The sequence below is a fragment of the Sphingomonas cavernae genome (assembly GCF_003590775.1).
In the GTDB taxonomy this organism is placed as follows: Bacteria; Pseudomonadota; Alphaproteobacteria; order Sphingomonadales; family Sphingomonadaceae; genus Sphingobium_A; species Sphingobium_A cavernae.
On sequence record NZ_QYUM01000003.1, the window covers coordinates 233,187 to 286,212 of the forward strand.

Genomic DNA, 53,026 nt, shown 5'->3' on the forward strand with positions numbered 1-53,026 from the left:
CTATTGGAGATCTAATATATTGTATGTGTTCTAATTTAAGAGAATATTGTATCGAAATTCGAGTTTAATATTGGGAACTTTGACCATATCGGTGCAATGTCCGGTTGATCCCATTCGGGTGGCGCTTCGAGATCGAGGATCGGGACGGCCGGTGCGATCGAGCGGCGCGCGAATAATTTCTTTGCCTCGATGAGGAGATAGGCGCTCGCGCCTGGAGCCATGCTGCGCTAGGGGCGGCACATGGTGAGCCAATCCGCACAGGGCCGCGCCGGCATTGCCTATGGGCTGGGCGCCTATCTGATCTGGGGCTTTCTTCCCGCCTATTTCAAACTGCTTGCCAGCGTGTTGCCAAGCGAGGTGGTGGCGCAGCGGATCGTCTGGTCGGTCGCGTTCCTGGCCGGGCTGGTTGCGGTCAAAGGCAGCTTCCCGGCGCTGCGCGCGGCGCTTGTCAACCCGAAGGCTCTGCGCATTCTGGCCGTGACCGCGCTGCTGATCGCCGCAAACTGGCTGATCTATGTCTGGGCGATCGTGAACAATCACGTGCTCGAATCAAGCCTGGGCTATTTCCTCAACCCGCTGGTGAACGTGGCGATGGGCGTCGTGCTGCTGAAGGAGCGGCTGGGGCGTGCGCAGATGATCGCTGTGGCGCTGGCGGCGATCGGGGTCGCGGTGCTTGCGGTCGGCGCGGGGAGCGGGCTGTGGATCAGCCTCTCGCTCGCCTTCACCTTTGCAACCTATGGCCTGCTGAGGAAGATCGCGCCTGTCGAGTCACTCGAGGGGCTGTCGGTCGAGACGCTGATGCTTGCGCCCTTCGCGCTCGGCTATCTGTGGTGGCTGGGAAATTCGGGAGCCTTGTCCTTCGGCTCCGGCACCGACATCAGCCTGCTGATCGCGGCGAGCGGGATCGTGACCGCGGTGCCGCTGCTGCTCTTCGCCGCCGCGGCGCGGCGCATGCCCTATGCGACATTGGGGCTGCTGCAATATCTCGCGCCCACTATCCAGTTCCTGCTGGCGGTGTTCGTCTATGGCGAGCCGCTGACGACGTCGCACCTGATCTGTTTCGCGTTCATCTGGACGGGGCTCGCGATCTTCGCTGTGAGCGGGGTGAGCGAGCTGCGCAGGCGAAGGGTCGCGCTGGCCGACTGATCATCCGCTGATGGTGAAGGTGCCCGTCGTGTGCCCTGCCGCGCCCGCGCCGAAATCGAGCGTGAAGGGCTCGCCATCATCGGTCTTGCCCGACAGGCCATTGGCGCTGGCGGCGAGCGTGAAGTTTTCGGCGCTCATCTTTTCGGTGAACCAGGTCTTAAGCGTGGCGGCATCGGCCGGCGCATCGAAGACGATGGTGACCTTGTCCTGATCGCCTGCGGCCTCGCCGTCGCCGAGGATGTTGACCGCGGTGACCTTCGAGCCGGGATAGAGTTTCACCCCGCCGATATCCATATTGTCTGCGTCGAGCGCGATTTTTGGCAGGTTCACGTCCGCCTTGAAGCCGGGAAGGTTGATATTGACGCGGCCATCGGCGTCGGCGCTGGCCGAAGCGTTCTGCCCCTTGTCGGTCTTGCCCTGGATGCTGATCGCGGTGCCATTGCCAGCGTCGTCGGATTTGCCGCAGGCGGCGAGCAGCGCGAGCGCGGACAGGCCCGCAAGGGCGAAGGTCGGCGAGTTCATCGATCATCCTCCACTGTATTAATAGACTAATACGGTACTGCGTTGGCATAGTTGCGTCAAGCTGCGAGGCCGCGTTGCGCCGGACGCGCCAGCTTTGTCGTTGGTCGAAAAGCAGGTTGCGCCAATAGCGCAGATCATTTTGCCGATAGGCCTATCTCAGCGGGGGCCATGCATGCGACGGATTTCGGGTATTCTTGCGGTGATTGCGGTGCTGGGCGCCAGCCCTCAGGCCATCGCGCAGCCGACGGCCCAGCCCGACATCTCGGCGCTCAACGACGAGTTCGACGGTAAGGCGCTGTCCGACGGCTGGACGCAGTTCCATGACGCATTCGGTTGGCCGAACAAGATCAAGGCGCTCGACATAGGCGGCACCACGGCAGGCGCGCTTCATCTCGAACCGCATCATTCCGCCTGGGTGCGCGACCTCAACGCGCCTTTCCTGTTCAAGACGGTGGAAGGCGATTTCGATGTTCGCGCGCGCGTGCGGGTGCGCGGGCTGAAGGGGGAGGTTTCGGAGGACACATGGTCGCTGGGCGGTTTGATGGCGCGTGTGCCCAACCGGAGCAATGCCGGCAAATGGGAGCCCCGCGCGGAGAACTGGCATTTCATCACGACGGGGATTGGTCACGAAGCGGGCAAGACGATGACCGAGACCAAGGGCACGTATAACAGCAGTTCGTCGCTCAAGCTGAGGCCCTATGCCAATGGCTGGGTCGAGCTTCGGCTGGTGCGCGTCGGCATGGCGCTGTTCGCGCTTGCGCGGCGCGATGCGAACAGCCCCTGGGAGGTCCGCGACCGTTTCTATCGCATGGAGGCGCGGCCGGCGATGCAGGTAGGGCTGATCGCCTATACGCACAGCAAGGATTTGCCGCAGGAGCCCGACGACCCCGAGCGGATGAACCGGAACGTCAACACCGCGGCGCCCGTCGACATGGCGCTGGAAGTCGACTGGATCCGCTTCAGCCGGCCAAAGCTGCAGGCGCCGCGCGACTGGTATGCGCAGGTGAGCGGCGGCAACCCGCTGGCCAACCCAAATTTGCCCGAGGCGGAACTCCTCGCAGCACTCGGCGGCTGATCGCGCTCAGAGCCTTTCGAGCCGGACGGGCAGGCCGTCCCTGGGCTTGGGGATCGGGAAATACTGCCATCTGGTCTCGCCGCTTCCAGCGGGAACGATCCGATGCGTCGTGAGCAAATGGTAGAAGAAGATCTTCGCCTGAAGATAAGCGAAGTGCAGACCCAGGCACATATGTGCGCCGCCGCCAAAGGGCACCCAGGCATATTTGTGCCGCGCGCGCACCGCATCGGGGGCGAAGCGCATCGGGTCGAACTTCGCGGGTTCGGGCCAGTATTCGGCCATGTGATGCGTGTAGTCGGGGTGCAGCCCGATGAAGGTGCCCGCGGGGAATTCATATCCGCCGTAGGAGAAGTCCCGCACCGCGCGGCGCGGGATGGCTGGCACCGGCGGGATCAGGCGCAGCGATTCCTTGAAGGCGTAGTCGGTGAGCACGAGCTCGTCGACGCGGTCATAGGGCAGGGTGTCGCCGTTGAGGCCGAGCCCGAGCATCTCCTCGCGCAGCCGGTCCTGCCATTCGGGATGGCGGCCGAGCAGCGACACCATCGTCGTGATCGACGAGGTGGTGGTGTCGTGCGCCGCCATCATCAGGAAGTTCATGTGATCGACGATCTCGTCGTCGCCGAGCTGACTGCCATCTTCGTGGCGAGCGCGGCAGATCTGGCTGAAGATGTCGTCGCCGTCGCCTGCGCGCCGTTTGGGCACCTCGCGGCCGAAATAGTCGACCAGATAGGCGCGCGCGCGAACGCCCTTGCGCATGGCGGTGAAGGGCAGGGGGAAACGCACCAGCCCGATTGTCGCCTGGACCATGTCGACAAAGGCCTGATTCACCTTGGTTGCTTCGGGCCCGAAGGGAATGCCCAAAAACGAGGTCGCGGCCAGGTCGAGCGTGAGCTGCTTGATCGCGGGGTAGAATTTGATCTGTCGGTTCGACCAGTCGACAATGCCCGTGCGGATGCCCTGATTGAGCGCGTCCGCATAGCGCCGCATCGGCTCGGGCTTGAAGGCGACCGAGAGCGTCCGGCGGTGCGCGCGGTGCTTCTCGAAATCCATCAGCATCAGGCCGCGCGGGAAGACGAGGTTGAGCATCGGGCCCCAGCCCTGTTCGGACGAAAAGAGCTTGTCGCGATCGAAAAAGCCGAGCTCGTTGGCCTCCGCGCCGATCAACTGGACCGATCGGCCGCCGAAGCTGCGTGTACGGTAGACGCGGCCATGGCGCGCGACCATCCGCTCGGTAAAGGCGCGCGGATCGCGAATCTCCTCGAGCGTGGTGCCGATAATCGGCGGGCCGTCGGTGCCGGGGACATGGTCCAGCGATGATGAAGCATTGCGCCGAAGCCAATGGGGATTGGCTTGGAAAGTATGCGCATAGGCCATCTCAGCGTCTCCACGTTACTGACACTATGGTAAGTAACTTAACGGGCGGGGGGATGGCAAGTGCGCAGACATGAAGCGGCGCGACCGGCGATATTCGCCAGCCGCGCCTTTACAGAGACCTGGGGTTTAGCGGCAGGTGACCCCGCGATCGACCTCCCGGCCAAGCAGCGCACCCGCGCCACCGCCGATGATGGCGCCGATCGTCTTGGAACCGCCGGGTGCGATCTCGTTGCCGAGCAGCGCGCCGATCGCGCCGCCGACGATCAGTCCGGTCGTCCCATCGTCGCGGCGGCAATAATAGCGGTTGTCGCGGCCACGATAGACGCGGTCGTTGTAAGCTAGCCTCCGCTGCTGATAGTAGCGGCCGTCACGATAATAGCGGTCGGCGTAATAGCCGCGATAGCCCGGTTCGTAGCGGTTATGGTCATAGCTGCGATAGCGACGCCAGTCGCGGCGATCCTCGCGACGATCATCGCGCCAGTCGTCGCGATCCCCGCGGCGATCGTCGCGATAGTCACGGCGCGCCTCGTGCACATCTCGACGATAATCGCGCTGCGCGTCACGAACGTCGCGGCGATATTCGCGTTCACGGTCGGATTTGGCCGCCGCGGGGGTGGCTGCAATCGGCGCGGTGACAGCGAGGGCTGCAAGCGCAAGGATAAATTTCTTCATGTCTTCTACTCCTACGCGGCCCGCATGAAGCGGAACCGATACCGTAACGAGCCGATTATGGAGGAGGTCTCGTGAACGCACCGCTACGACGCGTTCATGACGGCGACAGGAGACTTCGTACCGCGCGACCGGCGCCGCACAAGGCATAATGGATCGCGGAGGGCAAGACGCGGCACTGAAAATATCAGAATTGCTGAAGCTGTGCGGATGCCGCGATCACATCAGGACGTAGCGACGCTTCTTTGGCTTGGAGATCATGGGCTTCATCGCCTTCGCGACCTCGACCTCTTGCGCTTTTCTGTCGGGGCAATCCTCTGTCGAGCGCGTCGCGCTGTCGGCGCGCGAGGCCATGGCGGGGCCCGCATAGAACCCGAGCGGCACCAGTGCCGCAGCAGCCAGCAGAGTCGCGCCTCGTCCCATGCAGCAAGTTATATCACGCGCGTAACTGTACGCAAGGTGAACGGTGGCGAGATTGCGCCGAAAATTTCGCAAAACGGGGCGGCGCGTTGAGTCAGGAAACCAGCCGGGGCCGGCGATCGCGCTTCGGCGGTGCGGCGCCGGTCGCTGCGAGCACTGCACGCAGCCGCGGCAGATCTATCTCGTTGGTGAATTCGCAACCCAGCCGGCCATCCTTGACCCAGACCACCCGCGCAAGCACCGTGCCGAGCGCGGGAAGGCGCACCCGGATGCGGCTTTCGGCATCGAAATCGCCCGTCGCCTCGGCCATGAAACCGAGCGTGGAGATGTTACGGATCACGATATCGACGCCATGATTGCCCGATGCGCGCAGGGTGGCGGAAACCTCCACCTCCTGACGTGCGACCCGGCGCTGATTGGGGCCGGGCGTTTCCAGGGCGACTTTCGCTGCGATATGCACGATCGGTTCTCCAATATCGCAGCACAGCGTAGCGGCAAGGCGTTAAATTTCAGTAAGGCTTTAGCTCAATCATTGTTAACCGCGATCAGTGCGCGGTCGCTCCGCCCATGCCCATCACCAGCCGTAGCCGGACGGGATTGACGGTGTTGAGGAACTCGCCGCCTACCTGTCCGCCCTTAGCCCAGGCGATGCGCGCGAGCACCGTGCCGACGCAGGGCAGCTTCAGCCGAACATAGGAACCCTCGACGAACTCGGTGGCGGTATCCGCCATGAAGCCATGTTCGGAGATGTTGCGGATGATCACGTCGAAGCCGTGATAGCCGAGCGCACGCATTGTCGTACTGACCTGAACGGGCGCACGCGTAGTGCGACGTTCCCCACCGGGCCCGTTCTCGACCGCCATCCGCGCCGCAATCCGCATGATGCCCATTCCCCCCGAATATGACAGCATAGGCTTAATTCGAGAGGGTTAACAAGGTGTTTCACAGCCGAAACGGATTTCGCGATTGGGTCAGGACGGTGCTTCGCCTGTCATCAATGGCACGAGCGGCACGAGCTCGATGACGTCGAGGCGCGATTCGACGACGGGATTCGGCAACACCATGCGCCAGCGAAAAGGTTCGACCCGTTCGACCAGTCCGACAAGATTGCGCCCGGCGTCATCGCCATAGGCAGGAGGCGATTGCTCGTCGCCGCGCGCCATGGCGCCGAGAAAGACGAGCTGAGTGTCTCCGTCGGGCCAGATCCGGCCGGCAGGGCGTTCAGATCCGCTTTGCTTGGTGAAGGTCAGCAGCGGGTCGTCGGCGCCGACATGGCACGAAAAAGGCTTGTACGAAACGAAGCCGCGACTGGCGCGCGCCTCCGAATTGGGCAGCCGCCATACACGGCAGCGATAACTGCCAGGTGGCGGCGCGGGGCGCGGCAGTGCCACCCCAGGGTCGAGCAACGCCCCCAATGCAGTAATCGCGCGCTTCGCCCGGCCCGGGCGCACCGCGGCGAGGCCGTTGCGCCAATCTTCGCGCAGGCGCGCCAGCCGGTCGATGTCCGCGGGGCTGGCATAGTTGCGCCACTCGACCTCCGATTCGTCTTCGGCGGCGACGACGACTGCAGGCGCGGCTGGCGGCGGCACGTCAGGCTTGGCGCAGCCGCCCAGCAGGGCTAGGCCGCCCATGACGAACGGGAACTGAGCGAACACGATACGCATGCACGCCTCCGCGATGCCACGCCCCCGCGCGCGCACCTCATTACATTTGAAATACTACGGAAAGGTAAATGACAAAAGTTAACGAAAGGCTAACTCTCGTGCGCAATTGGGGAAGGTGCCGGGGGATGGCGAGCCACCCCCGTCCCATTTGCGGCCTTTAACGGCGATAGTCGCGCTCGCGGTGCCAATAGCCCGAGCGGTCGCGCCAGTAGCCGCGGCGATCCTGGCTGTGCCACCGATCGCCGCGCCAATAGCCGCGACCCCAGCCGCGGTCGTCGCGGCGATCGTCGCGATAATCGCGGCGTGCTTCGCGCAGGTCGCGCTGAAGGTCGCGGCGCGCCTCGTAAACGTCACGACGACTGTCGGCGCGGCGCATGTCGCGGTCATAATCGCGATAGGCGTCGCGAACATCGCGTCGATATTCGCGATGGTCGCTGCGCGGGCTGTCCGCGAGCGCGGGGGTGGCGGGAAGGGCGGCAAGGCCGATCAATCCGGCCGCAATGATCAATTTACGCATCCCATTGCTCCTGATGTGTCGAACGCCCGATGCGTTCGCGGCCATAGCAATGGCACGCGCTGGCTGAACCATCGAAAACGGCGCGTTCATCCACAGTTAGGCTGGGCAGATGCGGATTTTGCAATACGCAGGCGCGGCTTTGCGCTATGCAGAGTCGTGGCGCAGGAGAAACGACTCAGGCGCCGCGCGAGATTCGGACCCGGCGATCGCGACCCCGCCGGGACCGTGGGGACATAGGGCATGGCAGGTCGGGGATCTGCCATGCCCTGTGTCCGTTTTCTTGTCGGGGTGTCCAACGAACCGAATTTGCTCGGGGTCGCGTAAGCATCAAATCACTTGCGATGCGCGGTCACACAGACGGGGGCTTGGCGTGCCCCGCCGACGCGGTCACATTGCCGCCCAGACCTTCACGGCGTCGGTGGAAGCGCGAAGTGCTTCCACCCCAACCGATCAGACTCTGGGACGGAGGCGTGCGATGCAGGATGCCGTAAGCAATCACGATGTGTTCTTTCACGTTCGCATGCTGATCGGCGTCGTGCTTGGCCTTGGCCTGACGCGCATCCTTTCCGGCATCGCGAAGATCGTGCAGCATCCTGGCAAGCGACCGCTTTACGCCACGCACCTGATCTGGGTCGCCGCGATCCTCGTGATGATCGTCCATTTCTGGTGGTGGCAATTCGGCCTCGCACGCGTCGGCCCGTGGCGGTTCGAACTGTTCGGCTTCGTGCTGTTCTACGCCTTCCTCTTCTATCTGCTGGCGAGCCTGCTCTTCCCCGAGGAGATGGACGACTATACGGGCTATGAGGATTATTTCCTCTCTCGCCGCGGCTGGTTCTTCGGGCTGCTGATCGCGAGCTTCGCCGCGGATTATTTCGACACGCTGATCAAGGGGCGTCCGCATCTCCAGGCGCTGGGGCCTGAATATGAAGCGCGGCTGGCCATCGGCATCCTGTTGTTCGCCGCCGCGACATGGACGCGCGACCGGCGCTTCCATCTGGCGCTGCCGATCCTGTTCCTGCTCTATTATTTGAGCTGGATCGTCCGGATGTACGACGTGCTCGGCTAGCCTGGATTGCGGGAACGTCGCGGCGCGACGGGCGTTGCAGCGTGGGCGGGGTTTCTCACCACCGAGGAGAGCATAATGACCGACCTGAGCCAGATCCGCGAGCATATGGAAGTGATCGGCGCCGATGGCGTCCATGTCGGCACCGTCGACCGCGTCGATGGCGATCGCATCAAGCTGACCAGGAAGGACACCGAGCACGGCGAGCATGCGCGGCATCACCACTATATCTCCAACGGGCTGGTCGCGGACATAGAGGGCGATCAGGTGCGGCTTTCCGCCAATGCCGATGTCGCGGTGACTTTCGAGGAAGAGAAGGGCTGACCCCGGCAGCCGCCGCGCATTCGGACGCGCGGATCAGTCCTGCGAAGCTGCGGGAGTGCTGAACTGCGCGTGCTGGGGAAGCGCGGGGTTGGGCGCGATCCAGGACAGGCGCTCTTCGATCCAGATCTCCTTGCCGGGCGGGAAGGCCTCCGGATCGTCAAGCGAGCCGGTAGTGACGTCGAACAGACCCGGCCGGTTGGCCCGCCGGTAGGTTAGCGAGGTGCCGCAGCGCGCGCAAAAGCCGCGCTCGACACCGGGAGACGATTCAAAGATGGCGAGCTCGCCTTGCGTGATCTCGACCTTGTCCTCGAGGAAGATCACCCAGGCGAGCGACGGCCCGCCCGTCGCACGGCGACAGGATGCACAGTGGCACAAGGATGTCGCTTGCGGCGGGCCACTGACACGATAGCGAACCGCCCCACACAGGCATCCACCGCTTTGGGTCATGATCGCTCCTTCCTTGGCGCGGTACGCACAGAGACGGGCACCCCGCAAAACATAGTTTGCGAGGTGCCCCTGCGCCAGCGCGTGGGAGCACACGCCGTTCGCATTTCGGGATATTTGCGGGCTTAGCCCTTGGCCATTGGCCCTTCGAGCAAGGCAAGCATCTCGCCCTGCGAAATGCCGGCGTTGGCGTCGGTGTCGGCCTCGGCGAAGGCGGCGGCGTTCCAGGCGCCCGCATCCTCGCCCGTGGGCGCCTTCATGCCGGCTTCCTCGCGCAAGGCCTTCAGGAAGTGGCCAAATTCGGCCTCGTTGAGCAGGCCGCTGCCGTCCATGTCATATTTGGCCCATTCGACGTTGAGCATGACCTTGAGGTCGAGATCGGTCGCGACGATGGGTGGCACCGCCTTGTCGGCAAGCTCGCGCTGCGCCGGCGAGCCCTTGACGGTGGGAGGCGCCATCGCCGGATCGGTCGCCGGGGCACTGACGTCCTGCGCCAGCGCCGGCGCAGCTATGAATGCGGCCCCCGCGAGCATCAGGATACGAAGCATGTTCAGTCTCCTTTCCACGCGGTAAAACGCGCCGCTGCCGCACTATGCTGCCCGATTAACGCTCCGCCGTGCGCGAAGAGGGACGAGGCGAGGGGAGTGGCGGGAAAATTGCGCGAAACAGCGAATAATGGCACAGGCGCCGTCCTGCGACTCATGGCGCGCGGCATCAAAGGAGGCGATCATGAAGAATATCGACGCATTCGCCGACCTCCCCTGCTTTCGAGGTCACCAGTAAACGCCGCAAAGGCTTCCCCAGCGAGACGCGCGTGAAGCGCGGCTTGCGCTTCGTCCGTGGCGGCGAGGTGGAGCTGGTCGAGAAGCTGGGCCGGAAGGACCCATGCCCCTGCGGCTCAGGGCGCAGATTTCAGCAATTGCTGCATGTCATCGGGCCGGTTTCGACGGCGCCGGGCGGCGTGATTATTGGCGCTGAGGCCAGAACGGCTCTGATGCGGGCGGGGATGGTACGGCCAGGCGCCGTGCCGCCCCGCTTTACAATCGTGCGCCGAAGGCTTATCGGCCCGCCTCCGAAACGAATTTTCAGGTGCGCCGATGATGTTTTTCATCCGTCTTGCGCCACCGCCCTCCATCCAGACGGGGCGGTAGGCCCCCGAGCAACGCCGCCGTCCATGACGCGCGCGGCGTGATCCCCTGATGCAAGCCCGCCGGGGCGCAGGCCCCGCGTGGAGGGTTTCATGTATGTTCGTTTCCATGCGCCGTGGCGGGAGGTCCGCCGCGGTGTGAGCCATGGTCTGTTCGGCCCGGCCGGCTGGTGCGCGTACGACGCCGATGCGGGCGGCGCGCTGGGCGAAGCGATCGGGCGCGAGCTCGACTGGTTCAACGCCAACCTGCCGGTTCCGCGCCGCCGTCACTTCCTCGTCAAGTCGTGCCGCCGCTGGCGGAGCGACGGGATCTGCTGGTTCGTGGGCGACGCGGGCGAGATGATCGCGCACGCGCATGTGCTGGCGAGCCTGTTGCGCGAATGCGGCGTGCCGGTGACCAAGGTGGTGACGCACCGGCCGGGCACGATCCTGTACCGCGATGCGTATCAGATCGTCGCCAAGCCGGAAGAGGCGACCCCGACCGTGTGGCATTGAGCCGCTGGGATGGCCGGCCTGCCCCGCCGTGGCATGGCGCCACGGCGGGGTTGCGGCTCAGCGGTTGTCGAGCTGAGCGCGGACCGAGGCGAGGCCGAGCCGCGTGATGCGGTAGGGCTGGCCACCGGTGCTGGCGATCAGGCCGCGGCGCTTGAGGCGTGCGAAGGCGCTCAAGTTACAGTCGGCGAGCAGCCAGCCGTCACGCGTGAAGCATTCGGCCTCGACGATGCGGCCGCGTTCATCGCGGCGGTGCGCGATGCACCCGCCTTGCGCCAGCGCGTGGAGCACGCGCTGTTCGTATTTCGAGATATTCATTGTCGGGATTGCCCCTGTCCGGGCTACGATTCCCACCGATCCGTTTGTCCTGAGCTTGTCGAAGGACTTTCCTTCTTCCCCCGACCCGAAAGGGAAGGGAGGGGCTTCGACAGGCTCAGCCCGAACGGGTGGAGGTTCGCGGCCCTATTGGACGGGCGCGTGAGAACAGCGGCCGGACCAGAAGCCCGAACCTCTTCCACGCGCGGCTGACGGTGATCCGGGGCCGGAGCATTTTCAAGTCGGCCGTTTACGGACGGCGGCTCGGAAAATGTGGCAGCAAAAGCCGGAGCGTTTCCACGCAATGTGGAAGCGATCCATGGCCACGGTCACGTCAATCAGCGGGCGACAATCTCCAGCATATCCACTCCGGCCTTGAGGTGGGGAGGATCAAGCATATCGGGGCAGGTCGGGCAAGGGCGCTGCGGTTCAAATGACGTAGATATGCGCAAGACAGCCGCGGTTGGTGAGGACGTTGAATTCCACCCACGGCGATGTCCGGAACGACAGCACCGCGGCGGCGGATCCGCCCCAGCCGGACCCCGTTAGCGGAGGTGCCGGGGAGGTGCCGGAGCTGCGCTGATAGAAGGGCGGGGCCGCGCTGAAGCCTTCGAGCGTCCAGCTTACCATTGCATTGCCCGTCGATGATCCGAGGGGCATGCCAAACTCGAGGAACTGGAAGACAAAACCCTGAAGCAGGGGGCCTTGCCAGATTTTTGTCCAGACTCTGCTGCGGACCGTCACCCAGTTATATGTCGTTGCTATATAGGCCATGGCGGATCACCCGTTCAGGCGAGCTGGAATGCGGGGCGCGGTGCGGCCTGCGCGGCCTCGAACTCGCAGCGGAGGAGCGCGAGATGCACGCGGCTCAGCAGCTCCCCCTCATGCGCAATCGGAAACCAGCTTTCGGGCATCATGTGCGCAACCGCGTCGGCATCGATGCGATGCCCGCCGAGCTTCAGCGCGTCAGCGCCGATACAGGATTGCAGCGCCCCGCGGTCCGCAACCGGATAGCGCAGCCCGCGCCGCCGCGCCTCCTGCCCGATCGCGGTCACGATCCGCAGGACCGGCGCGATGGCAAGGACATTGTCGAGCAATGCGAGGTCTTCGGGCGCCAATTGCAGGTCAATGGCCCCGCCGCGCCAGCCCGCGAGCGTCCGCTTGCCCTCGGAAGGGGCCAATGCCGGTTCGCTGTCTTGCGGGGTCTTGGGCCTTGCCATGGCGACGCCTCCAGAGTCGGGAGATTAACAAGCGCGGCCTGCACCAACAATTAGACTGACGAGGGATAGGCACTGCGCCGACGGAATTCGCCGGATGCCGGAATGGCATGCAGAAGGCGATCAGACGAACACCGACCTCCCCTGCTTTCGAGGTCACTAGTAAACGCCGCAAAGGCTTCCCCAGCGAGACGCGCGTGAAGCGCGGCCTCCACTTCGTCCGTGGCGGCGAGGTGGAACTGGTCGAGAAGCTGGGCCGGAAGGACCCGTGCCCCTGCGGCTCAGGGCAGAGATTTCAAGAATTGCTGCATGGAATCGGGCCGTTCACGCCGCGCATCCGGTATAGCGCGGGGCGCAGGAGAACGAGCCGAGCGGAACTAATGCATTATCACGACAATTCTGTCGCCGTACTTGACGCCTATTCAGTCTGCGCTGTTACTCACTGAATTTTTTGTATGCTGCATTGGCGGTTTTCCTGCCGAGGATAGTTTATGCTGGAGCGCGCTTCGTTTTTCTGCAGCCCTCGCTGGTCGCACGTAGTAGTGATCAAAAAGATCCTGAATGATCTCTAAGCACCACTCAGCTTCACTCTCCTCCACATCAACGATTTGGAGTGTGGTTTTGTCCGTTAGAGGATGCGCTGAGAAATTTCCGAAGTTTCTTACCGCGTCAAAATTATCTCTGATCGAGCTTGGAAGCGACTTTGATGCATCACGTTCATCAATTGCCGCTTTGATCTGATCGACCAAATTTTTTGAGTTATATCCTTGAGACGCAAGGATATGTTGCAAGCAACGTCTAGAAAGCGCTGCGGATGCCTTCGCGCTTATAGGAAGAACAAGATTTGCTTCCGCGTAATCGCCAGCAATAGCTTGAGGTACCTCAGGTGGAGGTGGCGGAAAACGTCCAGCTTGAGGATAGGCTAAGAAATTTGCAAATACTCCGCTAAGCGCAGTTCCCCTCAAAAATATATGCGCGCCAGCGCAAGCGGAGCAGACAGTCGTATGTACTTGAAAGTGCTCAGCAATCAAATTGCCAGTTGCTGAGGTGCGACGGGGTTCCTGATGAAAGGAGATTGGAGCGCTGAATGAAATTGCATGAAAGTCTGTAAGGCAGTGGCTACATTTCATTAGGTTGTTACTCCGCCGCCACCCCGGCCTTCGAGAACATATCCTCGCCCTCGCCGGCATCGGCGTCGACGTCATTCGCCTTAGCCTTCTTGCGGCGGTCGAAGCTGTCCCAGACCTCGTTCCAGTTGCCGCGCGTCGCGGCCTTGGAATATTCGGTGGCGCGCGTTTCGAAGAAGTTGGCGTGCTCGACGCCGTTGAGGAGCGGGGCGAGCCAGGGGAGGGGGTGGTCGTCGATCATGAACATCGGCTTCAGGCCCAACTGGCCGAGGCGCCAGTCGGCGATGTAGCGGATATACTTCTTGATCTCCTTGGGCGTCATGCCGGGGACGGGGCCCTGCTCGAAGGCGAGGTCGATGAACGCGTCCTCGAGCCCGACGGTGGTGTGGCAGACGTCGCGAATGTCGCTCTTGACCGCGGCGGTCAGGCAGTCGCGCTCCTTGCAGAAGGCGTGGAACAGGCGCGTGATGCCCTCGCAATGCAGGCTCTCGTCGCGGACGCTCCACGAGACGATCTGGCCCATGCCCTTCATCTTGTTGAAGCGCGGGAAGTTCATCAGCATCGCAAAGCTCGCGAAGAGCTGAAGCCCCTCGGTGAAGCCGCCGAACATGGCGAGCGTGCGCGCGATATCCTCGTCGCTGTCGACCCCGAAGGTGGCGAGATAGTCGTGCTTGTCCTTCATCTCCTTATACTGGAGGAACATGCCGTATTCGCTCTCGGGCATCCCGATCGTGTCGAGCAGGTGGCTGTACGCCGCGATGTGCACCGTCTCCATGTTGGAGAAGGCGGTGAGCATCATCTTGATCTCGGTCGGCTTGAACACGCGGCCATATTTGTCGTGGTAGCAATCCTGCACCTCGACATCGGCCTGGGTGAAGAAGCGGAAGATCTGCGTGAGCAGGTTGCGCTCATGATCGGTGAGCTTCTGCGCCCAGTCGCGGCAATCCTCGCCCAGCGGCACCTCCTCGGGCATCCAGTGGATCTGCTGCTGACGCTTCCAGAATTCGAATGCCCAGGGATATTCGAAGGGCTTGTACTGTTTGGAAGCTTGGAGGAGGGGCATGGAGCTTGTCCTTGGCTCAAGAATTGGCAGTGATTTGGAAGAAGATGAAGAGCGAGATGGCGAGGGCCGCGATCCCGGTCAGTCGATAGTATAGGAATGTCTGTCGTCCCGGCTCGGCAGGGCGCGCGACAAAAAGACGCCGATAAATCCATAGCTGGTGGGCGGCGAAGCGTTGAGGAGCGATGGTGAGCCAGAGGCCCTGCCCAAGCATCAGCAGGAAGACCGCATAATGAAGGGGCGTGACGCTCATCGCCGTATCCTCACCACGCGGTCGCGATAGACGATGCGCGTGCTGCGTGCGCCGACGCCGATGAAGACGATGCCAACGAAATAGCCGAAATCGTACCAGCCGCCGTTGTTGGGCACCGCATAGACCGCAACATTGTCGAGGAAGAGCGAGAGCACCCACGCCACCGGGAAGATGAAGCCGTGCCACACGCCCCAGAGGAAGCCGGGAGCGTCGGACGCGATCCCGCTCTTCGCCTGTTGCGCGCAGGCGGCAAGCGCAATTAGCGCCCCCAGAGGCAGGAGGCGCAGGCTTACTGGCAAGCCAAACACTCGTCATAATCCTTCACCTCGACCTCGATCTGCTTGAGGTCGATGGTGTTGTCCGCCTCGACGCCGCCCGCGAAGCCCGCGCGCTGGACCGACTTGGAGCGGAGATAATAGAGCGACTTGATGCCGAGCTCCCATGCGCGGAAGTGGAGCATCAGCAGGTCCCATTTCTCGACGTCCGCGGGGATGAAGAGATTGAGGCTGGTCGCCTGGTCGATATAGGGCGTACGGTCCGCGGCGAGCTCGATCAGCCAGCGCTGGTCGATCTCGAAGCTGGTCTTGAACGTGTCCTTTTCCTCCTGGCTGAGGAAATCGAGATGCTGGACCGAGCCGCCCTGTTCGAGGATCGTGCTCCACACGCCTTCGCTGTTCTTCGACTTTTCGATCAGCAGCTTTTCCAGATAGGGGTTCTTGATCGAGAAGCTGCCCGAGAGCGTCTTGTGCGTATAGATGTTCGCGGGGATCGGCTCGATGCACGCGCTGGTGCCGCCGCAGATGATCGAGATCGACGCGGTGGGCGCGATCGCCATCTTGCACGAAAAGCGCTCCATCACGCCCATGTCGGCCGCGTCGGGGCAGGGGCCGCGTTCCTTGGCGAGCATCATCGAGGCCTCGGAGGCACGCGACGAGATGTGCTTGAACATCTTGAGGTTCCAGCTCTTGGCCATCGCGCCCTCAAAGGGCAGGCCGCGCGCCTGGAGGAAGCTGTGGAAGCCCATCACACCAAGACCGACCGAACGCTCGCGCTCGGCCGAATATTTGGCGCGTGCCATCTCGTCGGGTGCGCGGGCGATATAGTCCGAGAGGACGTTGTCGAGGAAACGCATGACGTCCTCGATGAACTGTTTGTCGCCGTTCCACTCGTCCCACGTCTCGAGGTTGAGGCTGGAGAGGCAGCAGACCGCGGTGCGGTCCTTGCCGAGATGGTCGCGGCCCGTGGGGAGCGTGATTTCGGAGCAGAGGTTCGAGGTCGAGACCTTGAGGCCGAGATCGCGGTGATGCTTGGGCATCATGCGGTTCACGGTGTCGGAGAAGACGATATAGGGCTCGCCCGTGGCGAGGCGCGTCTCGACGAGCTTCTGGAAGAGCGCGCGCGCGTCGACCTTGCCACGCTCGCTGCCGTCCTTGGGGCTGCGGAGCGTCCATTCGGCGCCGTCGCGCACCGCCTCCATGAAGGCGTCGGTGAGGAGGACGCCGTGGTGGAGGTTCAAAGCCTTGCGGTTGAAATCGCCCGAAGGCTTGCGGATCTCGAGGAATTCCTCGATCTCGGGATGCGAGACGTCGAGATAGCAGGCGGCCGAACCGCGGCGCAGGCTCCCTTGCGAGATCGCGAGCGTGAGGCTGTCCATCACGCGGACGAAGGGGATGATGCCCGAGGTCTTGCCGTTGAGGCCGACGGGCTCGCCAATGCCGCGCACGCTGCCCCAATAGGTGCCGATGCCGCCGCCGCGGCTGGCGAGCCAGACATTTTCGTTCCACGTGTCGACGATGCCGTTGAGGCTGTCATCGACCGAGTTCAGATAGCACGAAATGGGCAGGCCGCGGCCGGTGCCGCCGTTCGAGAGAACGGGCGTGGCGGGCATGAACCACAGCTTCGAGATATAGTCATAGACGCGCTGCGCATGCGCCGCATCGTCGGCATAGGCAGAAGCCACGCGGACAAAGAGGTCCTGATAGCTTTCGCCGGGGAGGAGATAGCGGTCCTTCAGCGTTTCCTTGCCGAAATCGGTGAGGAGGTCGTCACGCGAGTGATCGACGTCGAGCGCATAGGGCTGCGGCGCGATGCTTTTCGAATCAAGGTGTTCAACCTTGGACTCGGTCTTGGTGGCGACCCCCTCGGCCTTGCTCGGGACAGGCTTTTCGGGCGCTTCTGTAACGGTGGCTGACACGTCGCTGTTGCTCGCTTCCTGAGTCTCTCTGAAGTCCATGGTCCGCTTCCCCGTTCTCGATACGTTCGACTCGGAGGGCCAAACCCCCGACTAGCATTTTTCGGCGGGCATGGGGCCTGAAATATGGGGCTTATCCCCGATTTCCACAAGGCGCGCAGACCCGTTCGCGAAACATGTCGCGTTAACGATCTACCAGCGCTTGCGTTTGGCCCCCTGCCTCAACACCATCTATAGTGCCTCATCGGGCGGACGATGCAAGACGGTAAATGACGGTTCAGAGACTCGGTTCGTCGCTGAAATGACTCGGTTCGCGGTTACGCCATGGAGCGACGCATGGACTTCCCTTGGCTCCGCAAAAGGCAAGGGAACATCAGGGGAACGAAAAAAAATTCAGACAGTTAGAGGGCAGTCGCGGAAAGCCGCGGGCTTGCGGAACCGGTCCAGCCGCCAGCGATTTAATCGGGGACGAACATGGAGGCCAGCATGACCAGCCTATCCGATGCACACACCGCCCAGCCCGACCTGAAGGGCCGTCGCGGCGTGGTCACGGGCGGGACGACGGGGATCGGACGTGCGATCGCGGTGCTGCTTGCATCCTATGGCGTGAAGATATTCGTCTGCGGGCGCGAGCCCGCGCATCTGGACGACGCGCTCGCCCGCATTCGCGAGGTCGGCGAGGGGGACGGGATCAATGTCGATCTGGCAAAGCGCAAGGACGTTGACGCCTTTTACGACGCAGCCGAGCAATATCTGGGCGGGATCGACATTGCCGTGATCAATGCCGCGATTCCCGCCGATGCGCTGATGGATGTCGACGAGCCCGAGCTGCGATACCAGATCGCGACCGATTTCACTGCCTATCTGACGACGACACAGGCGGCAGCGGAACGCATGAAAGCCGGGAGCGACATCGTGCTGATAGGATCGATGTCGGCGGTTTCGCGCAGGCCGGGATCCTCGGTCTATGTTGCTGCCAAATCGGGGATTCAGGGCTTTGCCAAATCGCTGCGCGAGGAACTTGCCGAACAGGACATCAAGGTCGGACTGATCGAGCCGGGCTTTACCGGCGCGGATTTCCAGTATCCCGACTTTCCGCCTGAAAGGCAGCGCGCGTGCATCGAGGAAGACCGCATGCTCCGCGCCGAGGACATCGCGGTTGCAGCGCATTTCATGCTTACCCAGCCGCGGCGGACTGCGGTGTCGCTGATGCGCGTCGAGACAAGGCTGGAACACCCATGAGCCGCTTCGCCGTCGACCAACTCGTCTTCGTGCCCGACGATGTCGATCTTTCGCGCTCGCCGCTCGCTGGGCAGCTCGATGCCGAAAGTTTTGTGCTCGGGGCCTTCAATCCGGGGTTCACGCGGCTCGACAACGGCAATTTGCTGATGATGGTACGGATCGCCGAAGCGCTCAGGGAACCGATCGCAAACGGCCATGTCCACGCGGTTCGCTGGGAGGCGGAGGGCGGACGAAATGGCGGACGCTATGTGCGCGACGCCTGGCCGATCGAGCTTGCGAACACCGCCGATCCGCGCAAGTTTGATGTGCCGGGCGGCGGCTGGCGGGTGATGGCGCTCACCTCCTTATCCTGGCTGCTGCCAGTCGAGCTGTCCGCCGACGGCCTTTCGGTGGTGGCGGTGCATTATGATCGGGCGATCGCGCCAAGCGCACCCTATCAATGCTATGGCATCGAGGACGCGCGGATCAGCAAGGTGGGCGACCGCTGGCTGATGACGACATGCACGGTCAGCTCCGAGCGTCACGCAACCACGCTCTACAGCTCTGGTGACGCGATTGACTGGCGATGCGAGGGCATTGTGCTCGACCATCAGAACAAGGACATGCTGATCTTCGAGGGGCTGATCGACGGGCATTACTGGGCGCAGACGCGGCCGCTGGGCGACCTTTACTTCGCCTATCCGCCGGGCAGCGAGTGGCGCCCAGGGCCCTCGATCAATCTCGCACGCTCGCCCGACGCGCTTCACTGGAAACCCTGCGACCGCCCGGGAATCCGGCCGCACACCGGAACTGTTGCAACCGCGCGGATCGGGGGCGGCGCGCCGCCCGTGCTGACCGACAAGGGCTGGCTGACGATGTGGCACGGGGTTGAGCCCAAGGAGATCGTCGGCATCTACCGCACCTATTGGTCGCTGCTCGATCGCGACGACCCGAGCCGCATCATCGCGACCGGAGAGACGCCGCTGCTCGAACCCGAATCCGAACTGACGCGGCCGATCGAGCACCAGCTCTATCTGCGTGACGTGGTCTTCACGACGGGGATCGTCGATGCGGGCGATTACTACATCGTCGCTTCTGGCGAGGCGGATCTGGCCTGCCGGATCACGCATATTCCGAAGGCGGAGTTCGGGATCTAGGCACGTTGGCCGTACAGCGCTTTTCGACCCATTTCGGTCATCGTCGTCGGGATCAATTTGCCTGAATGCTGCCACTTCGCACTGATGCGAAACCGTCGGGGCTTGGGCGGGTGTGAAAATTCACGCCAATTGGCAAAGGAAATGCCTGCTGCATTGATTGGAACGTAAATCCGCAATGATGGATTTCTCCCAGGCATTTAACGTCGGAAAGGCTTGCTGCGATGAGCGAACTGACGATCTGGACCTACGACTGGGTTCCTGAAGGCCCTCGCGGTTTTGTGCGTGATCTGAGGTTACGGCGGGCCTGCGAGGAAGCTAACCTCCCCTACAAAATGCAAACAATTCCATTCGATGGTCGTGAGACCAATCATCTCGCGCGCCAGCCCTTCGGCCAGGTTCCGTTCCTGAGCGACGGCGAAGTAGAGATATTCGAAAGCGGCGCCGGGCTGCTGCATCTATCCCGGAAAAGCGAGAAGCTGATGCCGCGCGATCCGGTTGGAGAAGCGGAAACAGTGCAATGGATGATCGCCGCGCTTAACTCGGTCGAGATGGTCACGGTACCGTGGTGGTTTTTGAAAATGTCCGGCGATGAGGACAACGAGCTCGTCGGATGGATGGGCAAGCGCCTCAACCAGCTCGAGAAACTACTGGGTGATCGAGAATGGCTCGTGGCCGACCGCTTCACCGCCGCAGACCTGCTTATGGCGGATGTGCTCCGCGTTCCGGAGGTCCGCTCTTTTGGCGGCCGGCCGGCGACCGAAGCATATGTAATGCGCGCAACTGACCGCCCCTCATTTAGGAAAGCCCGCGCCGATCAGATTGCGCATTTCGAGGCAGCCGACGAAAAAATAACGGAAAATGGGTCAGACTAACGCGAAATCTGGCCCTGATCATTCGGGCATCAACCTTGAACAATGATTGGTCCGGCCCTCGGTTGATGGAGCTGATCACGCGAGCGTCGGTTCCCATCGCATCTATGCCGCACCCGCTCAGGCTGCATTGCGCGCGCATATTTCCTGATACGCTGCCTGCAGTTCGGCAAAGACCGAGCGGGCGGGGCGGGGCGCGCCGAGATGGATCGCGCGAAGTTCTTCCATGAAGGCGTCCCAGAGCGCGGGGCCGCCTTCCTCGAGCAATTGCGCGCGGATCGAGAGTTCCTCGGTGACGGGCAGGTGGCGGCGGCCCCAGGCGCCCATATGCGCGATGAGAGGGACGAGCTGGATCGCCTTTTCACTGAGGCTGTAGATCGCCTTCTGCTTGTGGCTGGGATCATCGGCCCGCGTGACGAGCCCCTTGTCGACGAGCTTCTTCAGCCGGTCGGCCAGGATGTTCGATGCGATGCCTTCCTCGGAATGATTGAGCAGCTCGCGGAAATGGCGGCGATTGCCGAACATCAGGTCGCGGATGACGATCAGGCTCCAGCGGTCGCCCAGCACTTCCAGCGTCAGGTTGATCGGGCAACCCGATCGCAAGTCATCGCTCAAATTCGTCTCCGCGGCCAAAACCGCTTGCAATATAAAATCGGTTTGGCTACTCCGCAACTGGTTGTGAATCGCAATCGGTTGTGAGCGAGGAGAGGTTTCTTGGGAAAGCTTGTCGTTTCGGTATTCACCAGCCTTGACGGCTATATCGAACCCGAAAGCGGCTTCGAGGGGCCGGCATGGTCCGACGATCTGGACCGGAACTGGTCAGGCCATGCACTCGAACGCGCGCGGCACATCGTCTACGGACGCGTCAATTTCGAGTTCAACCGCGACTTCTGGAGCGCGGCCGACACCGATCCTGACAGCCCCGCGGCTGGCATATCCTATGCCTCGACGATGAACGGTCTGCCCAAGACGATGTTCTCGCGCACCCTGACAGGCGATCCAGGCTGGAACGGCACGATCGCGCGCGACATTGCGGAGACGATCGCGAAGCTGAAACGCGAGGTCGATGGCGATATCTTCGCCTTTGGCGGCGCCAGCCTGTCGAGCGCGCTGATCGCAGCGGATGTCGTCGACGAGATCATGATCATGATCCTTCCCGTGCTATGGGGAGGCGGGCGTCGCATGTTCGAGCTGAAGCACGCTCGGCAGGAACTCGAACTGATCGAGAGCCGCCAGCTCGATACCGGTGCGATGCTGATGCGTTATGCGCGCAGCCGTTGAGGAGGAGAGCGATGCGGCCCGAGGATATGGCGGCGAAAGTTCGCGCGAGCTTCGAATCCTACGTGACCGAAGACCGCGCGAGGATAGAGGCGCTGCTGCACCCCGACTTCACCTTCACCAGCCCCTATGACGACCATATCGACCGCGCGACCTATTTCGAGCGATGCTGGCTCAATGCCGGCACATTCGAGAAACTCGATCTGATCGAGGTGCAGCCCGCGGGGGCGGGATGCTTCGTCTTCTATGAAGGGCGATCCAGGGCGGGCAACGCCTTTCGCAACACCGAATATTTCACCTTCGAGGATGGACGGATACGCTCGGTCGAGGTGTTCTTCGGACTCGCGCCGGGTACGACGCCCGCAAAGCCAGAACAACGAAGAGGTTGACGATGACGACGACATTTTACGGCCATCCCCTGTCATCCTATTGCCAGAAAGCGCTCATCGCGCTGTACGAACATCAGGCGCCATTTACGTGGCGCGTACTTTCGCCCGAGGATCCTTCGGCGGGAGAGGCGTTTTCGCGGCTTTGGCCGATGGAGCACATGCCGGTGCTCGTCGATGGTGATCGCGTGCTCAGGGAATCCAGCATCGTCATCGAATATGTCGATCGGCAAAATGGCGGCGGGCTGATCCCGGAGGACGCGGACGCGGCGCTGAACGTTCGTTTCCTCGACCGCTTCTTCGACAATTTCGTGATGACCCCTGTGCAGACTATCGTCTTCGACCGCATCCGGCCCGATGGCGCGCATGACGATTTCGGTGTCGAGCGCATGCGGCAGAGGCTCGACAAGGCCTATGGCTGGCTGGAGGGCGAGATCGGCGAGCACTGGGCTGGCGGCGATGTCTTCACGCTGGCAGACTGTGCGGCGTCGCCGTCGCTCTTCTATGCGAGCAAGATCCAGCCGCTGGCGGGACGCTTCCCGAAGGTGGCGGCCTATCTCGCGCGGCTCGAGGCGCGGCCGGCGATCACGCGCGTGCGGGAGGAGGCAAGGCCCTATTGGTACATGTTTCCCTTCGCCGACTGATGTTCAAGCCCGTATCCGCTTGCGCCATGCTGCTGGTGGGAACCCGAAGCGGGCGCGGAAGCGGCGGGTGAATTCGGAGAGGTCGCCAAAGCCGGTATCCAGTGCGATGTCGAGCACGTTGGCGTCGGTTGAGCGCAGGCGCTCGGCGGCGGCATCGAGGCGGCGATTGAGCACATATTGCCAGGGCGTCACGCCGATCGCGCGGCGGAAGGCACGCGAGAGGCGGCGGCGCGTGGTGCCCGTAGCCTTGGCCAACGCTCCGATAGACAGTGGCTCGACGAAGTCGGCGCGGATGATGCGCGCGGCTTCGGCAGCGGCGGCGAGATCGCGCGCGTCGGGTGTGGCCTCCTGTGTGTCGGTGTCGAGCGCGATGGCGGTCGAGAGGACGGTCAGCGCAGCCTGTTCGGCGTGGAGTGGGTCGGGTGCGCCTGTGAGACCGTGAAGCGCGTGGAACAGCGGAACGAGCCGGTCGAGCGGCGGGATGGCGGCGCGCGCGAAGTGCGTTGTGCGGACGTCGGCCATGCCGGCGACGACCTCCTCGACCAGTTCGGGCGCAAAGCGAAAGGCGATGCAGCGATCGCCCGTTGAATGTTCATGTCCGCATTCAAAGCAGGTTTCGGGATTGCCAAGGAGAAGCGCGCCGGGCGCCATCAGAGCACTGCCCTGCGCCGCACGATAAATGAACTGGCCGTCGATCACCGCCGCAATGCTCGTCCAGCCATGACGTTCCTCGAAGGCGATGTCGCCCGGACCGGCGGTGCAGACCACATCATCGACGACCCAGCCTGGACCAGCGGCGAGCGTTCGGCTTTGCGGGACGGTATGTGATCCGGGTGCGGCGAGCGGCATTGATCTGCCCTTTTCCCCAAGCGCGGTGTTTGCCGCGCGGGCTAGACCCCAGAGGTGCGCGTGACAGCGCGCGATTGCAAGAGGAGGCGATGATGGTTTCAATCACCAAGAAGGTGGCGGTGTCCGACGGATGGGCCGCATGGCAGGCGGCCTACGACTTCGGCAATGCACACCACGCATTTGCGGGCGTGCTGGCCGACTGTACGCTGGAGGACGATGTGCGGATGGTGACCTTCACCAACGGCATGGTGGTCAAGGAGCGGCTGATCGGCATTGACGAGGGTCGGCGTCGGATCGCCTATGCGGTCATCGACGGCCCCTTTGCGCATCACAATGCGAGCTTCCAGATACGCGACAACGGCGTTGGAGGCGGAGTGATGATCTGGACCTGCGACATATTGCCCGACGAGGCGTCCGCGATGGTCGAGCCGTTGATGCAGGCGGGGATCGAAGCGTTCGCACGCAATCTGGAAGCGGTGACATGAACGAGGGCGGATGCGCGTGCGGGGCGGTGCGTTACCGGCTCGATAGCGATCCGCTGATCGTCCATTGCTGCCACTGCCTCGATTGCCAGCGCCAGACGGGGAGTGCGTTCGTGCTAAATGCGCTGATCGAGAGTGATCGGGTGACGCTGCTCGCCGGAGAGCCTGAGCCGTTCCCGGTACCGACCGACAGCGGACGCCCCCACGATATCTATCGCTGTCCGATCTGCCAAACCGCGCTGTGGAGCGACTATGGCCGGCGAGGCTGGCTGCGCTTCGTACGCTTGGGGACGCTTGACGATCCGGCCGAATTTTCGCCGGGCGTGCACATTTATACGCGCTCGAAACAGCCCTGGATAAGCCTTCCCGAGGATGTCCCTCAATTCGAGGAATATTACGACCTGAAGGCCGTTTGGCCCGCTGAAAGCCTTGAGCGGCGCAGAGCGATCCCGCGCTGAAATATTCCCGTTTGCCGCAAAAGTGCGTTAAGGGCCCCGCGACTCTTTGACCAAGCGGGATCCCGGAAACGTGACGACGATCATCAGGCAAGCAGACCTTATCGAGAGCGTGGCCGACGCGCTCCAGTTCATCAGCTACTACCACCCGATGGATTATATCCGCGCGCTGGGAGAGGCCTACAACGCCGAGAAGAGCCCCGCCGCGAAGGATGCGATCGCGCAGATCCTGACCAACAGCCGCATGTGCGCCGAGGGGCACCGCCCGATTTGCCAGGATACCGGCATCATCAATGTCTTTGTCAAATGGGGCATGGATTGCCGCCTCGACAATACCGACCGGTCGCTTCAGGAGATCGTCGATGAAGGCGTGCGCCGCGCCTATCTCCATCCCGAGAACAAGCTGCGCGCCTCGGTCCTCGCCGATCCCGCCTTCAGCCGCCGCAACACCAAGGACAACACCCCGAGCGTGCTCCATGTCGAAATGGTGCCGGGATCGAAGGTCAGCATCGATGTCGCGGCCAAGGGCGGCGGCAGCGAGAACAAGTCCAAGTTCAAGATGATGAACCCGAGTGACTCGATCGTCGATTGGGTGCTCGAGATGATCCCGCAGATGGGCGCGGGCTGGTGCCCGCCGGGCATGCTGGGCATCGGCATCGGCGGAACCGCGGAACACTGCGTGCTGCTCGCCAAGAAGGCGCTGATGGACCCGATCGACATGGGGCAATTGAAGCAGCGCGGGCCGCAGAACGACATCGAGGCCATGCGGATCGAGATCTTCGACAAGGTGAATGCGCTGGGGATCGGCGCGCAGGGGCTGGGCGGGCTTTCGACCATCCTCGACGTCAAGATCATGGATGCGCCCTGTCACGCCGCGGGCAAGCCGGTGGCGATGATCCCCAATTGCGCCGCGACGCGCCACGCGCATTTCACGCTCGACGGCAGCGGCCCCGCCTATCTGGAGCAGCCCAACCTTGCCGAATGGCCCGACGTCAACTGGACCCCGGACAAGGCCGCGATCCGCGTCGATCTCGACACGCTGACCCCGCAAGTGGTGCAGAGCTGGAAGCATGGCGACCGGCTGCTCTTGAATGGCAAGATGCTCACCGGCCGCGATGCCGCGCACAAGCGGATCAAGGACATGCTCGAGGCGGGCGAACAGCTTCCCGTCGAGTTCCGCGGCCGCGTGATATATTATGTCGGCCCCGTCGATCCGGTGGGCGAGGAAGTCGTCGGCCCCGCAGGCCCGACCACCGCGACGCGGATGGACAAGTTCACGCGCATGATGCTCGAACAGGGGCTGCTCGCGATGGTCGGCAAGGCCGAGCGCGGCCCGATGGCAATCGAGGCGATCAAGGAGCACAGGTCCGCCTATCTGATGGCGGTGGGCGGCGCCGCCTATCTCGTCGCCAAGGCGATCAAGGGATCCAGGGTCGTCGGCTTCGAGGATCTCGGCATGGAGGCGATCTACGAGTTCGAGGTGCAGGACATGCCGGTCACCGTCGCGGTCGACGCCGAAGGGCAGAGCGTCCACCATCTCGCACCGCTCGTCTGGCAGGAAAAGATCCGCAAGGAAAAGCTGCTCGAAAGGGTGTGAAGCCAATGGCTGGAAGTGGCCATCATTCGCCTTGGCATATCTCTTCAGTCCGCATTATTGGGTGAGTCCGGTTCGTTTTTCGGAGGACTCATGACCCGCATTGCCAAACTCTACGCCCAAATTCGGCAGAACAGGCGCGCAAGCTTTGCCGATTTGCAGTGGCTGGCTGAGGCTTTCGGATTCGAGCTGAAGCGCGTGGCGGGGAGCCACCATGTTTATCGGCATCCCGCCGTTCCAGTGATCCTGAACCTTCAGCCCCAGGGCAAGGAGGCGAAGCCCTATCAGGTGCGCGAGTTTCTTGATATGGTCGAGAAATACGGCCTGAAATCGGATTTCGAATGACGCCTCACTATCATATCAATGTCTTCTGGTCCGCCGAGGATGATTGCTGGATCGCGCATGTGCCCGACCTCGAGGGGTGCAGCGCGCACGGCGATACGCCTGACAAGGCTGTGGCGGAGGTGCAGATGGCCATGCGAGCCTGGATCGACGTCGCTCGCGAACACGGCGATCCGATCCCCGAACCGCGATATCGGCCAGCAATCTATAGCCTTTATGAAGGCATTCGAGCAGCCTGAACTGGCTGTTTGTTGCGCTCCTGCAGTGCTGGAGATCCGTCATGGCGCGGAGCCTGGGCCTCGCACAATTCCAGCAGCTTGACCTCCTCGAACTTGCCGATCCAGCGACGCACGATCTGCGCCAATGGAACGGGATTGAGGAAATGCAGCTTTTCGCGGCCGCTGCGACGGACCGCGATCAGGTTGGCGTCTTGAAGCACGCCGAGATGCTTTGACACCGCCTGGCGCGACATGGCGAGCCCGTCGCAGAGCTGGGTGAGGGTCTGGCCGTTGCGGTCGCGCAGCCTGTCGAGCAACTGGCGGCGGCTGTCGTCGGCAAGGGCACGGAAAATGTCGCTCATCCGATCCTCTCAAGCGATCGCCGCGCGGCCTGTCAAACCCGTCGCGCAAGAAGTTGCGATCGTGGACCGATTGCTGAGACCTTGATCGTTTCAGGCCGAATCAGCCTGAAACGTGAATCAAGGTCTCAACCATTTGAATAGAGCCTGATTCACGCTTTCGGCGGAAGCGCAGAGCGCTTTCACCTCAAACGATCAGGCTCTATGTCTTCAGCAGTGAAATCAGCAGGGTCCGGCATGCCGCGCATCGTATCAAGACCGCTCAAGTGGACCGGCGTCAGCCTGCTTTTCATTCTAATTGGGCTGTGTCTCGCAATTACCCTGATCCCGCCTTTTCTCGACCGTGTCTATTATGCGGGGCCGGCCAGCGCGCATTTCGACGGCGAGCGCTTCTTCAACCCCGACGGCGAAGACACCGCGCGCCCGCCGACGGGCGGGAGCCGTGCGGGGTTCTTTGCGCGCTGGTTGCTCGCTGACGACGGTCGCCCGCCATGGCCTGCGCGCGTCGCGGTGACGCCGGCCATACCTGCAACGCGTGTCGAGGGGGACCAGATGGTCGCGACCTGGGTCGGGCACGCGACCGTGCTCATCCAGACGCAGGGGCTCAACATCCTGACCGATCCGATCTGGAGCGACGTGGCGGGGCCGTTCAACGTCGCGGGGCCACGTCGCGTGGCCGCGCCTGGCATTCGCTTCGAAGATCTGCCGCCCATCGACCTCGTCCTCGTGAGCCATAATCATTACGACCATATGGACCTGCCGACGCTGAAAAAACTGTGGGACCGCGACCGGCCGCTGATCGTCACCAGCCTGGGCAACGACACGGTGATCAGGGGCAGCGGCGCCGAGGCGAAGGCGGTGGACTGGGGCACGCGGCTGCCGGTGAAGCCGGGAATCGACGTGGTTGTGACGCGCAATCACCACTGGGGATCGCGCTGGGGCACCGATCGCAACCGCGCACTGTGGTCGAGCTTCACGGTCATCACGCCGGCCGGCAACATCTTCTTTGCGGGCGACACCGGGCCGGGCGACATGAAGTGGCCGGCCGAGGCAGCGAAATACGGTCCGGTCCGCCTCGCGATCATCCCCATCGGCGCCTTCCGCTTCGAGCCGGGGCAGATGATGACAGGCAGCCATATCGGGCCGAAAGAGGCCGTCGATGTGTTCGCGGGGCTGGGTGCGTCCAATGGCCTGCCAATCCACTGGGGCACCTTCCGGCTATCCTATGAAGCCTATGATACTCCGCCGCGACTGCTCGAACTCTTTGCGCGGTGCGCGGGCTATGCACCCGGCCCGTTCGCGGCCCGGGCAATCGGCCAATCATTTGACGTGCCGCCCTACGCCGTTCCTGCGCGTGCGACGACGCCCGAGAACGTCGCGCTCTGCGAACCGGGATCAAGGGCGATCGCGGCGCTCCGCTGAGCGCAACGGCTTCAGCGGGCGGTCACGCGTTTGAGCCAGGCGATCACGGGTTCGGTGAAGCGTTCCGGGGCAGATCGTCCGCCTTCGTCGCGATAGGCTGCGATCGCGCTCGGGAAGATTTCAAGATCGTGGCTGCCGCCCGGAATCTCCAGCCATGTCGCGCCGCCCGGCCGCAGCGCGTTGACCGTGTCGACTATCAGCCGGTGGCCGTGGCGCGTCTCATACTGATCATATTCGCCGTAAACGACCATCACCGGGGCCGCGATGCGCGTCCATGCCGCGAGAAAATCCTTATCGGCCGCCTGCCAGTGCCAGGCAAACGGGCGGCCATAATGCGAGCCCGGCTCGGTGCCGAGCAGACTTTCCCACACACCCTTCAGCTCGGGGTTCTCGGCTGCGATCCGCGAGGGCGTCTTGCGGCCGATCAGATAATGTTGCTGGAAGGCGATGCGTTTCAGCATTTCGCCATGGATGCGGTCGGGCGGCATTTTGCCCGCGCGTTCGAGGTTGATCCGGTCGAACTGGATCATGCGCTCGAGATAGGTGAGCGCGCCACCGCCTTGCACGACGATCCCTGCGATGCGTCGCCCCTCGGCGATCAGCGGCGCGGTGGTCGAGCCAAGACTTGAGCCGTAGATGACGATCCGGTCGGAATCGATCCAGCGGTGGCGTGAAAGCTGGTCGAGCGCGGCGCGATAATGTGCGACCTCGGTGTCATAATCGAGCGCGGAGCAGGCCGGTCCCTCGCTGTCGCCCGTCCCCGCGCGCTCGACGCGGATCAGGGCGAGCCCAGATCGCTGCGCGATGTCGCGGAGCGTATTGGGACGTTCGGCCCGGAACTCGATGCTGCCGCAGGATACCCATTGGGCGAAGAAGACGGCGGGCAGGGGGCCACGCGCGCCTTCGGGGCGGGTTACGATACTTCGGAGCCGGACACCGTCGGGCATCGTCACCACGCCATATTCGGTTTCGAGCCCTGCTGTGTTTTCGAGCGGGCGCGCATCCTTGCGCGCCAGGTCTCCGGTCATCACTGCCTCGCGCGCACCAAGCGGCACGCTCATTGAAAGCGCCATCAGCAGCGCCGCACTTGCCTTGCCGATGAAATGCATCTGTTCCCTCCATCGTCGCCGATGAGCCGATTCTGGCGGGCGTGGCGGCGGATGCCAGCGTGTCGGGACGAAGGGACGAATTTTCAGAGGGTAGCGCTGAGCTCTGCCCTGTAGCGCGCACCGGTCTTTAGCGACGTGCCGTCGCGTAGCACGACATCGGTCGGACGACACCGCGCGATCATGTGCCGTGCGACCAGCCGCGAGCGATGGATCCGGATAAAGCCGTGCGGAGACAGAAGCGCGTCCACCGACGCGAGTGAGGCGCGATGGAGGATAGCGCGTCCGGCGCGGTGGAATTCGACATAGTTGCCGGCAGCCGCGACCCAGTCGATCTCGTCGGGAGCGAGTGGCAGCGCATCCGGGGAGTCGGGCGCGGGGTGGCGTTGCCCGATCCGGACGGCGAGCGCGGGCGCAAGAAGCGACAAGAACAGCACCAATGCCGCAGCCGGCAGTCGGCGGATGAACTGGAACCAGGGCGCCTCGAGGCCGTGCACCATGCCCTGGAGTAGAAGCGACGCAGCGATTGCTCCAAGCAGGCACAGCGCCTTGTCGCGCGCATTGTCGGTGCGCTTCAGCGCCTCGAAGGCGACATAGAATGGCAGGATGTTGATTGCGGCCCAGGTGAGGCCATCGAGAAGCGACTCGGACGCGCCCGACAGGGCGTTATAGGCGAGGCAATAGAGCGCGACGCCGAACATCAACGCGAGCGCGACAAGCGCGGCGCGGTCCCATGCGAGCGGTCGGTAGAGCAGCACGAGCATGGCGCATTATCGCGCGGATGCCCGCGGCTGAAAAGTCAGACGCGCTGATAGCGGAAATACCAGACCTCATGGCCCTTGGTACGTGCCTTGCGTTCATAACGCGTCTCGGGCCAGCCGCCGGGGCGGACGAGGAAATCCTGCGGCTTTTCGGCGAGCCAGCGGAAATCACGGCGCTGGTTCATGATCATCATCGACCATTTGCAATAGGTCGGGTCGTCGGTGCCGAGGCGGAACTCGCCGCCGAGCTGGAGCTTCCTGGCGATCAGGTCGAGCGGGCCGTGATTGGCCATGCGGCGCTTGGCGTGACGCGCCTTGGGCCAGGGATCGGGGTGGAGCAGGTAGACGAAGCGCAAGGATTGGTCGGGGAGGCGTTCGAGCACGTCCAACGCGTCGCCATTGTGGAGGCGGACATTGGGAAGGTGCTTGTCGCGGACGTGGAGCAGCGCGCCAACGACGCCGTTGATGAAGGGCTCGCAGCCGATGAAGCCGTGATCGGGCAGCAGGTCGGCGCGGTAGGCGAGATGCTCGCCCGAACCGAAGCCGATTTCGAAATGGAGCGGGCGATCATCGCCGAACAGGCTTTCGGCGGTGACGGGGCCTTCGGCGGGCACGCTGATCTGGGGCAGTAGCTTGTCGAGCAGCTGCGCCTGCCCCTCGCGCAGCTTGTGGCCCTTGGCGCGGCCGTAGAGGCGGCGGATGGTCGCGGGATCGTTCATGGCGCGGCGAACTAGCGCAAGGGGCGCGTAAAGGCCAGTGCGTCAAAGCGACCCTAAAGGGCTTGTTGAATATCGATATATGCATTATCGTTTATCAATAAACATTGGAGTGTAGTTCGATGGCTCGAAATCATTCCACCGCGCTGCCCATCGCCTATGTCACGCTGCGCATCCTCATCCTGCTGAACTGGCTGGGCGGTGCCGCCGTCCTCGTGTTGCTCACTGCAACCATCGTAGCTGAGGAGTGGACGATGACCGCGCTCGGCATCTCTCCATCCTCCGGGATTCCCCAAATTCTCACGGGGCTGCGCATAGTTGCCGCGCTTGGCCTGGTTGCCGTCCCGCTCAACTATGCCGTTCTTCGGCGACTGCTCGCGATCGTCGAAACGGTGCGCAGGGGCGATCCGTTCGTTGCCGCCAATGCATATCGGCTGCACGCCATCGCTTGGGCACTGCTCGCGCTCCAGCTCCTCAGCCTTGTGATCGGCGGAATTGGGGAAGCGATATCGACCCCGACCCAGCCGGTTCACCTCGACGCGGGCTTTTCCGCCAGCGGCTGGCTGGCCGTCATCCTGAGCTTCGTTCTCGCCCGTATCTTTGCCGAAGGCACGTTGATGCGCGAAGACCTCAACGGGACCGTATAATGGCGATCGCCGTCAGGCTCGACGATCTGCTGTACGAGCGCCGGATGACTCTGACCGAACTTGCCGATCGGATCGGACTTACCCTCGCCAATCTGTCGATCCTCAAGACGGGCAAGGCGCGCGCGATCCGCTTCTCGACGCTTGAGGCGATCTGTGCCGCGCTGTCATGTCAGCCAGGGGACATTCTGGAGTTCCGGCCCGACACGGCGGCAACGGAGGAAACCGCCGCAAGCGGCGCAGAAGGCGCGCAATGAAGCGCGGCGGCAATCGACCTTGCGTCCCGCCGATCACCGCGGCGGCTTGCAGGGCTTGCCTTCATATTCGAAGCGGTGGAGCACATATTCGCGACCGTTCCAGCGCTGGACGGGGAAGCAGAAGCCGGGGCCGCCGATCATCAGATCGGGCCAGCCGCCAGCACCTTTGGTCTTCAGGAAATCCGGGATGCCTATCTCGCCCGCGACCAGCTTCCAGCTTCCGTTCGCCTGCTTGCTCACGAGCTGGAAGCCAGTGCCGGCCATGCCGTAGCAGAAGGTCCCACTGCCCGTGACTACGGCTTCGGGGCGGCCGTCGCCGTTGAGATCGGCATAGCGGTCGATCGTCGATGGCTGGGGTTGGGATCGTCGGAGCAGAGCAGCCACTGGTTGCCGCGCTGTACCGCGCCCGCCGCCTTGTAGATTGCGGCGCGCTCGGCGGCAGGGACGTTGGGAGTGCCGGTTTGCGCCGCTGCCACGACCGGAACGAGGACGAGCGCTGCAACAAGATATCTGGTCATAAGAAAAGGCTCGGGCGAGTCGTTACGCGCCCGAGCCTATCATTGCATCGATGCCGGGGGAGGGGCGTAGAAACCGCCTCCCGCGATGATCAGATCGCCTGCTTGAGCGCGTCGACCAGATCGGTTTTTTCCCAAGTGAAGAAATCGCCATCGGCCTTGCGGCCGAAATGGCCATAGGCGGCGGTGGGGCGGTAGATCGCCTTGTTGAGACCGAGATGCGTGCGGATGCCCTTGGGGGTCAGGCGCACGAGCTGCGGCAGGATTGCCTCAAGCTTCGCCTCGTCGACCTTGCCGGTGCCGTGCGTGTCGACATAGAGCGACAGCGGCTCGGCGATGCCGATCGCGTAGCTGAGCTGGATCGTGCACTTCTTCGCAAGACCCGCCGCGACGATGTTCTTGGCGAGGTAGCGCGAGACATAGGCGGCCGAGCGGTCGACCTTGGTCGGGTCCTTGCCCGAGAAGGCGCCGCCGCCATGCGGGGCTGCACCACCATAGGTGTCGACGATGATCTTGCGGCCGGTGATGCCCGCGTCGCCATCGGGGCCGCCGATTTCGAACAGGCCCGTCGGATTGACGAAAATCGCGGCATCGTCATTGGGCATCCAGCCTTGTGGCAGCACATCGTTCATCACGCTCTTGGCGTAATCGCGCAGCTTGCCCTGATCGGCGCCCTTGGTGTGCTGGGTCGAGACGACGAGCGCGGTCGCGCGGACGGGGCGGCCATTCTCGAATGCGAGCGTCACCTGGCTCTTGGCGTCGGGCTCGAGGAAATCGACGACCTTGTTGTGGCGGTCATGCGCCATTTGTTCGAGGATGCGGTGCGAGTAATAAAGCGTCGCGGGCATCAGCTCGGGGGTCTCGTCGCAGGCGAAACCGAACATGATGCCCTGATCGCCCGCGCCCTCGTCCTTGTTGCCGCTCTCATCGACGCCCATCGCGATGTGCGCCGACTGGCCGTGGAGGTGGCACGCGAAATCGGCATATTGCCAGTGGAAGCCGTGCTGCTCGTAACCGATCTTCTTCACGGTTTCGCGCACGGCCGCCTCGATCTCGGCCTGGGTCGGCGTCACGTCCTCACGGCAACGGACTTCGCCCGCGAGCACGATGCGGTTGGTGGTGACCAGCGTTTCGCAGGCGACGCGCGCTTCGGGGTCACGGCCGATGAAAAGGTCGACGACAGAGTCCGAGATCTGGTCCGCAACCTTGTCGGGATGGCCTTCGGAAACCGATTCGGACGTGAAGAGATAGTTGCTGCGCATTGCACTCGCCTTCGTGGATATAAGGAAAACTTTATGTGTGGTGCTGAGCTCCCTTTAGCGGGCGCGACGGCGCAAGGCAACGGCGAGGCCGACAAGAATCATTGCCAGCATGAAAGGCAGGATATTGCCGAAACGCGCGAAGAGTGTGGGTGCATGGGGGGCGGGGAGGCGCGCATCGATAAAGCCAGCGGTCTGGTGCGGCAGGCTTTTCAGCACACGCCCTTCGGCATCGACCACCGCTGATATGCCCGTGGGAGTCGAGCGGATGACGGGCAGTCCCTCCTCTATCGCGCGTAGCCGCGCCTGCGCCAGATGCTGCGGCGGGCCCCAGCTTCCGAACCAGGCGTCGTTGGAAGGATTGAAGATGAAATCGGGGCGGTTTTTCGCGTCGGCGACATGCCCCGAGAAGATGATCTCATAGCAGATCTGACCACCCACGCGGCCGAAACCGGGCAGGTCAAGGCTGACCGGTCCGGGGCCCGGCCAGAAATCGGTGTCGCCCGGCACGAGCCGCGAAAATCCCAGCGGGACGAGGATCGAGCGCATCGGCAGATATTCGCCGTAGGGAACAAGGTGTGCCTTGTCGTAGCGCGCGATCAGGCGCGCATCGGGCGTCAGCGCGAACAGGCTGTTGCGCGCGCCGATGACATTGCCCTCCCTGTCGCCGATCAGCGCGAGGCCTCCGGTGAGCAGCATGTCTCGCGGGCCGAGCAGGCTGGCGAGGCGCTCGCGCGCAAAAGGATCCTCCTCGAGGAAATCGGGGATCGCGGCCTCGGGCCAGAAGATCAGGCGCGGTTCCGGGCCCGGCCGCCCCGTCAGGCTTGCGAGCTTGTTGTAGTTGACGCCGTCGAACGCCTCGTTGTGCTTGTCCTGCTGGCCGATATTGGGCTGAACGACACGGATGCGCGGGCCGTCTGCATCGGTTGTGGTCGAGAAGGACTTGGGGAGCAGGCACAGAATGACGAGCGGCACGCCGATCACAAGCGCCGGCTTCCATTCCCGGCGCACAAAGAGCCAGAGCATTCCGCTGCCAAGCACCGCAAAACCCGACAATCCATAGGTTCCGATATAGCGCGCGAGATCGGGAAGCGACCCGATCGGGACCAGCGCGACCCCAAGCGGATTCCACGCAAAGCCCGTGAACATCGTTGCGCGGAGCCATTCAGTGACGATCCAGGCGGCGGCGAAGATCAGGACATAGGCGGTCCGATGACCGCGTCCCCAGCGCCAGGCAAGCCCCGCAGCCATGGCCGGCCAGACCGCGAGATACAGCGAGAGCAGGATCACCGCACCATAGCCGAACCAATGCGGCATTGCGTCCTGATAGGAGAAGGCGTGCGCGATCCAGTTGAGCCCGAGGCTGAAATGCGCGACGCCGAACAGCCAGCCGATGAGCAGTGCGCGCTTCATGTCGGGCGCGCGGCGTATGAGATGGAGCAGCAGCGCAAACGCCGCGAGCGTCACCGGCCAGAGATTGAGGGGCGCAAAGCCCGTGTCGGAGGCAAGCCCCGCTAAAATGGCGAGAATCAGCGGGTGGGGCATCACGTCGTGAGCTATCGCCCGCAACTCGCTTGTTTTCAAGCGCGCTCGCGCGTGGCAAGCATGGGGAACATGTATCGAGCGTTGGGGAATTTCTGTGCCGCTATCGTTTCTGGCAGCCTTGGTGCTGCTCAATGTTTCCGGGAACGCACAGGAAGGCGTCGTCGAAACGCCGGCGCCGCTGCCGAGCGCGGTGCGCTGCGCTGCGCTGTTCAGCCTGACCCACGAAACGCTGAGCGGGAAGAGCGGCGATCCCGCGATGACCGCGGGCTTCGCCGAGGATGCCGCGGCGCTCAGGCGCATCGTGATCGCCGGCGAAGCTCCGGCGCCCGATGCCGAAGCGCGCGCCGACGCGGCGATCGCGATCGAGAAAAAGGCGCTGGTCGCAGAGCAAGCGAAGCGAACGGCGCGCGGCGACGAGACGACCGAGGATCTGAACCCCTGCTACCGCGTCAAGGCCCTGGGTCCGCGCGGTGAATAGCCTTTTGATCGCCGGGCTCGTCGCGACGGCGGGCGCGCCGCAGACCCCGCTCAATGTTGATCAACAACGCCAGATCGGCTGCGTCGCAACACTGGCGATCGTTGCTTCGGAACAGACGCGCGGTCGCGCCAGTGAATGGCCCGCGCTGCAGGCCCGCGGCGCGCGCTTCGCGCAGGTGGTGGGTGAGCGCGTGATGAAAGAAGCGGGCTGGACCAAGGAACAGGTCCGTGACGCGATTCTGGCATCGGTCGCCGCGCGTCAGGCGCAGACGAAGGGCGCGTCCGCGGATCTTCCCGACAATGAAGTCCGGGACTGCATCGCGATGATGGACGCACAGGCGCCCGCACCGCCGCCGCCGACATTGCCGCAATGCGCGGCGATGGTGACCGCCGCCTATGAAGAGGTCCGCGCGCGTGACGGTCAGACTGCCGGCGCGAAGGACCTGAAGACGATCGCTTCGGTGCTCCACTACCGCGCGCGTGAGGCGTTGCGCGCCAAGGGCATGAGCGGGAGCGAAGTCGATCGGGAAATGGCCCAAACGCGTGAAGCGATCGCCGCGGAGGCAAAACGGCGTGTCGCCGACGATGTTTCGGCGGGCCTTGACTATAGTCCCTGCCTGGAGATGGCGCGGCCGTGACGGGCGGGGGCGGATGCGGCGGCCGCTGAACTTCACGCTGGGATCCATCGCGCTGTTGCTCGGCATTGTCGGGGCGTTCGTGCCGCTGTTGCCGACGACCATTTTCCTCATCATCGCCGCGTTCTTCTTCGGCCGGTCATCCGAACGGATGGAGCGGTGGTTGCTAGGCCACCCGCGTTTCGGCCCGACGATCGTCGCCTGGCGGCGCGATCGTGCCATCAGCCCGGCATCGAAGCTGATGGCGTGTTCGGGCATGGCGTTCGGCTTTGTCATGCTGCATTTCGTGACGCGCGCCAGCGCCATCGTCGAGGCGGGCGCAGCGCTGTTCCTGCTGGCCTGCGCGGCCTATGTCGTCACGCGGCCCCACCCCGAGCAGGGCTCGATAACCGACGATTAGGTCGTGGGCCAAAGCCAGTGGGTGTTTTCGCCGGAACGACATGCGCGCATCGCTCTGATATCATGGCGCATCTGCCGGGAGGACCGCGATGCTCAACCCGAACGCGATCATTTCAACCCATGTGCGTCTGGTGCCACCGCTCGATCGTCCGGTGGCGGAAGCGTTGCGGGCGGAGGGGGGCCTTTCTGTCGAACTCGACGAGGGCCGCCGCGTGCGATTCGATCCGGCCGACCCAAGATCGCCCGGCTTTGCACAGGTGCTGGATGGGCTCTCCGAACTCAAAAGGCCAGTTTATCTTGAGGTAGATCCGGCTACGGACGCGATCGAGCGGCTGCTCATCCCGCATGTTACGCGGATCGTAGACGTCGGGACGAGCGAGGGGGGACTTTCGGTCGAGCTCGAATATTCGCATGCGCGGCATGAGCTGAAGCGCGACAATCCCGATTTCGCCGAACTGGCCGACCGGGCGCGCGCCGCGCTGGAGCGCGGCCAGACGGTGATTCTGACCGAGGACGATGCTCACGACATCATCGACATACGCGGCTACACGCCAGGTCCCGACGACGCGCCGTTGCCGCCCTGGCCAAGGGAGAGGCTTCCGCTCGAGTTCCCTTGGTGGAAGCGACTGCTCGACTGGATCTGGCGCTGGCCGATCTGGCCCTGGTGGTGGTTTCGCTGCGTCTCGAAAGGGACCGCGCAGCAGATCTTCGACGCGATGGGCGCGACAACCTGCCCGCCGCTCACCGTGCCCGCGCCGTGCATCCCCTTTCTCTATCCCGATGACGGTTGCTGGGGCCGCGCGCATGAGATGTGCCGGCTGATGATCAACATGGGACGAAAGCCGCGCAAGGTGTGGATTCAGGGAAGCCTGCATGTCAGCACCAAAAACAATCCCAATTGCGCCGTGAATTGGGGCTGGCACGTAGCGCCCACGCTGTGCGTGCGAAGGGGCTGGTTCCGGAGGCAGCAGATGGTGATCGATCCCTCGCTGTTCACCACGCCGGTTTCGCAGGCAACCTGGAAGGGGGTTCAGGGTGATCCCAATGCGACGCTTACGCCCAGCGACGCCTCGATCTTCTATCTCTGGTGGAACGAAACCGATCCGACCTATGTCAAGACCAACGCGGTGCTCGCGACCTATCGACTCCAGCTCCAGAACCGCGCGATCCAGTTCGGCGCGCCGCCCTATGCCTATTGCCCCTGAGGCGGCCGCTCATCACCGCGCTGATGCCGGAGTCGCGGCCTGCGGCGCGCTGACGCGCCAGATCACGTTGCCGACATCGTCGGCCACGAGCAGCCCACCCATTTTGTCCTTGATCACGCCGACCGGGCGGCCCTGCGCCTCGCCCTTCGCGTTGAGGAAGCCGGTCAGGAAGTCCTGCGGTTTGGCGTTGGCGACGGGATAGCCATTGGGTCCGAAGGGGACGTAGACAACCTTGTAGCCCGATACGGGTTCGCGGTTCCACGAGCCGTGCAGGCCCACGAATGCGCCACTGGCATAGGCGGTGCCGAGATTGGCGCCATCGGTGAAGGTGAGGCCAAGGGCTGCGACATGCGGACCGAGCGCAAAGTCGGGGCGCTTCACATATTCGAGCCTGTCGGGGCGGCGCGGCTCTACCCGGATGTCCTCGTACCCGCCCCAATAGCTGTTGGGCCAGCCATAGTCGGCGCCGAATTCGACGCAGGTCATATAATCGGGCACGAGATCGCCGCCGAGCATGTCGCGCTCGTTGACCGTGGTCCACAGGCAGCCGGTCGTCGGTTCGTAGGCAAGGCCGTTCGGGTTCCGAAGGCCCGTCGCAAAGACGCGCGAATCGCCCGTGGCGATGTCGATCTCGTGGATCGCGGCGCGGTTGATCTCCTTGTCCATGCCGCGTTCGCCGATGTTGCTTGCCGAACCCACGGTGACGAAAAGCTTCTTGCCGTCGGGGCTGGGGATCAGGTTGCGCGTCCAGTGATTATAGCCGCCGGGGAGGTTGGTCAGCTTTCGCCCCTTGGCGGTGATCTTCGTGTCGCCCGTTTTGTAGGGAAAGGCCAGGATCGCGTCGGTATTGGCGACGTAGAGCGTATCGCCGATCAGCGTCATTCCGAAGGGCGAGTTCAGCCCTTCGAGCAAGGCAGAGCGTTGGTCCGCGATGCCGTCGCCATTGCTGTCGCGAAGCAGCGTGATCCGGTTGGCCGAGGTCGAGCCCGCTCCCGCGCGACCCATCAGCAGGTTCATCACGCGGTCCTTGAGCCCCTCCACCACGCGCGGCGGCGAATTGGTCTCGGCGACGAGCACATCGCCATTCGGAAGCAGATACATCCAGCGGGGATGGTCGAGCTTGTCGGCAAAAGCCGCGACCCGGAGCCCCTGGGGCGCGGTGGGCGCCGCACCACCCGGCCAGCCGACAGGCTTGGCGATGTTGATGAGCGGGAAAGTCTCGCGATTGGGCGCCGAAATCACGGGCTTCGCGCCCGTTACCGCATCGGCGGCGAGCTTCGCCGGCTCGCCTTTGCCGACATAATAGATGGTGCCCGCGAACACTGCGAGCAGCGCCAGGATGATGAGGACAATGACCGATTTTTTCATGAGGGGGGACAATATGCCTGAGCGTGCGCCGGTCAAGGGAAACCGGCGCACGCTTCAGGCTCGCCCGCTGCCGGTCTTGGGAGGGGGCACCGGCGGCAGCGAATCGACACAGGCGGGAGCTAATTCGCCAGTGCCGTGGTCCGCTCATCTTCGGGGGCGGAGATGGCGGAATTGAGTGTCGTCTTTGCTTGCTCCCAGATCTTGCGTACAGCCGCACCATAATCGGAGTGAAGCTGCCCGAACAATGCGATTTGTCGTCCCCCGATAAAATCAGGCGTGCCTGTCGTTGGCACAGTCATAGCGGGACCAGCGCGGGCCGTCATCATTGGTCGTTTCTGATCGGCCATTTTCGCTTTCCTCCGCGGAGAGGATATTGCGCCGGTTCGCGTCAAGGATGAAACGCATTAAACTTGTCAGATTGATCGAGTGAGTGACTAATCGGTAGGCTGCGTGTCACAAAGGGAGTAGGGGCGTACGCAAAGGGACGAGGCGGTGTTTTTCACCTCGCTTACAGGACGGCCGGCCGAAAACCGCCCGCGCTAGACCTCTTCCTCGATCGCCGCTTGGGGCGGATGCAGGCGGATCCGCGTGGCGCGGCGGGAATCACCCTCGGTGATCTCCAGCTTCCACCCGCTTTCATGTTCGACGACCTCGCCGGGCTGCGGTACATGGCCCGCGAGCACGAAGGCGAGCCCGCCAAGGGTGTCGACGTCTTCGTCGATCTCGGCGAGACGCGGGTCGATGATTTCGCCGACATCCTCCAGCTCGGCGCGCGCATCGGCGTCCCAGCAGCCATGGTCGATCGCGACGAGCAACTCTTCGGGCTCGTCGTCGTGCTCGTCCTCGATTTCGCCGACAATCTCCTCGACCAGATCCTCTATGGTGACGAGGCCCTCGGTGCCCGAATATTCGTCGAGCACGATCGCAAGATGCGTACGCGTCGCGCGCATCTCGGCAAGCAGATCGAGTACGCCCATTGTCTCGGGCACATAGCGCGGCTGGCGGATGAGTTCGGTGATGCTCGCTGGTTCGGGTCGACCCTCGGCGCGGATCGCGAAGGCGTCGCGGACATGGATCATGCCGATTATTGTGTCGAGATCGTCGCGGTAGACCGGCAGGCGGCTGTGTCCGCTCTCGACGAAGAGCGCAGAGAGTTCGCCGAAGCTCGCGGTCTCGGAAATTGCGACGATGTCGGCGCGCGGCACCGAGACGTCTCCTGCGGTGCGCTCGCCGAAATGGAGCAGGTTGCGGAGCATCTGGCGCTCGATCCGCGAGAGGTCGCCATTGGGCGGCCGGTCGGCGTCCTCCTCGTGCTCCTCGATCGCTTCCTCGATCTGGTCGCGCAGCGTCGGCTCGCTCTCGTCGCCGAAGATGAGGCTGCGCAAACCGCGCCACAATCGGCCGCTACTGTCTCCGCTACTGGAATCGTCTGGCATGGTCCTGGTGATCAGCCCCTGTTGTCGTCATATGGATTGGCCAGACCCAGCGATGCCAGCGCGCGCGTCTCGAGCGCTTCCATCGCCTCCGCCTCGGCGTCCTCCAGATGGTCATAGCCTAGCAAATGGAAAGTGCCATGAACAATCAGATGCGTTGCATGATCCGCAACGCTGATGCCCTTGTCGGCCGCCTCGTGCCGGCAGACGCCGCGCGCGAGTACGATGTCGCCCAGCAGCACCTCGCCGTCATCGGTATTGGCGAGCCCGTCGAGCAGGTCCGCCTGTACCATCGGGAAGCTCAGCACATTGGTGGGCTTGTCCTTGCCGCGATACTGGCGGTTGAGCGTCTGCACCTCATCGTCATCGGTAAGCCGGATGGAGACCTCGATCGCGAGGTTGCGCGCGATCCATTCGCCATAGGGGCTGATCTGGAGCGCGGCGGTCACCGCGCGCGCCGCGAGTGCTTCCCAGTCCTCGATCTTGCCCCAGCCGGGTCCGGCCTGGACGGCTACGTCAAGCACTACGCCCCTCATAGGCTTCGACGATCCGACCGACGATCGGGTGACGTACGACGTCTGAGACCCCAAAGGGCACGACGTTGATCCCACCCACGCCGGTCAGCTTGGAAACCGCATCGGCGAGACCCGATTTGGTCGGATCGGGCAGGTCGACCTGATTGGGGTCGCCGCAGATGACCATGCGGCTGCCTTCGCCGAAGCGGGTGAGGAACATCTTCATCTGGAGCGGTGTGGTGTTCTGCGCCTCGTCAAGGATGATGAAGGCGTTGGCGAGCGTGCGGCCGCGCATGAAGGCGATCGGGGCGATCTCGATTTCGCCGCTGGCGATGCGGCGCTCGACCTGCTCGGCGGGGAGACAGTCGTGCAGCGCGTCGTAGAGCGGGCGGAGATAGGGATCGACCTTCTCCTTCATGTCGCCCGGCAGGAAGCCGAGCTTTTCGCCCGCCTCGACCGCGGGACGCGACAGGATGAGCCGGTCGACCGAGCCGGTGATGAGCTGGCTGACCGCCTGCGCGACCGCGAGATAGGTCTTGCCCGTGCCTGCGGGGCCAAGCGCGAAGATGATCTCGTCGCGCGCCAGCGACTGCATATAGGTGATCTGCCCGGCCGAGCGCGGGACGATCGTCTTCTTGCGCGTGCGGATCATGACTTCGGGCGGTTGCGATACGTCGGCGCGGATGATGCCGTCGAGCGTGGGCTCGGCAGACATCGCGATCACGGCTTCGACCGCGCCGGTGTCGAGATCCTGGCCGCGGACGATGCGGTTGTAGAGGCCGCTCAGAACGTCACGCGCCCGCGCCGCGGCTTCGGCCTCGCCCTCGATCTGGATCTTGTTGCCGCGCGCCGAGATATAGACGCCCAGCCGGTTTTCGATCGCCACGAGATTCTGGTCGTATTCGCCGAAGAGGCGGCCGAGCAGTTGCGGCTTGTCGAAAAGGATTTCGAGGCGGGCCTTTTGCCCGGGTTGCGCCTGTTCGGCCTTGCGCGACATCAGGCAGCCACCTTTTCCAGCATTGCGCCTCCAAGACTATTGGGTCCCGCCGAGACGATCTCGACGTCGAGAAGATCGCCGATCGCCGCACCTTCGGCGATGACGTGGATGGATTGCAGCCAGGGCGATTTGCCGATGAGCTGGCCGGGGAGCTTGCCGCTGCGTTCGAGCAGCACCTGCGTGCGGCGTCCGAGCGTCGCGCGATTGAAGGCGTGTTGCTGTTCGTTGAGCAGGCCCTGGAGTGCCTTGAGGCGGTCGTCCATCAGTTCGGGCGAAATCTGGTGGTCCATATCGGCCGCGGGCGTTCCGGGGCGCGGCGAATATTTGAACGAATAGGCCATGGCGTAATCGACATCGCGGACGATCTGGAGCGTGGCTTCGAAATCCGCGTCACTTTCGCCGGGGAATCCGACGATGAAGTCGCCCGACACCGCGATATCGGGACGGACCGCACGCACGCGCTCGATGATTTTCAGATAGCTGGCGGTGGTGTGGCTGCGGTTCATCGCCTTGAGGACGGGATCGCTGCCCGACTGCACGGGCAGGTGCAGGAAAGGCATGAGCTTTTCGACATCGCCATGCGCCTGAACAAGGCCTTCGGTCATGTCATTGGGGTGGCTGGTCGTGTAGCGAATGCGTTCCACGCCCGGCATGCGGTCAAGCTCGCGGATAAGACCATCGAGGCCCTGTTCGTGGCCCGCTTCATCTTCACCCGTCCACGCATTGACGTTCTGGCCAAGCAGCGTGATTTCCTTCGCGCCACCGTCGATCAGCGCCTTCGCCTCGTCGACGATCGCCGACCACGGCCGCGATACCTCGGCGCCGCGGGTATAGGGGACGACGCAATAGGTGCAGAATTTGTCGCAGCCTTCCTGCACCGTCAGAAAGGCGCTCGGCCGCTGCTGGCGCGCGCGGCCGGGCAGCGCGTCGAACTTGGAGATGAGCGGCATGTCGGTGTCGAGCGCGCTTTCGCCGCGCGCGGCCTTCGCCACGAGTTCGGGGAGGCGGTGATAGGCCTGCGGCCCGACGACGATGTCCACATTGCGCGCGCGGCGCGTGATTTCGGCGCCTTCGGCCTGCGCTACGCAACCCGCGACCGCGATCATTGGCCGGGTGCCGTCTTCGCGTTTGGAAAGGCGGCCGATATCCGAATAGATCCGGTCCACCGCCTTTTCGCGGATATGGCAGGTGTTGAGGACGACGATATCGGCGTCCTCGCCATCGGGAGCGGGGGTCATGCCTTCGGCGGAGAGCATTTCGGCCATGCGGTCGCCGTCATAGACGTTCATCTGGCAACCGAAGGATTTGACCTGGTACGTGCGGGGATTGGAGCGAGTCATCTGCCCTGCGCTATAAGCCAAGCCGGTGCTCGCGGGAAGCCGAGTCCAACTGGCTTGCGATCTGCGACTGCGCCATCAGTGCGATCGCCTTGCGGTCGGCGAGTACATCCTGCGGCAATGGCTCGAGAAAATGGATGGTGAGCGGGATCGTGCCCTTGCGCTTGAGGATGCGCAGGGCGTTGGCGCCCGCGGGCTCCGCGTCGGTCCAAGCAATCTCGTCGGCGGCGTCGCCATAGTCGAGCGCCACGGGCTGCACGCGGACACCTTCGGGCGGGGGCGCGACGGCGGCGAAGAGCGAGGCGCGAAAGGGCAGCAAGGCGATGCCGTCGCCGGTGGTGCCTTCGGGAAAGAGTGTGACCGGCTTGCGGCGCAACAGCGCGTCGCGCAGCGCATTCGCCTGGCCCTTCACGGCCCTGCGGTCATCGCGCTCGACATAGACCGTGTGGTTCAACCCGGCGAGCCAGCCGATGATTCCCCAGCGTCCGACCTCGGCCTTTGCCACGAAGGCAGTGCGCGCAGCGCCGCCCAGCGCCAGGATGTCCAGCCAGCTCAAATGGTTCGCTGCCAGCAGGACATTGTGCCGTATTGGTTTGCCGCTGACGGATACGCGAACCCCCGCTGCGCTCGCGCAAAGTCCCAGGAACAGTGGCGGCCATGGCGACCGCACGCGAACCAGCCGCCAGAGGCCGTGGGGAATGATGCAGAGGAGGAGCGCGCCGACCATGCCCGCAATGCGCAGCGCCGCGCGTGGCGTCAACCGTTCAGCTCTTGCGATCGAGCGCGACGCCATAGAGTTCCATACGGTGATCGACGAGGCGGAAGCCCAGCTTTTCCGCGATCTGCTTCTGAAGCGCTTCGAGTTCGGGATCGACGAACTCGATCACATTACCCGTCTCTACGTCGATCAGATGGTCATGGTGCGATTCCGGCGCGGCCTCATAGCGCGCGCGGCCATCGCCGAAATCATGGCGTTCGAGGATTCCAGCCTCTTCGAACAGACGGACGGTGCGATAGACGGTGGCAATCGAGATGCCGGGATCGATCGCCGACGCGCGCTCATGGAGCTTTTCGACATCGGGATGATCCTCGGCCTCGGAGAGCACGCGCGCGATCACGCGGCGCTGCTCGGTGATGCGCAGGCCGCGTTCGTGGCACAATGCTTCGACGTCGATCTTGCGGCTCATGATGTTCGTGCTTTCACCCGAAAATTAATAATATGGCGAGAGCCTAGCCGCTTTTGAAGATTGGCGAAAGCCGTGGCGGCACGTTTCCCAGCCGTGCCGCCTGCGCCTTCGCGCCGGGGGTCAGCGCTTGCGGCGCTTGGTGCCGAGCCCGATCTTCTTGGCCAGGCTGCGACGTTGTTCGGCATAGTTGGGCGCCACCATCGGATAGTCCGCGGGCAGGTTCCATTTGGTGCGATATTGCTCGGGCGTCATCTGATAATGCGTCATCAGGTGGCGCTTGAGCATCTTCAGCTTCTTGCCGTCTTCAAGGCACACAATATAGTCAGGCTTGACGGAAGCGCGGATCGAAACAGCAGGTTCCTGCTTTACTTCCGGCACTGCTTCCACGCTGCCCAGGCCGGCGAGCGCGCCGTGCACATTCTGAATAAGCAATGGAAGATCCGAAACCGCGACGCTATTATTGCTGACATGCGCTGCGACAATGTCGGCGGTAAGCGTGATCAGGGTTTCGGACAGTTCGTTCTGGTTGTCCATTTTGTTCTCTCTGTGACCCGGGTAGGATGTGCGAGTTGCACTTGCCTATCCAATATGGCGCGAGAACCAGCACTTTGCAATCAAAGGTTTGTTAATTTTCGCTGTTTTTCAGCGTCAAACTGTAACTATGTGCATCGTACAATTTACCATCCGCGCCGCGATAGTAATTGCATCGTTCACCGACCTTGGAAAAATTGAAAGCCGTATAGAGCGCGATTGCAGGATTGTGTGCGCGTACTTCGAGAAACACGCGGTTGACAGATCTCTGGCGGCAGCCGTCAAGCACTGCGTCAAGCAGCGTTGCACCGACGCCGTGACGCCGAGCCTCGGGATGGACCGCGATCAGCAGCAATTCCGCCTCGTCGAGCACCGCGCGCGTGAGCGCGAAGCCCGCGGGGCGACCGTCAAGTTCCGCGACCAGCAACCATATGCCGGGGCCGCCGATGACGGCGGCGCACTGCGCGGCGTTCCATGCCTCTCCATAGACGGGGTCGAACGCGGCGCGCATGATTTCCATGACGGGAACCAGCGCGGTTGCATCCGCGCCGAAAACGGTGACCGCGTGGTCGGCCGCCGTGCTCATGGCATCGGCTTTGCGTCGGGCGCTCGCCCGTAGATCGGAGTGGGTGGAAGAGTACGAAGCGCAGCGGGGATCGCTATGGCGGCGCTGGCGCGCGCATCAGCCTCGCGCGCTTCGCCAAGCCCGCGCACATCGATCAGCAACGCCGCGGCATTGCCGATCACCAGCCGATCGGCAAAGCGTGCGGCGGCGGCCGCCGGGACGAGTGAAGCCAGATCGGATGCCGGTCGCATGGGCGCCCTCTCGAACCGCTGAACGAAAAGCTGACCATGCCCCCCGTTTATCGCGACTGCAAGCGTCGGCTCAGCACCCCAGTCCGCGCCGGCTGCGATAAGTGCAAGCGAGGAGAAACCGTGCACCGGAACCTTCCAGCCAAGGCCCAGTCCGCGTGCGGCCGCAATGCCGACTCGCACCCCGGTGAAGCTGCCCGGGCCGCAATCAACGAGAATTTCGTCGGCGCGTCCTTTGCCGGGCAGCGCACCGATCATCGGAATCAGCCATTCGGCATGGCCGCGGCCGACCTCTTCATGCGTCGCCGCGATGAGCACGCCATCCTCGAACAGCGCCACCGAACAGGCGGCCGTTGCGGTTTCGATGACGAGCTGGCGCAAGGTTTCAGGCTATGCTGTTGAACTTGTCGAAAGCGGGCCGCGGACTGCGATCGAAGATCGTCGCGGGATCGCCATAACCCAGCGTCGAGATGAAGTTCGACTTGATGTGGGGGGTATCTCCGAAGAACGCCTTGTCGACCGCCGCATTGTCGAAGCCCGACATCGGGCCGGCGTCGAGGCCCAGCGCGCGCGCCGCGATGATGAAATAGGCGCCCTGAAGCGAGCTGTTGCGAAAGGCATTGGCCTGACGCAGCTCGAGATTGCCCGCGAACCAGCTCTTCGCGTCGGTGTGCGGGAAAAGTTCTGGCAGATATTCGTGGAAATTCTCGTCATAGCCGATGATGACCGCGACCGGCGCCTTTTCGAGCTTGTGCCGATTGCCTTCCGATGCCAGCGCGGCCAGCTTGTTCCTCGCCTCCTGACTGACACACCAGATGAGGCGTGCGGGCAATTGGTTCGCTGAGGTCGGACCCATCTTCATCAGATCCCAGATCTGGTGAAGCTGGTCTTCGGTCACCGGCTTGTCGAGATAGCCATTATAGGTGCGCGCGGTGCGAAAGATCGTGTCGAGCCCTTCGGGCGAAAGCGGTTGGCCCATCTGTGTATTCCCCTTTTACTGGCAGGATGGCGTCAGACCGCGCGAACCTCGGTCACTTCGGGCACATAATGCTTGAGCAGCGATTCGATGCCGTGTTTGAGCGTCGCCGTCGAGGACGGACAGCCCGCGCAGGCGCCGTGCATGCGCAGATAGACGGTGCCCTTGTCGAAGCCACGATAGACGATGTCGCCGCCGTCATTGGCGACCGCGGGGCGCACGCGTGTGTCGATCAGTTCGCGGATCTGGGCCACGATATCAGCATCTGCAGGATCGTCGGTGAATTCCTCCTCTGCGGGCACGCTGATCCCGCCGGCGCTGCCCGGACGGAAGAGCGGCATTTCGGCGGTGAAGTGATCGAGCAGGACCGAAAGCACCTGCGGCTTGAGATCCGACCAGGCAACGCCGGGCGCCGCTGTGACCGAAATGAAATCGCCGCCGAAGAACACGCCCTCGACATCGCCCAGTGCGAACAGCGCCTCGGCGAGCGGCGAGATCTCTGCCTCTTCGGGATTGGCGAAATCGCGCGTGCCCGCATCCATCACGCGGCGTCCGGGCAGGAACTTGAGCGTCGTCGGATTGGGCGTGGTTTCTGTCTCGATCAGCATGGTGCGCATTTGGGGGCAAAGCCGTCCCGGATCAAGCCCGCGCCACGTGTTTAGCGTGTTTCCCGACTGAGCCTTGACATCAGAATCGCCGCACGTTTCGCCTGACGCGAAAAGCTGTCGAGGTCCACCGCCTCGCCGGGCGCATGATCGCCCGTGCTCGACGGCCCAAGGCCGACGAGCCCGTCGACGTCCTTCGCCACAAAGGCGATATCCCCCGCGCCGCGCCGCAAGGGATCCAGCGCGGGCATTTGGGGGAGGGCGAGGTCGCGGTTGACGGCGTTCAACCGGTCGAGCAGCGCGCGATTGCCCGGTGTCGGCGCCATGGCGGGATAGGTGTGCTTGCTGAACTCGATCTCGGCGGCCGCGCCGGGCGAGGGCCGAGCAATGATCTCTTGCATCCGCGCGCGGACGCGCTCGGTCTGCTCGTCGCTGAGCGTCCTTATGTCGCCGCGCGCGATGGCGATTTCCGGGATGATGTTGGTCTTGCCCGTGCTCGCGGCGACCGTGCCGCCTTCGGCCACTTCGGCGGTCGCACCTCCCGCGATCAGGCCGACATTGAAGGTGAGATTGGGCTCAGGAAGCTCGGTGCGGAAGGAGGAGATGATTTTGGCCAGCGCATAGATCGCTCCATCGCCCACCGTTTTGCTAAAGATGCCGCTGGAGTGACCGCCCGAGGCCGTCACCGTCACCGTCCAGCCCGAGCTGCTGCGACGCGCGATCGAGCCCATGTCGCGGCCATCCTGGATGACCAGCCCCTCGAAATCGAGTGCGACGTCTGCGCGCTTGCCCGCGGCGATCAGATCCGCGCGCGAGATCTCGACGGGATCGCCCGCTTCCTCCTCGTCGCCGGTCAGCACGATCTCGATATCGGCGTCCTTGAGCGTGCCCGCGGCGTGCATCGCGCGTAGCGCCATCAGCATGACGACTATGCCACCCTTATCGTCGCCAGCGCCCGGACCGATTCCCTTCGACCCCTGACGCTCGAAGCGCTGGAAGGGGGAGTTTTTTTCGAACACCGTGTCGAGATGGCCGATGAGCAGCAGGCGCTTGCCGCGGTTATTGCCCTTGTGGACCGCGATCAGATGCCCCGCGCGCCCGGTCGCGCCCATCGGCACCCAGCGCACGGCGAAGCCCAGCGGTTCGAGCTCGGCGCGCATCATCTCGCCGACCTTCGTCACGCCTTCGAGATTGAGCGTGCCTGAGTTCTGGTTGACCAGCTTCTCGAGCAACGCGACCGGGCGCTCCTGGTCGGCCTCGACCGCGGTTGCCATCTTGCGCTCGACCGGAGCAAGCTGGGCGTGAAGCGGCGAAGCGGCAAGCAGCAACGGCAGGGCAAGCGCGAAGCGCTTGATCACGAAACGGTTTTCTCGGGCGGTTTGCATGGTGCTTTGTGCTGCAGAGATCGGCCACGATCAAGCGCCGCACACCCGACGCCTTGCTTTTGCCACGATTTACAGCCATATGGCCGCCAGCGCATCAGGCCGGTGGACCGGCCGTGACCATATTCGGCAGCGTGAACGCCCGGAAATCCGGGACCGGCCGAAGAGATGCGCTTTGCTTTTGCAAGGCTTCCCATTTCACGCGGGTCGTCAACGAACCCCGCGTTTCGCGCCCGCACGTCCCGTGCGCGGCCGCGCTTCGCATGACATGTGAGTATTAAATGACAAGATTTACCGACCTTGGCCTGGCCGAGCCGATCATCAAGGCGCTCGCCGCCAAGGGCTACGACAAGCCGACCCCCATCCAGGTACAGTCGATACCACCGCTGCTCGAGGGCCGCGATCTGTGCGGTATCGCGCAGACCGGAACGGGCAAGACCGCGGCCTTCGCGCTGCCCTCGCTCGACTATTTCGCGCGTAACCCCAAGCCGCGCCCGCTCGGGAGCTGCCGGATGCTGGTGCTTTCACCGACGCGCGAGCTGGCGAGCCAGATCGCCACGTCCTTCCGCGACTATGGCCACAACCTGCGTCTCTCGGTCGAAGTCGTGTTCGGCGGCGTGCCGATTGGCCGGCAGATCAGCAAGCTCAAGGCGGGCGCCGACATCGTCGTCGCGACGCCGGGCCGCCTGCTCGACCTGATCGACCAGCGCGCCTTCCACCTGCGCGACGTCGAGATCTTCGTGCTCGACGAGGCCGACCAGATGATGGACCTGGGCTTCATCGTGCCGCTGAAGCGCATCGACAAGCTGCTGCCGACCAAGCGTCAGAGCCTGTTCTTCTCGGCGACCATGCCCAAGGCGATCGCCGAGCTGGGTGACCGTTTTCTGACCGATCCGATCAAGGTGTCGGTCGCGCCGCAGTCGACCACGGCGGAGCGCGTGCGCCAGTACGTCTCCTTCGTGAACCAGAAGGAGAAGCAGGCGTTGCTGACGCTGACGCTCAAGGCCGAGCCGATCGAGCGCGCGCTCGTCTTCACGCGCACCAAGCACGGCGCTGACCGCGTGGTGAAGCACCTTGTAGCCGCGGGCGTCGGCGCGCTCGCGATCCACGGCAACAAGTCGCAGCCGCAGCGCACCGCCGCGCTCCAGGCATTCCGCAACGGCGAGATCAAGATCCTCGTCGCGACCGATATCGCGGCGCGTGGCATCGACGTTCCGGGGGTGAGCCATGTGTTCAACTTCGAAATGCCCAACGTCCCCGAGCAGTATGTCCACCGTATCGGCCGCACCGCGCGCGCCGGAGCGGAGGGTGTCTCGATCAGCTTCGTCGATGGCGAGGAGAAGCAGTGGCTCAAGCAGATCGAGCGTCTGACGCGCGTCAAGCTCGACACCGTGCCGCTGCCCGAGGATTTCCTCGCGCAGGCCGCCAAGCTGCCCCAGCCTCCGCGCAGTGCGCCGTCCGCGGCGCAGCCGGGCAAGCGGCGCCATGACGATCGTGGCGGCGAGGCCCGCACGCAGCAGCCCGCTGGCGACAAGACCAAGCGGCCCTTTCACCGTCGCCGCAAGGGTGCCCCAGGGGCGCACAAGGGCGCGGTAAAGCGCTTCGGCAGCCGCTGATATTGAGAGGCTCCTTCCTTCGGGGAGGGGCCTTTCGTCATTTGCGGGGCGCTGTTCGCCGAATCCGTATTGGATTTGTTCAGCTACGCCCGATATTCTGCGGGCCATGAAGTCCCGCACCTCGCGCATCGCGCGCTTCACCCTTCTTCCCCTTGCCGCGACAATCGGATTTGCCTCGGTTCCGCTCGTCGCGCAGCAGGCGCCAGCGCCTGCTCCACAAGCAGCCGCGAAACAGGCGGAGGTGCCGTGGCTTTACGTCAACAGTGACGTCCCGCAGGAAAAGGCATGGTTGTTCGGCACGCTCGACAACGGTTTGCGCTATGCCATCCGGCGTAACGGCGTGCCGCCCGGGCAGGTTTCGATCCGCGTCCGCATCGACGCCGGCTCGCTGATGGAGGAGGACAAGGAGCAGGGCTTCGCGCACTTCCTCGAGCACCTGTCCTTCCGCGGCTCCAAATTCGTGCCCGAGGGTGAATCCAAGCGGATCTGGCAACGGCTGGGCGCAACTTTCGGCAGCGACAGCAACGCGTCGACGACACCGACCGAGACGGTCTACAAGCTCGACCTGCCCAATGCGCGTCCCGAAGGGCTCGACGAGAGCATCAAGATCCTTGCGGGCATGATGGAGGCGCCCAACATCGGCGACACCACCGTCAATGCCGAGCGCGCGGTGGTGATGGCCGAACAGCGCGAACAATTCGGTCCCGCGGTGCGCATGGGCGATGCGACGCGGCAGCACTTCTTCGCGGGGCAAAGGCTCGCCAACCGCTCGACGATCGGCACCTCCCAGACCCTCTCCAGCGCGACCGCCGAGGGACTGAAGGCATTCCACGATCGCTGGTACCGCCCCGAGCGGGCGGTGGTGGTGATCGCGGGCGATGCCGATCCGGCTGCGATGGAAGCGCTGGTGAAAAAGCATTTTTCTGCCTGGCGCGGGGCGGGGCCCAAGCCCGCCGAGCCCGATTTCGGCAAGCCCGACCCCAATGCCAAGACCGTGACCGCGCTCGTCGAGCCCAGCTTTCCGACGATCGTCCAACTGGGGGTGATGCGTCCCTGGGCGCAGGTCAACGACACCGTCACCTATAATGAAGGGCTGATGGTCGACGCTCTGGCGGTGCGGATGATCAACCGCAGGCTCGAGACGCGCGCTCGCGCGGGCGGCAGCTTCCTGCAGGCGCAGGTCCAGCAGGAGGATATCTCGCGCTCCGCCGATACGACGATGGTATCGCTCGTTCCGCTTGGCGACGACTGGCAGGCCGCGCTGCGCGACGTGCGCGCGGAGATCGCGAACGCCACGAGTACGCCGGCGTCGCAGGCCGAGATCGACCGCGAGGTACAGGAATTCGACCTCGCGCTGCTCGCACAGCTTGAGAATGAAGGCGCCGAACCCGGTTCGCGACAGGCCGACGATCTCGTGCGCGCGGTCGATATCCGCGAGACGGTGACGACAGCAGAGGGCGCGCTGACGATCTTCCGCGGCGCCAAGCGCCTGTTCACGCCCGCAAATCTCCTTGCCTCCACCAAAAAGCTGTTCGAGGGGGCGGGGCCTCGCCTGGTGCTGAGCACGCCCAAGCCGCTCGCCAATGGCGACGCGCTTGCGGCTGCCGCATTGGCAGAGGACGTAACCTCGCTTGCCGCACGCGACGACGCGCGCGCGGTGACTTTTGCCGACCTGCCCAAATTCGGCGCCGCCGGCACGGTGACGGACCGCACAAAGCTCAGCAACTTCAATATCGAGACAGTGACGCTGTCCAACGGCAGCAAGCTGATCCTGTTCCCGAACAAGGGCGAGCCGGGCAAGGTCTATGTCAGCGTGCGCTTCGGCAATGGCTACAAGGCGCTGCCGGCGAACCGGGAGACCGTCGCGTGGTCGGGGGCGATGGCGCTGGTGGGAAGCGGCATCGGCAAGCTGGGGCTGGAGGAGCTCGACCGGCTGACCAATGGCCGCAAGATCAACATGGGCGTCGATATCGAGGATGATGCTTTTGTCCTCAAGGCAGAGACGCGCGCGCCCGATCTGGCAGACCAGTTGAAGCTGATGGCAGCGAAGCTGGCCTTTCCAGGCTGGGATCCGGCGCCCGTGGTGCGTGCGCGCGCCCAGATGCTCGCGGGCTATGACGTGATGGATGCCTCTCCGGCGGGGGTGATCACGCGCGATCTCGATACGCTGGTGCGCGGCGGCGATCCACGCTGGGCGACGCCGAGCCGGCAGGAGGTCGATGCGCTGACGCCCGCGGGGTTCCGCAAATTGTGGGAACCGATTCTGGCGAGCGGCCCGATAGAAGTTCAGATCTTCGGCGATTTCGAGGCCGATCAGGCGATCGAGGCAGCGCGCGCGACCTTTGGCGCGATGAAGGCGCGCAAGCCCGCGGCGATCGAACCGGCGAACGCCGTCACCGGCGTCCCGCCGCACAATGCGACCCCGGTCGTGCGCACGCATAGCGGCGCGGC

Annotated in this window: 68 protein-coding genes (1 of these 68 running past the window's edge); 27 read left to right on the forward strand and 41 right to left on the reverse strand. The window is 63.7% G+C overall.

Annotation, left to right across the window (positions count from 1 at the left end; all coding sequences use genetic code 11):
• The first annotated feature begins 240 nt into the window (after window positions 1–240).
• The gene (rarD, locus tag D3876_RS08755; RefSeq protein WP_119761459.1) at window positions 241–1,146 is read left to right on the forward strand and encodes an EamA family transporter RarD; all 906 of its coding nucleotides are present in this window, start codon (window positions 241–243) and stop codon (window positions 1,144–1,146) included.
• Here rarD and D3876_RS08760 read toward each other — a convergent pair whose 3' ends face one another.
• Window positions 1,147–1,668, reverse strand: coding sequence for a hypothetical protein (locus tag D3876_RS08760; RefSeq protein ID WP_119761461.1), 522 nt, complete (start codon window positions 1,666–1,668; stop codon window positions 1,147–1,149).
• 172 nt (window positions 1,669–1,840) lie between these two features.
• On the opposite strand from D3876_RS08760, the gene D3876_RS08765 reads away from it, so the two are divergent.
• The gene (locus D3876_RS08765) at window positions 1,841–2,743 is read left to right on the forward strand and encodes a DUF1349 domain-containing protein (protein WP_119761463.1); all 903 of its coding nucleotides are present in this window, start codon (window positions 1,841–1,843) and stop codon (window positions 2,741–2,743) included.
• Window positions 2,744–2,749: 6 nt separating this feature from the next.
• Here D3876_RS08765 and D3876_RS08770 read toward each other — a convergent pair whose 3' ends face one another.
• The 7 genes from D3876_RS08770 to D3876_RS08800 form a co-directional block, all read right to left on the reverse strand.
• Window positions 2,750–4,117, reverse strand: coding sequence for a cytochrome P450 (locus D3876_RS08770; RefSeq protein WP_119761465.1), 1,368 nt, complete (start codon window positions 4,115–4,117; stop codon window positions 2,750–2,752).
• A 126-nt stretch (window positions 4,118–4,243) separates the two neighbouring features.
• Window positions 4,244–4,789 carry a glycine zipper 2TM domain-containing protein gene (locus D3876_RS08775; RefSeq protein WP_119761467.1) on the reverse strand — a complete coding sequence of 182 codons (546 nt, stop codon included), beginning with the start codon at window positions 4,787–4,789 and terminating at the stop codon, window positions 4,244–4,246.
• A gap of 216 nt (window positions 4,790–5,005) precedes the next feature.
• Entirely contained in the window at window positions 5,006–5,209 is a 204-nt protein-coding gene (locus D3876_RS08780; RefSeq protein WP_119761469.1) for a hypothetical protein, read from the reverse strand.
• 91 nt (window positions 5,210–5,300) lie between these two features.
• Window positions 5,301–5,666 (reverse strand): PilZ domain-containing protein, encoded by a 366-nt coding sequence (locus tag D3876_RS08785; RefSeq protein ID WP_182911961.1) that lies wholly within the window; start codon window positions 5,664–5,666, stop codon window positions 5,301–5,303.
• 85 nt (window positions 5,667–5,751) lie between these two features.
• Window positions 5,752–6,087 carry a PilZ domain-containing protein gene (locus D3876_RS08790; RefSeq protein WP_182911962.1) on the reverse strand — a complete coding sequence of 112 codons (336 nt, stop codon included), beginning with the start codon at window positions 6,085–6,087 and terminating at the stop codon, window positions 5,752–5,754.
• A 90-nt stretch (window positions 6,088–6,177) separates the two neighbouring features.
• Entirely contained in the window at window positions 6,178–6,870 is a 693-nt protein-coding gene (locus D3876_RS08795) for a DUF4893 domain-containing protein (protein WP_119761474.1), read from the reverse strand.
• A gap of 157 nt (window positions 6,871–7,027) precedes the next feature.
• Window positions 7,028–7,387: a hypothetical protein gene (locus D3876_RS08800; RefSeq protein WP_182911963.1), complete on the reverse strand. Its 360-nt coding sequence runs from the start codon at window positions 7,385–7,387 to the stop codon at window positions 7,028–7,030.
• A gap of 475 nt (window positions 7,388–7,862) precedes the next feature.
• Between D3876_RS08800 and D3876_RS08805 the strand changes: the two genes are divergently transcribed.
• Both D3876_RS08805 and D3876_RS08810 read left to right on the forward strand, forming a co-directional pair.
• Entirely contained in the window at window positions 7,863–8,453 is a 591-nt protein-coding gene (locus tag D3876_RS08805; protein WP_119761476.1) for a hypothetical protein, read from the forward strand.
• Between the two features lie 75 nt (window positions 8,454–8,528).
• A complete protein-coding gene (locus D3876_RS08810; protein WP_119761478.1) occupies window positions 8,529–8,774 on the forward strand; it encodes a DUF2171 domain-containing protein in 246 nt (81 codons plus the stop codon).
• Window positions 8,775–8,807: 33 nt separating this feature from the next.
• Here the strand turns inward: D3876_RS08810 and D3876_RS08815 are convergent, their stop codons facing one another.
• Window positions 8,808–9,221 (reverse strand): GFA family protein, encoded by a 414-nt coding sequence (locus D3876_RS08815; RefSeq protein ID WP_119761480.1) that lies wholly within the window; start codon window positions 9,219–9,221, stop codon window positions 8,808–8,810.
• 122 nt (window positions 9,222–9,343) lie between these two features.
• Complete coding sequence (locus tag D3876_RS20225; RefSeq protein WP_147417623.1) at window positions 9,344–9,766, reverse strand: hypothetical protein; 423 nt, start codon at window positions 9,764–9,766, stop codon at window positions 9,344–9,346.
• A 302-nt stretch (window positions 9,767–10,068) separates the two neighbouring features.
• On the opposite strand from D3876_RS20225, the gene D3876_RS21230 reads away from it, so the two are divergent.
• Together D3876_RS21230 and D3876_RS08830 are read left to right on the forward strand one after the other, a co-directional pair.
• Window positions 10,069–10,410, forward strand: coding sequence for an SEC-C metal-binding domain-containing protein (locus D3876_RS21230; RefSeq protein WP_420801966.1), 342 nt, complete (start codon window positions 10,069–10,071; stop codon window positions 10,408–10,410).
• Window positions 10,411–10,458: 48 nt separating this feature from the next.
• Complete coding sequence (locus D3876_RS08830) at window positions 10,459–10,860, forward strand: hypothetical protein (protein WP_119761485.1); 402 nt, start codon at window positions 10,459–10,461, stop codon at window positions 10,858–10,860.
• Window positions 10,861–10,917: 57 nt separating this feature from the next.
• Here the strand turns inward: D3876_RS08830 and D3876_RS08835 are convergent, their stop codons facing one another.
• The 3 genes from D3876_RS08835 to D3876_RS08845 all read right to left on the reverse strand — a co-directional run bounded on the left by D3876_RS08835 (window position 10,918) and on the right by D3876_RS08845 (window position 12,392).
• Window positions 10,918–11,175, reverse strand: coding sequence for a YjhX family toxin (locus D3876_RS08835; protein WP_119761487.1), 258 nt, complete (start codon window positions 11,173–11,175; stop codon window positions 10,918–10,920).
• A gap of 426 nt (window positions 11,176–11,601) precedes the next feature.
• On the reverse strand, window positions 11,602–11,946 hold the full coding sequence (locus D3876_RS08840; RefSeq protein WP_119761488.1) for a hypothetical protein: 345 nt from the start codon (window positions 11,944–11,946) through the stop codon (window positions 11,602–11,604).
• Window positions 11,947–11,960: 14 nt separating this feature from the next.
• Window positions 11,961–12,392, reverse strand: a complete 432-nt coding sequence (locus tag D3876_RS08845) for a hypothetical protein (RefSeq protein ID WP_119761490.1) — start codon at window positions 12,390–12,392, stop codon at window positions 11,961–11,963.
• A 107-nt stretch (window positions 12,393–12,499) separates the two neighbouring features.
• On the opposite strand from D3876_RS08845, the gene D3876_RS21235 reads away from it, so the two are divergent.
• Window positions 12,500–12,835: an SEC-C metal-binding domain-containing protein gene (locus D3876_RS21235; RefSeq protein ID WP_119761492.1), complete on the forward strand. Its 336-nt coding sequence runs from the start codon at window positions 12,500–12,502 to the stop codon at window positions 12,833–12,835.
• Here the strand turns inward: D3876_RS21235 and D3876_RS08855 are convergent.
• From D3876_RS08855 to D3876_RS08875, 5 genes are all read right to left on the reverse strand, one after another.
• A complete protein-coding gene (locus tag D3876_RS08855) occupies window positions 12,812–13,420 on the reverse strand; it encodes a DUF4145 domain-containing protein (RefSeq protein ID WP_220475445.1) in 609 nt (202 codons plus the stop codon). The two genes, D3876_RS21235 and D3876_RS08855, sit on opposite strands and share 24 nt — an antisense overlap.
• A 106-nt stretch (window positions 13,421–13,526) precedes the next feature.
• Window positions 13,527–14,579 (reverse strand): ribonucleotide-diphosphate reductase subunit beta, encoded by a 1,053-nt coding sequence (locus tag D3876_RS08860; RefSeq protein ID WP_119761496.1) that lies wholly within the window; start codon window positions 14,577–14,579, stop codon window positions 13,527–13,529.
• 16 nt (window positions 14,580–14,595) lie between these two features.
• Window positions 14,596–14,829, reverse strand: coding sequence for a hypothetical protein (locus tag D3876_RS08865; protein WP_119761497.1), 234 nt, complete (start codon window positions 14,827–14,829; stop codon window positions 14,596–14,598).
• The gene (locus D3876_RS08870; protein WP_238475306.1) at window positions 14,826–15,137 is read right to left on the reverse strand and encodes a hypothetical protein; all 312 of its coding nucleotides are present in this window, start codon (window positions 15,135–15,137) and stop codon (window positions 14,826–14,828) included. The genes D3876_RS08865 and D3876_RS08870 overlap by 4 nt, the downstream gene beginning before the upstream one ends.
• Window positions 15,119–17,062: a ribonucleoside-diphosphate reductase subunit alpha gene (locus D3876_RS08875; RefSeq protein ID WP_119761500.1), complete on the reverse strand. Its 1,944-nt coding sequence runs from the start codon at window positions 17,060–17,062 to the stop codon at window positions 15,119–15,121. Before D3876_RS08875 ends, D3876_RS08870 begins: the two co-directional genes overlap by 19 nt.
• A gap of 444 nt (window positions 17,063–17,506) precedes the next feature.
• Here D3876_RS08875 and D3876_RS08880 point away from each other — a divergent pair, with 444 nt between their 5' ends.
• The 3 genes from D3876_RS08880 to D3876_RS08890 all read left to right on the forward strand — a co-directional run bounded on the left by D3876_RS08880 (window position 17,507) and on the right by D3876_RS08890 (window position 20,270).
• Window positions 17,507–18,262: an SDR family oxidoreductase gene (locus tag D3876_RS08880; RefSeq protein ID WP_119763632.1), complete on the forward strand. Its 756-nt coding sequence runs from the start codon at window positions 17,507–17,509 to the stop codon at window positions 18,260–18,262.
• The gene (locus D3876_RS08885; RefSeq protein WP_119761502.1) at window positions 18,259–19,398 is read left to right on the forward strand and encodes a glycoside hydrolase family 130 protein; all 1,140 of its coding nucleotides are present in this window, start codon (window positions 18,259–18,261) and stop codon (window positions 19,396–19,398) included. The genes D3876_RS08880 and D3876_RS08885 overlap by 4 nt, the downstream gene beginning before the upstream one ends.
• 221 nt (window positions 19,399–19,619) lie before the next feature.
• Window positions 19,620–20,270: a glutathione S-transferase family protein gene (locus D3876_RS08890; protein WP_119761504.1), complete on the forward strand. Its 651-nt coding sequence runs from the start codon at window positions 19,620–19,622 to the stop codon at window positions 20,268–20,270.
• A 117-nt stretch (window positions 20,271–20,387) separates the two neighbouring features.
• Here D3876_RS08890 and D3876_RS08895 read toward each other — a convergent pair whose 3' ends face one another.
• Window positions 20,388–20,882 carry a winged helix-turn-helix transcriptional regulator gene (locus D3876_RS08895; protein WP_119763634.1) on the reverse strand — a complete coding sequence of 165 codons (495 nt, stop codon included), beginning with the start codon at window positions 20,880–20,882 and terminating at the stop codon, window positions 20,388–20,390.
• 99 nt (window positions 20,883–20,981) lie between these two features.
• On the opposite strand from D3876_RS08895, the gene D3876_RS08900 reads away from it, so the two are divergent.
• From D3876_RS08900 to D3876_RS08910, 3 genes are read left to right on the forward strand one after another with little or no spacing between them, the layout of a single operon-like run.
• Entirely contained in the window at window positions 20,982–21,548 is a 567-nt protein-coding gene (locus D3876_RS08900) for a dihydrofolate reductase family protein (RefSeq protein WP_119761505.1), read from the forward strand.
• Window positions 21,549–21,559: 11 nt separating this feature from the next.
• Window positions 21,560–21,934, forward strand: coding sequence for a nuclear transport factor 2 family protein (locus tag D3876_RS08905; protein ID WP_220475446.1), 375 nt, complete (start codon window positions 21,560–21,562; stop codon window positions 21,932–21,934).
• Between the two features lie 2 nt (window positions 21,935–21,936).
• Window positions 21,937–22,575, forward strand: a complete 639-nt coding sequence (locus D3876_RS08910; protein ID WP_119761507.1) for a glutathione S-transferase family protein — start codon at window positions 21,937–21,939, stop codon at window positions 22,573–22,575.
• A gap of 3 nt (window positions 22,576–22,578) precedes the next feature.
• Here D3876_RS08910 and D3876_RS08915 read toward each other — a convergent pair whose 3' ends face one another.
• The gene (locus D3876_RS08915) at window positions 22,579–23,424 is read right to left on the reverse strand and encodes a helix-turn-helix domain-containing protein (protein WP_119761508.1); all 846 of its coding nucleotides are present in this window, start codon (window positions 23,422–23,424) and stop codon (window positions 22,579–22,581) included.
• 92 nt (window positions 23,425–23,516) lie between these two features.
• Between D3876_RS08915 and D3876_RS08920 the strand changes: the two genes are divergently transcribed.
• The 5 genes from D3876_RS08920 (at window position 23,517) to D3876_RS08940 (ending at window position 26,536) form a co-directional block, all read left to right on the forward strand.
• The gene (locus D3876_RS08920; RefSeq protein ID WP_182911964.1) at window positions 23,517–23,909 is read left to right on the forward strand and encodes an SRPBCC family protein; all 393 of its coding nucleotides are present in this window, start codon (window positions 23,517–23,519) and stop codon (window positions 23,907–23,909) included.
• Window positions 23,906–24,364, forward strand: a complete 459-nt coding sequence (locus D3876_RS08925) for a GFA family protein (protein ID WP_119761511.1) — start codon at window positions 23,906–23,908, stop codon at window positions 24,362–24,364. The genes D3876_RS08920 and D3876_RS08925 overlap by 4 nt, the downstream gene beginning before the upstream one ends.
• Window positions 24,365–24,434: 70 nt before the next feature.
• Window positions 24,435–25,958 (forward strand): fumarate hydratase, encoded by a 1,524-nt coding sequence (locus D3876_RS08930; protein ID WP_119763638.1) that lies wholly within the window; start codon window positions 24,435–24,437, stop codon window positions 25,956–25,958.
• Window positions 25,959–26,048: 90 nt separating this feature from the next.
• Window positions 26,049–26,300, forward strand: coding sequence for a type II toxin-antitoxin system HicA family toxin (locus D3876_RS08935; protein ID WP_119761513.1), 252 nt, complete (start codon window positions 26,049–26,051; stop codon window positions 26,298–26,300).
• Window positions 26,297–26,536, forward strand: a complete 240-nt coding sequence (locus D3876_RS08940) for a type II toxin-antitoxin system HicB family antitoxin (RefSeq protein WP_119761515.1) — start codon at window positions 26,297–26,299, stop codon at window positions 26,534–26,536. The genes D3876_RS08935 and D3876_RS08940 overlap by 4 nt, the downstream gene beginning before the upstream one ends.
• On the opposite strand, the gene D3876_RS08945 is transcribed toward D3876_RS08940, so the two are convergent.
• Entirely contained in the window at window positions 26,512–26,877 is a 366-nt protein-coding gene (locus D3876_RS08945; RefSeq protein ID WP_119761516.1) for an ArsR/SmtB family transcription factor, read from the reverse strand. The two genes, D3876_RS08940 and D3876_RS08945, sit on opposite strands and share 25 nt — an antisense overlap.
• A gap of 234 nt (window positions 26,878–27,111) precedes the next feature.
• On the opposite strand from D3876_RS08945, the gene D3876_RS08950 reads away from it, so the two are divergent.
• Entirely contained in the window at window positions 27,112–28,296 is a 1,185-nt protein-coding gene (locus D3876_RS08950; protein WP_119761518.1) for an MBL fold metallo-hydrolase, read from the forward strand.
• 11 nt (window positions 28,297–28,307) lie between these two features.
• On the opposite strand, the gene D3876_RS08955 is transcribed toward D3876_RS08950, so the two are convergent.
• From D3876_RS08955 to trmB, 3 genes are all read right to left on the reverse strand, one after another.
• On the reverse strand, window positions 28,308–29,405 hold the full coding sequence (locus D3876_RS08955) for a CocE/NonD family hydrolase (RefSeq protein ID WP_119761520.1): 1,098 nt from the start codon (window positions 29,403–29,405) through the stop codon (window positions 28,308–28,310).
• An 83-nt stretch (window positions 29,406–29,488) separates the two neighbouring features.
• Window positions 29,489–30,166 carry a LytTR family DNA-binding domain-containing protein gene (locus D3876_RS08960; protein WP_119761522.1) on the reverse strand — a complete coding sequence of 226 codons (678 nt, stop codon included), beginning with the start codon at window positions 30,164–30,166 and terminating at the stop codon, window positions 29,489–29,491.
• A 35-nt stretch (window positions 30,167–30,201) separates the two neighbouring features.
• The gene (gene trmB / locus D3876_RS08965; protein ID WP_119761524.1) at window positions 30,202–30,882 is read right to left on the reverse strand and encodes a tRNA (guanine(46)-N(7))-methyltransferase TrmB; all 681 of its coding nucleotides are present in this window, start codon (window positions 30,880–30,882) and stop codon (window positions 30,202–30,204) included.
• A 119-nt stretch (window positions 30,883–31,001) separates the two neighbouring features.
• Between trmB and D3876_RS08970 the strand changes: the two genes are divergently transcribed.
• Window positions 31,002–31,526 carry a DUF2975 domain-containing protein gene (locus tag D3876_RS08970; RefSeq protein WP_119761526.1) on the forward strand — a complete coding sequence of 175 codons (525 nt, stop codon included), beginning with the start codon at window positions 31,002–31,004 and terminating at the stop codon, window positions 31,524–31,526.
• On the forward strand, window positions 31,526–31,780 hold the full coding sequence (locus D3876_RS08975; protein WP_119761527.1) for a helix-turn-helix domain-containing protein: 255 nt from the start codon (window positions 31,526–31,528) through the stop codon (window positions 31,778–31,780). Before D3876_RS08970 ends, D3876_RS08975 begins: the two co-directional genes overlap by 1 nt.
• 33 nt (window positions 31,781–31,813) lie before the next feature.
• Here D3876_RS08975 and D3876_RS08980 read toward each other — a convergent pair whose 3' ends face one another.
• The 3 genes from D3876_RS08980 to lnt form a co-directional block, all read right to left on the reverse strand.
• Complete coding sequence (locus D3876_RS08980) at window positions 31,814–32,164, reverse strand: VCBS repeat-containing protein (RefSeq protein ID WP_238475307.1); 351 nt, start codon at window positions 32,162–32,164, stop codon at window positions 31,814–31,816.
• Window positions 32,165–32,387: 223 nt separating this feature from the next.
• Window positions 32,388–33,557 carry a methionine adenosyltransferase gene (gene metK / locus D3876_RS08985; RefSeq protein WP_119761529.1) on the reverse strand — a complete coding sequence of 390 codons (1,170 nt, stop codon included), beginning with the start codon at window positions 33,555–33,557 and terminating at the stop codon, window positions 32,388–32,390.
• 54 nt (window positions 33,558–33,611) lie between these two features.
• Window positions 33,612–35,099: an apolipoprotein N-acyltransferase gene (gene lnt / locus D3876_RS08990; protein WP_119761531.1), complete on the reverse strand. Its 1,488-nt coding sequence runs from the start codon at window positions 35,097–35,099 to the stop codon at window positions 33,612–33,614.
• A gap of 94 nt (window positions 35,100–35,193) precedes the next feature.
• Here lnt and D3876_RS08995 point away from each other — a divergent pair, with 94 nt between their 5' ends.
• The 4 genes from D3876_RS08995 to D3876_RS09010 all read left to right on the forward strand — a co-directional run bounded on the left by D3876_RS08995 (window position 35,194) and on the right by D3876_RS09010 (window position 37,815).
• On the forward strand, window positions 35,194–35,577 hold the full coding sequence (locus D3876_RS08995; protein ID WP_147417624.1) for a hypothetical protein: 384 nt from the start codon (window positions 35,194–35,196) through the stop codon (window positions 35,575–35,577).
• A complete protein-coding gene (locus tag D3876_RS09000) occupies window positions 35,570–36,214 on the forward strand; it encodes a hypothetical protein (protein WP_147417625.1) in 645 nt (214 codons plus the stop codon). Before D3876_RS08995 ends, D3876_RS09000 begins: the two co-directional genes overlap by 8 nt.
• Window positions 36,215–36,227: 13 nt before the next feature.
• Window positions 36,228–36,611: a YbaN family protein gene (locus D3876_RS09005; protein ID WP_119761536.1), complete on the forward strand. Its 384-nt coding sequence runs from the start codon at window positions 36,228–36,230 to the stop codon at window positions 36,609–36,611.
• A gap of 88 nt (window positions 36,612–36,699) precedes the next feature.
• Entirely contained in the window at window positions 36,700–37,815 is a 1,116-nt protein-coding gene (locus D3876_RS09010) for a protein-glutamine glutaminase family protein (RefSeq protein WP_119761538.1), read from the forward strand.
• 12 nt (window positions 37,816–37,827) lie between these two features.
• Here the strand turns inward: D3876_RS09010 and D3876_RS09015 are convergent, their stop codons facing one another.
• The 14 genes from D3876_RS09015 to D3876_RS09075 form a co-directional block, all read right to left on the reverse strand.
• Entirely contained in the window at window positions 37,828–39,183 is a 1,356-nt protein-coding gene (locus D3876_RS09015; RefSeq protein WP_119761540.1) for a PQQ-dependent sugar dehydrogenase, read from the reverse strand.
• A gap of 119 nt (window positions 39,184–39,302) precedes the next feature.
• Window positions 39,303–39,530, reverse strand: coding sequence for a hypothetical protein (locus D3876_RS20230; protein ID WP_147417626.1), 228 nt, complete (start codon window positions 39,528–39,530; stop codon window positions 39,303–39,305).
• A gap of 192 nt (window positions 39,531–39,722) precedes the next feature.
• Window positions 39,723–40,619 (reverse strand): hemolysin family protein, encoded by an 897-nt coding sequence (locus D3876_RS09020; RefSeq protein ID WP_119761542.1) that lies wholly within the window; start codon window positions 40,617–40,619, stop codon window positions 39,723–39,725.
• 11 nt (window positions 40,620–40,630) lie between these two features.
• Window positions 40,631–41,140, reverse strand: a complete 510-nt coding sequence (gene ybeY / locus D3876_RS09025) for an rRNA maturation RNase YbeY (RefSeq protein ID WP_119761544.1) — start codon at window positions 41,138–41,140, stop codon at window positions 40,631–40,633.
• Window positions 41,133–42,128, reverse strand: coding sequence for a PhoH family protein (locus D3876_RS09030; RefSeq protein WP_119761546.1), 996 nt, complete (start codon window positions 42,126–42,128; stop codon window positions 41,133–41,135). The genes ybeY and D3876_RS09030 overlap by 8 nt, the downstream gene beginning before the upstream one ends.
• The gene (gene miaB / locus D3876_RS09035) at window positions 42,128–43,468 is read right to left on the reverse strand and encodes a tRNA (N6-isopentenyl adenosine(37)-C2)-methylthiotransferase MiaB (RefSeq protein WP_119761548.1); all 1,341 of its coding nucleotides are present in this window, start codon (window positions 43,466–43,468) and stop codon (window positions 42,128–42,130) included. Before miaB ends, D3876_RS09030 begins: the two co-directional genes overlap by 1 nt.
• Window positions 43,469–43,478: 10 nt before the next feature.
• Window positions 43,479–44,225 carry a lysophospholipid acyltransferase family protein gene (locus D3876_RS09040; RefSeq protein WP_119763643.1) on the reverse strand — a complete coding sequence of 249 codons (747 nt, stop codon included), beginning with the start codon at window positions 44,223–44,225 and terminating at the stop codon, window positions 43,479–43,481.
• Between the two features lie 4 nt (window positions 44,226–44,229).
• Window positions 44,230–44,652, reverse strand: a complete 423-nt coding sequence (locus D3876_RS09045; protein WP_119761549.1) for a Fur family transcriptional regulator — start codon at window positions 44,650–44,652, stop codon at window positions 44,230–44,232.
• A gap of 120 nt (window positions 44,653–44,772) precedes the next feature.
• The gene (locus tag D3876_RS09050; RefSeq protein ID WP_119761551.1) at window positions 44,773–45,186 is read right to left on the reverse strand and encodes a Ros/MucR family transcriptional regulator; all 414 of its coding nucleotides are present in this window, start codon (window positions 45,184–45,186) and stop codon (window positions 44,773–44,775) included.
• 91 nt (window positions 45,187–45,277) lie between these two features.
• Window positions 45,278–45,769 (reverse strand): ribosomal protein S18-alanine N-acetyltransferase, encoded by a 492-nt coding sequence (gene rimI / locus D3876_RS09055; RefSeq protein ID WP_119761552.1) that lies wholly within the window; start codon window positions 45,767–45,769, stop codon window positions 45,278–45,280.
• Window positions 45,766–46,377, reverse strand: a complete 612-nt coding sequence (gene tsaB / locus D3876_RS09060) for a tRNA (adenosine(37)-N6)-threonylcarbamoyltransferase complex dimerization subunit type 1 TsaB (RefSeq protein ID WP_119761554.1) — start codon at window positions 46,375–46,377, stop codon at window positions 45,766–45,768. The genes rimI and tsaB overlap by 4 nt, the downstream gene beginning before the upstream one ends.
• 4 nt (window positions 46,378–46,381) lie before the next feature.
• On the reverse strand, window positions 46,382–46,975 hold the full coding sequence (locus tag D3876_RS09065) for a malonic semialdehyde reductase (protein WP_119761555.1): 594 nt from the start codon (window positions 46,973–46,975) through the stop codon (window positions 46,382–46,384).
• Window positions 46,976–47,007: 32 nt separating this feature from the next.
• Window positions 47,008–47,580 carry a NifU family protein gene (locus D3876_RS09070; RefSeq protein WP_119763645.1) on the reverse strand — a complete coding sequence of 191 codons (573 nt, stop codon included), beginning with the start codon at window positions 47,578–47,580 and terminating at the stop codon, window positions 47,008–47,010.
• A 50-nt stretch (window positions 47,581–47,630) separates the two neighbouring features.
• Window positions 47,631–48,962: a M20/M25/M40 family metallo-hydrolase gene (locus D3876_RS09075; protein WP_182911966.1), complete on the reverse strand. Its 1,332-nt coding sequence runs from the start codon at window positions 48,960–48,962 to the stop codon at window positions 47,631–47,633.
• Between the two features lie 278 nt (window positions 48,963–49,240).
• On the opposite strand from D3876_RS09075, the gene D3876_RS09080 reads away from it, so the two are divergent.
• Window positions 49,241–50,575, forward strand: coding sequence for a DEAD/DEAH box helicase (locus D3876_RS09080; RefSeq protein ID WP_119761557.1), 1,335 nt, complete (start codon window positions 49,241–49,243; stop codon window positions 50,573–50,575).
• 106 nt (window positions 50,576–50,681) lie between these two features.
• Window positions 50,682–53,026 carry the 5' portion of a M16 family metallopeptidase gene (locus tag D3876_RS09085; RefSeq protein ID WP_119761558.1) on the forward strand. It continues 544 nt past the right edge of the window, so the window shows 2,345 of its 2,889 coding nt (coding positions 1–2,345); its start codon is at window positions 50,682–50,684; its stop codon lies beyond the right edge, outside the window.

Bases quoted from the DNA above. Each gene is read 5' to 3' on its own strand.
- rarD (WP_119761459.1), top strand. From the start codon at position 241: ATGGTGAGCCAATCCGCACAGGGCCGCGCCGGCATTGCCTATGGGCTG.
- D3876_RS08970 (WP_119761526.1), top strand. From the start codon at position 31,002: ATGGCTCGAAATCATTCCACCGCGCTGCCCATCGCCTATGTCACGCTG.
- D3876_RS08945 (WP_119761516.1), bottom strand. From the start codon at position 26,877: ATGAGCGACATTTTCCGTGCCCTTGCCGACGACAGCCGCCGCCAGTTG.
- D3876_RS09045 (WP_119761549.1), bottom strand. From the start codon at position 44,652: ATGAGCCGCAAGATCGACGTCGAAGCATTGTGCCACGAACGCGGCCTG.
- D3876_RS08805 (WP_119761476.1), top strand. From the start codon at position 7,863: ATGCAGGATGCCGTAAGCAATCACGATGTGTTCTTTCACGTTCGCATG.
- D3876_RS08815 (WP_119761480.1), bottom strand. From the start codon at position 9,221: ATGACCCAAAGCGGTGGATGCCTGTGTGGGGCGGTTCGCTATCGTGTC.
- D3876_RS09010 (WP_119761538.1), top strand. From the start codon at position 36,700: ATGCTCAACCCGAACGCGATCATTTCAACCCATGTGCGTCTGGTGCCA.
- D3876_RS08935 (WP_119761513.1), top strand. From the start codon at position 26,049: ATGACCCGCATTGCCAAACTCTACGCCCAAATTCGGCAGAACAGGCGC.
- D3876_RS08880 (WP_119763632.1), top strand. From the start codon at position 17,507: ATGACCAGCCTATCCGATGCACACACCGCCCAGCCCGACCTGAAGGGC.
- D3876_RS20230 (WP_147417626.1), bottom strand. From the start codon at position 39,530: ATGGCCGATCAGAAACGACCAATGATGACGGCCCGCGCTGGTCCCGCT.
- D3876_RS08975 (WP_119761527.1), top strand. From the start codon at position 31,526: ATGGCGATCGCCGTCAGGCTCGACGATCTGCTGTACGAGCGCCGGATG.
- D3876_RS08885 (WP_119761502.1), top strand. From the start codon at position 18,259: ATGAGCCGCTTCGCCGTCGACCAACTCGTCTTCGTGCCCGACGATGTC.
- D3876_RS08860 (WP_119761496.1), bottom strand. From the start codon at position 14,579: ATGCCCCTCCTCCAAGCTTCCAAACAGTACAAGCCCTTCGAATATCCC.
- D3876_RS08925 (WP_119761511.1), top strand. From the start codon at position 23,906: ATGAACGAGGGCGGATGCGCGTGCGGGGCGGTGCGTTACCGGCTCGAT.
- D3876_RS09050 (WP_119761551.1), bottom strand. From the start codon at position 45,186: ATGGACAACCAGAACGAACTGTCCGAAACCCTGATCACGCTTACCGCC.
- D3876_RS08835 (WP_119761487.1), bottom strand. From the start codon at position 11,175: ATGAATATCTCGAAATACGAACAGCGCGTGCTCCACGCGCTGGCGCAA.
- D3876_RS08830 (WP_119761485.1), top strand. From the start codon at position 10,459: ATGTATGTTCGTTTCCATGCGCCGTGGCGGGAGGTCCGCCGCGGTGTG.
- D3876_RS08950 (WP_119761518.1), top strand. From the start codon at position 27,112: ATGCCGCGCATCGTATCAAGACCGCTCAAGTGGACCGGCGTCAGCCTG.
- D3876_RS21235 (WP_119761492.1), top strand. From the start codon at position 12,500: ATGCAGAAGGCGATCAGACGAACACCGACCTCCCCTGCTTTCGAGGTC.
- D3876_RS08875 (WP_119761500.1), bottom strand. From the start codon at position 17,062: ATGGACTTCAGAGAGACTCAGGAAGCGAGCAACAGCGACGTGTCAGCC.
- miaB (WP_119761548.1), bottom strand. From the start codon at position 43,468: ATGACTCGCTCCAATCCCCGCACGTACCAGGTCAAATCCTTCGGTTGC.
- trmB (WP_119761524.1), bottom strand. From the start codon at position 30,882: ATGAACGATCCCGCGACCATCCGCCGCCTCTACGGCCGCGCCAAGGGC.
- D3876_RS08940 (WP_119761515.1), top strand. From the start codon at position 26,297: ATGACGCCTCACTATCATATCAATGTCTTCTGGTCCGCCGAGGATGAT.
- D3876_RS08780 (WP_119761469.1), bottom strand. From the start codon at position 5,209: ATGGGACGAGGCGCGACTCTGCTGGCTGCTGCGGCACTGGTGCCGCTC.
- metK (WP_119761529.1), bottom strand. From the start codon at position 33,557: ATGCGCAGCAACTATCTCTTCACGTCCGAATCGGTTTCCGAAGGCCAT.
- D3876_RS09070 (WP_119763645.1), bottom strand. From the start codon at position 47,580: ATGCTGATCGAGACAGAAACCACGCCCAATCCGACGACGCTCAAGTTC.
- D3876_RS09020 (WP_119761542.1), bottom strand. From the start codon at position 40,619: ATGCCAGACGATTCCAGTAGCGGAGACAGTAGCGGCCGATTGTGGCGC.
- D3876_RS08910 (WP_119761507.1), top strand. From the start codon at position 21,937: ATGACGACGACATTTTACGGCCATCCCCTGTCATCCTATTGCCAGAAA.
- D3876_RS08840 (WP_119761488.1), bottom strand. From the start codon at position 11,946: ATGGCCTATATAGCAACGACATATAACTGGGTGACGGTCCGCAGCAGA.
- D3876_RS08800 (WP_182911963.1), bottom strand. From the start codon at position 7,387: ATGCGTAAATTGATCATTGCGGCCGGATTGATCGGCCTTGCCGCCCTT.
- D3876_RS08795 (WP_119761474.1), bottom strand. From the start codon at position 6,870: ATGCGTATCGTGTTCGCTCAGTTCCCGTTCGTCATGGGCGGCCTAGCC.
- D3876_RS08760 (WP_119761461.1), bottom strand. From the start codon at position 1,668: ATGAACTCGCCGACCTTCGCCCTTGCGGGCCTGTCCGCGCTCGCGCTG.
- D3876_RS09075 (WP_182911966.1), bottom strand. From the start codon at position 48,962: ATGCAAACCGCCCGAGAAAACCGTTTCGTGATCAAGCGCTTCGCGCTT.
- lnt (WP_119761531.1), bottom strand. From the start codon at position 35,099: ATGCCCCACCCGCTGATTCTCGCCATTTTAGCGGGGCTTGCCTCCGAC.
- D3876_RS08770 (WP_119761465.1), bottom strand. From the start codon at position 4,117: ATGGCCTATGCGCATACTTTCCAAGCCAATCCCCATTGGCTTCGGCGC.
- D3876_RS20225 (WP_147417623.1), bottom strand. From the start codon at position 9,766: ATGCTTCGTATCCTGATGCTCGCGGGGGCCGCATTCATAGCTGCGCCG.
- D3876_RS08915 (WP_119761508.1), bottom strand. From the start codon at position 23,424: ATGCCGCTCGCCGCACCCGGATCACATACCGTCCCGCAAAGCCGAACG.
- D3876_RS08960 (WP_119761522.1), bottom strand. From the start codon at position 30,166: ATGCTCGTGCTGCTCTACCGACCGCTCGCATGGGACCGCGCCGCGCTT.
- D3876_RS08920 (WP_182911964.1), top strand. From the start codon at position 23,517: ATGGTTTCAATCACCAAGAAGGTGGCGGTGTCCGACGGATGGGCCGCA.
- D3876_RS08775 (WP_119761467.1), bottom strand. From the start codon at position 4,789: ATGAAGAAATTTATCCTTGCGCTTGCAGCCCTCGCTGTCACCGCGCCG.
- D3876_RS08905 (WP_220475446.1), top strand. From the start codon at position 21,560: ATGCGGCCCGAGGATATGGCGGCGAAAGTTCGCGCGAGCTTCGAATCC.
- D3876_RS08845 (WP_119761490.1), bottom strand. From the start codon at position 12,392: ATGGCAAGGCCCAAGACCCCGCAAGACAGCGAACCGGCATTGGCCCCT.
- D3876_RS08765 (WP_119761463.1), top strand. From the start codon at position 1,841: ATGCGACGGATTTCGGGTATTCTTGCGGTGATTGCGGTGCTGGGCGCC.
- D3876_RS08810 (WP_119761478.1), top strand. From the start codon at position 8,529: ATGACCGACCTGAGCCAGATCCGCGAGCATATGGAAGTGATCGGCGCC.
- D3876_RS09080 (WP_119761557.1), top strand. From the start codon at position 49,241: ATGACAAGATTTACCGACCTTGGCCTGGCCGAGCCGATCATCAAGGCG.
- rimI (WP_119761552.1), bottom strand. From the start codon at position 45,769: ATGAGCACGGCGGCCGACCACGCGGTCACCGTTTTCGGCGCGGATGCA.
- D3876_RS08890 (WP_119761504.1), top strand. From the start codon at position 19,620: ATGAGCGAACTGACGATCTGGACCTACGACTGGGTTCCTGAAGGCCCT.
- D3876_RS08790 (WP_182911962.1), bottom strand. From the start codon at position 6,087: ATGCGGATTGCGGCGCGGATGGCGGTCGAGAACGGGCCCGGTGGGGAA.
- D3876_RS09015 (WP_119761540.1), bottom strand. From the start codon at position 39,183: ATGAAAAAATCGGTCATTGTCCTCATCATCCTGGCGCTGCTCGCAGTG.
- D3876_RS08865 (WP_119761497.1), bottom strand. From the start codon at position 14,829: ATGAGCGTCACGCCCCTTCATTATGCGGTCTTCCTGCTGATGCTTGGG.
- D3876_RS09065 (WP_119761555.1), bottom strand. From the start codon at position 46,975: ATGGGCCAACCGCTTTCGCCCGAAGGGCTCGACACGATCTTTCGCACC.
- D3876_RS09030 (WP_119761546.1), bottom strand. From the start codon at position 42,128: ATGTCGCGCAAGGCCGAACAGGCGCAACCCGGGCAAAAGGCCCGCCTC.
- D3876_RS08955 (WP_119761520.1), bottom strand. From the start codon at position 29,405: ATGCATTTCATCGGCAAGGCAAGTGCGGCGCTGCTGATGGCGCTTTCA.
- D3876_RS09005 (WP_119761536.1), top strand. From the start codon at position 36,228: ATGCGGCGGCCGCTGAACTTCACGCTGGGATCCATCGCGCTGTTGCTC.